Below are 53,428 nucleotides of genomic sequence, written 5' to 3'. Positions count from 1 at the left end.
AGGCTTGCACTTGCTCTACATTAAAGCGCATTACAACCCTTTCGGCTTCATTTTCATTTAGCCCGCGCCTCATAAGTTTGCTTTGTAGCTCATCGTGAGGCAGTGGCTCATCTACATTTATGACTGGCACTTCGGCAATCTCTGCTTCTATGGGCTCGCTCTTTTGTGCTTTTAACTCACTGGCTTTTTTAAGCCCTAAACTTGCTATCTCGTTTAAATCAAGTGGCTTTTTATCGCTTGTATAAACTGGAGTTTGTACCTCGCTATAATCAGCCTCGATGTCTTGCACTTCCTCTTTTGTGCGAAGTCCTAAGCGCACCTCTGGGAAAAACTCATTTATAAAAAAGCTTTGCGCGCGGTATTTAAGCATAAGCGTTGGCATAGTTTTCCATTTTGAGCCGTTTTTACCTAGCCAGCCCTCAGCTTGTGCCATTTGCATTGTGATAGTTGTGCCGCGCAGAGTTTGTCCCGTTTGTGCGTCTATTGCTTCACAATATGCGCTTTGTCCGTTTTCGCTTACGATAGTTTGCAAGCGACCTTTTAGCAAACCGCTTGAATTTAGCCTAGCGACTAAAAATTTCGTCTCAAAGCTTGGCTTGCCGTGTATGATAAAAATACTTTGCGCGACTTCAAGCGGGCTTAAATTCATGCGACTTGCTATGTCATAGACGATAATCGCATTTGCTACGCTTACATCGGGTGAGCCTTTTAAATGTTGCGGGAAAAATGCTGTTGAGACAAAAGCCTTCGCTTTGCGTTGCTCTAACTCGAAACGCTCTTTTTCTTGTTCGATTGTAGTTAGTTGGTTCATTTTATATCCTTTTTTCGTAATTTTCTATCGTATTTTTTATAAAAGTGCATAAGCCTAGCTAAGACAAAAGAGCCAACTACTGCACTATCAAAATAAGTATCATCTCTGTCTATTATTTGTATATTGCAACAACATCTTAGTTTTTTATTATCAATTTTTATCTCTCTATATGCTCCATCAAATTTTTCATTACCATTCAAACGGTAATCTCCATAATAAACATAAAAGCTACCATCAGGCGTTTTATTATCCAATATCCCGTATTCTGCCTCAAAGCTATAATTTTTATTATTAAGCACATCTACTAACATGCCATCAAAGACTTCAAAGAATTCCTTTTTTATTTTTCTTTTTAGCTTTTTCTTTAAATACTCTGCTTTTTCTTGTGTCATTTTGTATCCTTTTTTACTCATAAAATTTCCACGCTGGTAAGCTAAGTGTTTGCACTGCTTTAATGCTCTCTCCATCAAAGTTAGCATAACCCCACCACTCGTCATTATCACGACAATATTTATAAAGCTCTAGCAGTTCTAAGTAGCGTTTGCGTCCTTGCTCTAACGCAACTTCATCAAGCTCATAAAAACCCACCATAAAAGGTGCTTTGGTTTCAACAGCTATAAACATAAACTTATTTACTTCTTTGCCAAGGCTTGCTAAAACATCGGTATAAAAGGCGGCTTGAATGTGGTAGTTAAAGTTAGCGACTGACTTAGCAAAACCGCTAGGACTTGCGTCGCTTGTAGTCTTTAAATCAACTATCAACCCCAAAGCTTCGTTGTAAAAATCAGGGCGACACTTTACCGCCACATCGTTAATAGTGCTAAAATAACTCTGTTCTGCCTTGCCATCGCGCAAAAAAGCGGTAGTTTCTCGCATGTCTAGCACGCTCTTTGTGATGCGAGCCACTGTCATAAGTGCGCTAAACTCGATCGCCGTTTTATTTGGATGTAAGGCTAAAAAATCCTCATCTGCTTGTTTGCCGTCTTTGGTGCGTTTATTAAATTTTGGTTTTAAAATATACTCGTTAAAGTAATTTTGGCGTTCTAAAACTAATGTATGCACCAATGAGCCTAAAATAAGCGCTGGCGTTGGCTCACTTTTTAGCTCATTTTTCAGTTTTAAATGCAGGGGGCTTTTTGCCAATAAATCTAAATCAGATTTTGAGATTTCAGCCCTTGCATGGTAGTCTTTGTTGTTTAGTAACATTGCCTTGCCCCTCTTCTCATTCTTACACCAAAAACACCGCTTTTGCTATAAAAGAGCCTGTATCCTGCACGGATAAATTTAAATTTTTGTTCTAGTGTCATAACCTGCTCCTTAAAGTCTATTATCCCAGACGGTTTGCTCTATCTCATCTGTATTTTCAAAGCCAATCAGTGGCTCATAATACCCACGCAAGGCAACTAGCTTACAACTAATCGAATCAATAAGCTTTTGTACTTTGCTCTCATACTCATCGCAAAAAACCGTAAGGCTTTGCTCGAGTTCCTCTTTTTTCATAAAGTCATAGTCTTGACTCTCAATACCGCTCATCTTAAGCCCCCTTGCTGTTTAGTTTTTTTAGTTTTTGATTTGTTTTTGCAATAATTTGCATACGCCGTTCTTCATTTGGACGCTTGGTGTAAGAATTTGCAAGCCTTGCGTTATCCTTTTCGGCTCTTTTTAGTTCGCACAGCATATCATCAAAGCTTGATACAAATGCTTTCATAGCTAACTCCTATAAGCCGTATCAACGACCTTGTCGCCTTGCCTTGCTACTATAAAGCCATCAGCGTTTATATAATAAAACCTGCGGGAGAAATAGCACCCACTAAGACCTTTTATCATTTATGCTCCTTTATTTTATCGCTATGCAAACATCGTTTATAAATGTATCAATAGCGTTTTTAAGTTTGTTTGTTGCCATTTGTAGGTTAGATAGTAAAAACTCGTTGTTTTGCTCATTTTTGTGTTTTAAAATGGTGTTTTTGGCTTTTAAAAGCTCGATTTTTTGATTGTGCTGTGCTATCTGCCCTTTATAGCCGTTTATCTGCTTTTGGTGGCGGTTGGCTTTGTTTATCAAAGTGGCTTCGAGGTCGCTAACCTTATCCACTAAACGCAGGTTGTTCTCTCTAGCGATACGCGCGTTTTCTAGCTCTTTATTGATAGACTTTTCAAGCTCCATTTCAGCCCAAAGACGGAAATTTTTAGCTTGTGGGCTACGGATAAACATACCTAGCTTGATGATACCGCGGAGTGTCCATTTTAAAACTTCTTGCTTACCGCCTTTTGTGTTTGTAAGCTCGTAAATAAAATGGATATTTTCTATGATTTCATCAGTGTGGTTGCGTTTATGGTCTATAACAGTTTGCTTACTTATGCCGTAATGCTCTGAAACATACTCGGTAGTGAATGTTTGGAAATTTAAAATTTCAACTTGTGATATTTGTTGTGAAAATAAAGAATTCATCTTAAACCTTTCATTTTTGAAAATATTTAAGTGAATTGTATATTATTTTTGAAAGTTTGTCAAGAGTTTTTATTCATTTTTGCAATAAAATTTAAAATAAACTTCCGAAAATGAAAATAAAGGGTAACGAAATTTTCGTCCCCCTTATAGTTTTGATACGATTTCGTGGGCTTTTTTGATAGTTTCTAGCTTTGATTTTAGTTCTACATTTTCAAGCAAAGCATTTAAATAAAGCTCGGCTAAGCGCGGCAAATCGCCACCTTTCCATCTAGCTATCGTGCTTTCAGGAATTTCCATCCGCTCCGCCAACTCCCTTTGTGTGATGTTTAATTCTTTGCATACGCGTTTTACAATGTTATCATCCGCTGTCATTTTAGTCCTTTGTAAGTTCAAATTTATCAATATAATTAAATGCTCTATATAAGCCTATCTTGCCTTTTGCGTCCTTATGTATTTCAATATCGCAAATAAAGCGATAGTTGTAAGGGTTTTCTAAAATTTCAGTCTTTAATATCTCATCATCGATTAAAATCGGTATGGCTTTATCGCTTAACTCGTAACAAAATGCTTTAAATTTAACATTTTTATCGGTATTTGTTGTTTGATAAAGCGTGATAGACATCTTATCAAAGACCTTTTTAACCTGCTCTTTGTTTTGGTCATCTCTGATTTGCCTTGCGGTATTTAGCCCTTGTTTGTAGCTTTCTTTGTTGTCTTGATTGATAAAGATGCAGTTGTTAAAAACTGGGCTTGTAAGCTCTAGGCTAACTTTTTCTTTATCTGTTAAGTTTATGATGTTTTCTAAATGTAAAAGCATATTTGGCGTTAAAAATGGGTCTTGTTTGATTTCATCTACACTTCTTTTACCTATGTTTTTGATGTTAGAAAAAAACTCAAAATATGCATTAATGGTAGGCAAAAACTCACCGATAGCCAATGCACCACCGACGCCAAAAACAACCATATTAAAAACATCGCTACCTTTTTCTACACTTTGTAAAGTCGTCTTTGTGCCAGTTATGCCTGTTTGCTTGGATACAAACTCATCAATGGAGTTATTTAACGACAATAATGCGTTTGCTAACGCTGTAAGCTCTAATGGACTATCTTTTTCAATGCGTAGCTTTATAGAGATTTTGTCATCGCTTGTCATATTTTTACTCCTTATCATCACAAACAAAGCTTATTTCGGTATTTTGTAGATAGTCAAACCGCTTAAAAACATTGTCTAGGTCGCTTAATAAATTCGTGTCGTTGTAAAATAGTGCATTGTTACAATTAGGGCAATATTCAAACGACTTTTTGCGTTCGTTTATGTCAAATACAATGCGAGTTTTACAGTGCTTGCACCTGATTTGTATTTCGGTTATGTCTTTGATATTTTTTGTCATTGTTTATCCTTTATAAACTAAGCTAATATTTTAACTAAAAAATATTTAAATTTTTACTCTAACAAAAAAGCAGTAAGTGGCATTAAGGCTATACCGCCCTTGTGGTAGGGTAAATGTATGTAAAGTGGTATAAAGTCAAAAGCTGATAAAATAATCTGGGATTGCCAAAAATGGAGGCATAACATGAAAACATTGATAATATCTTATGACTTGCATAAGCAAGGTCAAGACTATAATAATCTTTATAAAAAATTCAAGAGCTAGGCAATTGGTGGCATTGCCTAGATAGCACTTGGATAATAAAAAGTAGATATTCGGCTACTCAAGCTCAAGAATATCTATCCTCTGCTTTAGATGGTAATGACAAGCTGGTCGTGCTTGAAGTTGCTACATCTTTAGCGGCTTGGCAGGGGCTTAATAAGGAATGCTCTGACTGGCTAAGAGCTAATTTATAATTTGCATTTGTTCCAGACACCCTGACATCTTGTTCTAATCTAAATGGCAACCCTTTTATACTTATAATAGTCCCAGCCTTTATAGTAAATTCTTTTTGTGTTTTCATTGTGTATCCTTTATAATGACTTTATATCACTTTACATAAAATTTTAGTCTTTTTAGCAGAAATTTAAAAACGAGCCTAAAAACTATCCTAAAAGCTCGCTGGCGTTAGCTGTGGCAATATCGCTTCCACAGTGCGCTTCCGATTAAAGCGTGATTAAGTATCAACTCGATACAGGCTCACTCGGTCAAAGCTTCTCAGCTATGAAGCCTATCCTTGGTTGGATAGTGAAATATTACCAAATGTAAGATTAAAACTTACTTAAAGTTATACTAAAAGTAATAAAAAGTAATTTTTATTTATAAAAAATTTGTGCTATAATTTTTAAAAGGATATACTATGAAAATACTAATCTTATTTATAAGTCTTGTAGCTTTTGGTTTTAGTGCTGAAAAAGAGTTTGATTGCTCAAAGCGCTATTGTAAAGAGATGAAAAGCTGTAAAGAAGCAATGTATTACCTTAATAATTGTGGCATGGATAAATTTGACCGAGATGGGGATGGCGTGCCTTGTGAAAATGTTTGCGGAAAAAAGAAAAAACGAAAGTAAAACTATCTTTTTATTTTTAACTTCCTAAATTCCCAAGGCGGTATAGGGTTTTTGTCTTGCCAAAGCCCTAAGCCTTGCTTTTTTGCTTGTATTTCATGAAGCTTATATTTTTTGTCATATTTTACATACGCCCACGCATAACCGTTTAAAACCATTTGCTCATTAATATCATAGTTATTAAAATAGATTGTTCCTACTATTCTTCCGTATCTGTCTTTTTTATGCTCTTGCACGGATACCATTTGCCCTGCTATCATATCGGATAAAAATAATCTTGCCTTGTTGCCGTAAGCCTGCTTTTTCTCTGGTGCGTCTATGCCGTTTAATCTTATTCTGTGTTGAGTGTATGAGTTATCTAGGATAGTTACAGTATCGCCATCTGATACCTTGATGACTTTGCCAGAGAGCGCAAATAATAATGATGGTAGTAAAATAAATAAACTATAAGGCTTCAAAATCTACACCCAAAAATGATTGTATTTTTGTTTTTGAGCTACTAAAAAATAGCTCTGTTTCTTTTATTTTGTTTTTGGCCGAATATTGAAGCTTGTATTTTTTGGGGCTATAATCTTTATATATGTTATAAATTTCTGGCGCATTATCATATGTTAATATCCATAATAAATCATCTAATTTTTTTATGGCCGTACCTAAAATTTGGTGGTCTTCATGATTAAAAAAGTTAGTATATAAGTTTTTACCTTGCTTGTAATATGGCGGGTCAAAAAAGATAAATAAGCTATTTTTATTGACATGATTTTTTAGGTATACATCTATAAATGCATTACAATCAATATTAAACAATTCTATTTTTTCTTTTAAATTAGAGATGTTATTAATTTTTTCTAAAACCTTTTCTTTATTAAATCTAGCATCAATTTTATATTTACCCTTTTGTTCTTTGCCACCTATAACACCTCCTTTTATAATGCCGGATATACTTGTTCTATTTAAAAATAATGTTGCAAAGGCAAGGTCTATACTATACTCTTTTTTACTTGATAGCTCTTTATAAATTTGTTTTTGTTTTTCTCTTTCTTGAATGGTTATTGGCGTTGATATAATTTTTTGGCCAAGTTTTTTTGTGTCATCTAAAACAGCTTTCCAAAACGAATAAATAGCAATATCATAATCATTTAGAATGATTTTATCAACTTTATTTTTTAACAACAAATTTATGGCCACGCCAGAACCACCGCAAAACGGCTCACAATAAATAGGATTTTTTATGTTATTTATTTTGATTGTATTGTATACAAAATCGGTAAGCTTGCTTTTTCCTCCTGGGTAGCGAAGCGGTGATAAATATGCCAAAAAAACTCCTATATTTTATCAATTCTAACTTTTTCGGCTATTTTATTGTATTCAAACTTAAAATTGGATACAAAAGCATCTGCAATATTTTTATTATCCTCTATCCAATATTTTACTATAATATCCAGTATGTATTGATTGTCATAAAACCACTTTTTTTGATTTTCTAAAACACTCATATCCATTGAGCTAGGCATTTCGAGAAGATTTCTTTTTCTAATACCATGCGACTCCAAGCTTTCATCAAAATACATATCATGCTCTTTTGGGCTAGAATATACATATTCCCACATAATAGATTCTACTGGTTTTTCACCCGGAAGATAAAAAATACATCTTGTTTTTTCTTTTGTAGGTTCTTCTAGTTTCCAGTATCCTTTACTTTTTTTAAGATTATTTTCAACATCCTGTTTGCTTTTCCCATTTGATACATCTGGGTCTAAAATCACCAAAAAATTATTAAAAATTTGACTACTATTAATTAGCTTTGCTATCTCTCCGCAACCAAAAGTGCAATCTAAAAAATTTAATTCTACATTCAAGTTATAGGATTCAATAATTTTTTCTAAAAACCATCTTCCAACTTCATCTTCTGTTAAAACATTAATTTTTATTTTTTCTTTCGTTTTTCCGCTTAATATCAATAAATCGCGTTCTATTTGCTCAATGGTTGGATTTTTTAGAATTTCTATATCTTTTCTAGCATTTGTTAAATACTGGACAACTAAAGATGTGTTTTTGTCATTTAAAGTTCCTCTTTTTATTATATGGTCCAGTAAACTTAAACTATGCGTAGTAAAAACTATCTGAAGCCCTATCTCTTTTGCTTTTTTGTATAAAAAATCGAACAATTTATTTTGGGCTGCTGGGTGCAATGTTGCATCTATCTCATCTATAAGGAGAATACCTCCATAATAAAGATTATTTTCTTTTTTTTCAAGTGTATTTTTAAGGTTTTTAAATGAAAATACAGCCATTAAAATTTGCCCCAAATTATCTTGCCCTGATGAATTTGATAGTGCTCCGTACTTATCCGTTTTTATCCCAACGCCTTTTTTCTTTTTGGCATCAGATGGGTTAATAAAGCTTGGGTTTATTTTTTCAATATCTGAACTTAAAATACTAGTATAAGCTTGAAACATTTCATCTTTTATTTCGGCGTCTACTTTTATTTCGCTCACATTTACATCATCAGATTCACCTACTGGGTATAGTCTAGAAAGACCTAAGTAATATGTTGGCCATTCTATTTTACTTTCCGTAAAGCGTTCATCTGTCTTTTTTGGTAACAATCTATACCTATTTCCTCCTTGAACAGCCGCCCTAAAATCAAGTATTTTTGGGTATTTAAGTTCATATGAATCCAATATACTATCTGGGGCATGAAAGTGTATGCTACATTTTTCACCAGAGGTGTCATAATCCTTATCATATTTTACAATAGAGCTGTATTCTCCGGTAAATTTATCACCATTTAGAAGAATACCAGCTTGTTTTTTAAGTTCTCCACAGTTGCTAAGCATAGCTAAAATAGTTGATTTGCCTATTCCATTATGTCCAGAGATGCAAGTTATATGCTCACCAAGTTCTATTGAGTATATTTTTGATTCACCTTCTTGAGTTATTCCAGAAAAAGCTCTAAAGTCCTTAATTTCAATTTTTTCTATAAAAATTTTATTTTCTTGTTCCATGTGTTACCCTAATTTTTTATTATTAATGAAAAATTATTTATTTCAACATCATATATTTTTCTTACGAAAAAAACTTTACATTCACATCTACCCCCTACCAACAGCTCTAAGTCTTGCTTTGCGATTGTTTAAACGAAGTTTGTTTATGCTTACAACTTTGCTCAAAAATTTTATAACCTTTTTGAGTTTATACTATATGACCCAACAACACGCCCTATAATTTGCACATCCAAATCTTCGGCTATTGGTATTGGCTCATAATCCTTGTTGTCGCTAATCAATGCAAGAAATGGGCGTTTTTTTAGTCGCTTTACAAATAGTTCGCCATCATACCTACAAATATAAACAGCCCCTTCTACTATTTGTTCGCCATCATTACAAAAAACGATTAGATCGCTTTCGTGTATAGTTGGCTCCATTGAGTTACCAAGGCATGGGATTATGCCAATTTTAGCACGGGGGCTAACATTAAACATTAGGCGTAAATCCTCTGGTTTAAAAGGCAATAAGTCATAATCGCCCATGTCGTCATTTTCATTACCAAAACCAGCAGAAACTAAGCCATTTTTAAAAAATGGCACATATATGGTGTTGTCATTGTTTTTTAGTTCTTGCTTATTTGTCAAATTTTTTAATTCCATAATATTATCATTTATCAAATATTCAATAGGAACATTAAAAAAATTTGCGACTTTGGCAATATTTGTTTTTGAAACACCTTTTTGCCCTAGTTGCCACTGACTAACAGCTGATTGACTAACGCCTAAAATATTTGCTAGCTTTACGGTATCTAACCCCTCTTTGGCGTCGATAAGTTCTTTGAGTTTTGTTGCAAAAGTTTTCATTTTTATACCCCCTAAAATTACTTTTTGTAATATTTTATAGCATATTTTTAAAAAAATCAAATTACATTAAGTAAGATTTAAATAAACTAATAGTAATATTTAGTTATGAAAAAGTTAGATTATAGACAAAAATTAGCCAACGAGCTTAAAAAATTTGGTTTAAAGGATAGTTCGGTAAATGTGTATTTAGCTGGGAGTAGCGATAAAAAACCCGCTAGGTATATACAATTACTATTAGCCCAAAATAGGGCGGTAAAACACCCGATAGATAAATGGGGACTAGAAATTAAACCATATTTACAAGAAAAAGCCCAAAAATGCAACTCCTAAGCTTGATAATTAGCATAATCATAGGCTTCTTTGCCGTAGTGCTAGCGTTTTGCATAACTGGTGCTTGCGTGCTTGCATACTACATCTATCAAGAGCTTAGAGAGTATGAAAGGGGTGAGAGATGAATGAATATGCGCTTTTTGCCGTAGGTTTTACATTCGGCTTTTTTGTATGGTCTTTGCCTTATGCGATATTTACATTGTTTTTTAGGTGGCTTAGGTGAAGTGTTTAAAAAAGGCGCATCTTTTGCCGGTGAGTTTACAATTGCCTTTGATGGCAAAGTTGCACTCTATGGCTTTGATTTTGGAGCCTTCAAAAAAAATATTTACTGGTGTTTTTGCAAAATCGCTAATGCAGATGCGCCTTAAAATTTGTAGTTGTGGCTTTTGCTTTGGAGTGATTGATTTGCAAAAACCAAATCCAGCACAGCAACCAACAATAAAGCCTAATATCACAGCAAACTGCTCATTAGTGAGTAAGGGCTTAAAGATATTTAAAATTTCAAACATGAAAGAATTATAGCAGAAAATAAATTTACTTTCACAACCTCGCAGTTATCGTCCTTTCTGTGGGGTTTTCTAAAAATTTAACCTAAAGGGGAATAAATGGCAAGTGAAACACAGATTGACCGTGTAAAAACTACACTAAAAGAAAAAGGTTATATCACACGCAATGAATGCCTAAGTCGTTTTATATCAAGACTTGGTGCAATTATTTACAGGCTTAAAGAGCGCGGCTGGGAATTTAGGGTTGAATACTTTAAGACTCAATACGGCAAGGATTATAAATACACACTAGTTAAGCTTCCAATGGAGGAAACGATATGAACAATCAAGCTTTTTTAAGAGAATTAAACGCTAAAATCATAGCTTTTTACCCACTCTATGCAAAATATACTGGCTCAATAACAGCTGGGTTATTATTAAGCCAAATAATTTATTGTTTTTCATCTTTAAAAAGAAATAAGATATTTAAAACCGATGCGGAGCTTAGAAATGAGACTATGCTAAGCATTGATGAATTAAAAAGTGCAAAGAGGAAATTAAAGGAGTGCCCTTTTTTAACAATTAGCGTTGAAGGTTTGCCAGCTAAAACTTTTTACGAGATTAATTGGGAGAAATATTATGATACTATGGTTGTATTTGCTAATGAAGTTGAGCGTAGTACACTCAATAATAATAACATTGCCCCGCTAAAAAAAGACAAGGAAAATGCACAAAATGGTTCGTGTGATTCCCGCCAATGCTATGGTGGAAATTCCACCAACCCTGATGTGGAAAACCCACCAACATACTATACAGAGAATACTACAGAAAATTTATCAGAGAATTCTTTTACGCACGCACGCGAAGAAAATCAGCAACCTAAAATCCAAACAAAACCAAACACTCCAGTTGTAAATCTACCTGACTTTTTAGACCCTGAGTTTTTTGACGACTACATGCAATATCTACAAGAAAAAGGCTGGCGTCCAACAACAATGGAGCTAGATATGAAATTTAGAGACTGGCGTAAATGGCATAACGAAGGAGTGGATGTAAACAAAGCTATTGAGCGGTGTATGTCTTCAGGCTATCGCAGTCCAATAAAAACAAAGGCTGATACAAACAACGACATAAACCTAACACAAGAAGAAAAGAACTACCTAGCAAGGGGAGGCACATTGGAGCGGATAATGGAAATTAGACAATTTAACACAGCAACAGCAAGATACGAAGATAGAACGCAAAGGAGTTATGAGTATGCTAGCATACGAATATGAGAACTTACAGAGGCTCTTATTAGCCAGTGTGTTTTATAACTTTTTCTCAAACACTATACCAACCATGGTGTCAAATTTAAACGAGCAGTTATTCACAGGCACAAGGAAAGAGCTAGTAAAAATTTACAACGAGCATGTAAAAGAACTTCCAGCAAGAGGATTTAATGTCGTAGTACTTGACATAATAAAAAACAAGCCAAATTTAGAGCGTGAAATAAGTGAAATATTTTCTCTTACACCACTATTGTTTGAGGACTTTGAGCATTATTATAGCTATCTAACACAGCTTTGTAAAACAAACAGCGCACTAAATAGCTTAAAAGGGTTAAAGCTATGAATATCCCATCAAACCTACAAACACCAGCTGAGGCAATTGACTATCTAAAAGAGCTTAACGACAAAATCACAAAAGCGATGAGTGAGATAGAAAATGCTCAACCACAACCAAACTTTGAAAGCTTTGAAGAGTGTTTTAAAAGACTAGACGCCAACCCTGCCTTAAAATTTATACCAACAGGGCTTAGATGGTTTGATTTTAATCTTGCAGGATATGGTTTAGCACAAGGCAGCTTTATCAACCTAGCAGGAGCTAGTTTTGCAGGAAAGACATATTTTATCTTGCAGTTACTTCAATCTATGGGAGAAAAACACAAAGTTGCATTTTTTAGCTATGAGATGTACGAGAAAGTTCTATACAACAAGCTTAAATATTCAAGTGCAAATTTTAGAGCCAACACGATACTTATACAAGACGACCCATATCTTGATAGCATAGAGCGCAGAATAAGAAAGCTTGCTCAAATGGATGTAAAACTAATAGCCATAGACAGCCGCATGAAAATACTGCTTAGAGAAAAAACCGACGAATATACAAAAAATGTAACCATTAGTGCCACAATATCAAGAGTATGTCGTGAAACTGGCGTTATTGTGATACTGATAAACCAAATGAATGAGAGTGACCTAAAAAGTGGCAGACTAAGTCTAAAGGGCGGTAATGACCAAGTCTACGATAGCGATATGATATTTTATCTAAGCTACGATGATATTAAAAACGAACGAAGACTGGTTTGCTCTAAAGACAGATTAAGCACAACTGGCAACACATGGAGTGTAATAATCCCAAATGGGTATCAAAAACCAATAGAAGAAGTGGAGTTTAAAGAATGATAATACCAAGAGAAGTAAAAGCCGTGCATTTGCACCTAATCAATGAAGCCGAGTTTATCATAAGCGCCGTAGATGACAACAATAATCTAATCGGCAATAGTGAGCGTATAGCAGCACATAAATTGTCACTTGTTAAAAACTTCATCGACAAAACAAACAAAAAGCGTAAAGAGATGGCGGATATGTCAAGTAAGGGGCTGTTTTGATGAAAGTAATTGACAAAAACCGCAGGCTAGATAAAAAAACAATAAAAGCATTTAAGAGCTTTTTAGATGAGCGATACCAAACATGTCAAATATGCAAGCAATATCGCCCGTATGAGTTTCATCATGCAAAATACGGAGCATACAAAGATGACAGAACGCTTATAAAAATATACTGTGAATGTCACAGAAAGATACACAACGGGAAAATGGAGATAGACAATGAGATATTACAAAGGCTTGACGAAACAAACTGGGAAAGCTTTACAAAAGAAAAAGCATAAATATAACGCTAGAAAAACAAATGATTACGACAGCGCAAAAGAAGCAAAAAGAGCAAAAGAGCTGGAGCTATTTTTAAAGCAAGGGCTTATAAAAGAGTTGCAAAAGCAAGTAAGGTTTGAGCTACAGCCAAAGTTTACAGCACAGGGCAAGAGCGAAAGGGCGATAACTTACATAGCCGACTTTGTTTATACTCAAAACGGCGAAACGATAATCGAGGATGTAAAAGGCTATAAAACAAAAGAGTATTTAATAAAACGGAAACTACTTTTAAAGCTCATAGCAGATGGTAAAATAAAAGCAGAGTTTAGGGAAGTATAGAGATGACAAAGATAATACACAGAACAACTTTTCATAGGTTCTTCCTAGGGCTTTTTTGTATGTACAGGGGGGAACCGCACAAAGTCGAAAATTCTCTATCAAAAAAGTTCATTTCCTTTTCCGTTTTTTATAAGGAATTTAATGGGTATTTTATCTAAGATTTTTGCTAAATCTATCTTTGTTAAGAAGAAAATGACACTTACACAGTGGAGTGAAAATCACAGAGTGCTAAGTCGTGAAAGCTCCGCTCAATACGGTAAATTTAAAGCTTTTGCTTATCAAAAAGAACCAATGGATGAAATCAGCAACACGCGTCGCGCAAAGGTCGTTTTACTTTTTGCCTCTCAACTTGGGAAATCGGAAATGATAAATAATGCCATAGGTTATTTTATACATCAAGAACCAAGCACAATTTTATTTATGCTTCCTAATGAAAATGACGCAGAAGATTATTCAAAAAGGCGTTTAGCTCCTATGATTAGAGATTGTGAGGCTCTAAAAGAATTAATCAATGCAAACGATGCGAACAATACAATTTTAATTAAAAATTTTAGTGGCGGAAATCTTGCACTTGTTGGGTCAAACTCAGTAAGTAAACTAGCATCAAAACCTATTAAAATTTTACTTATTGATGAAGCCGATAGATGCGAAAACACAAAAGAGGGAAGTGCAATAAAACTAGCCGAAAAAAGAACTGTAACATTTTCACAGCGTAAAATTGTTATAAGCTCTACCCCTACACTAAAAGATAGTTCACAAATTTTAAGCGAATTTGAGCTAAGCGATAAGCGTTATTTTTTTATTAAATGCCCTCACTGTGGGTATTCTCAAACTTTGGATTTTTCTCATGTAGTTTGGGAAAAAGACAAGGATAATAAACCTATTTTTGAAAGTGTGCGCTATACATGTGCTGATTGTGGTGCTTTACTTAGTGAAAGCGAAAAAAATAGAGCCGTAGCAAGTGGTGAGTGGGTGGCAACAAACCCCAGTGCAAAGACAGCTGGGTTTTTCTTAAATGCTTTTTATAGCCCATTCTTCTCAATGCAAGACATTGTAAGAGACTGGTATGAAAGCAAAGATGACCAAAGCAAGCTCCAAACTTTTATAAATACGATTGAGGCTCGCGGATTTGAGCCGCCGACTATTAGTCTAAATAGTGATGAATTATTCGACCGTATAGAACCGTACGACAGCCAAAATGTACCTGAGTGTGTAAAATTTATAACTGCTGGGGTAGATATTCAAGCAAACCGCATAGAAATCAATTTTATTGGTTGGGCTAGCGGTTTTGAAGCATTTAATATCGAGTATAAACAAATTCATGGCAACACTGACCAAGAAGAAGTTTGGGCAGAAGCCTTTAAATATTTACATAAAAAATTTACTCTTTCAAATGGCAAGGAATTAACCCTTATGCTTGGGCTTGTTGATAGTGGCTTTAATACAGAAAGAGTTTATAAGTTTTGTGCTACCAGTAAAAGGCTACTTGCTACAAAGGGCGCAAACGAGGGAATAAACAGAGAAGACTTTATTAACCCTATTAAAAAAATAAAAAATGGTTGCTATTTTATGCGTGTGGGCACTTATAAAGGCAAAAGCGAATTGATGAGATTGCTTAAAATTAAAGAGGCAGGAAGTGGGTATTTTCACTATGGGAAGGGATATACGCGTGAGTTTTTTGCTCAATTAAATGCAGAAAAACTACAAAAGCTAAAAAATAAAAACGGGTATGAAAAACTTCAGTGGGTAAAAATCAGAGAGAGAAATGAGGCATTAGACATTAGTGTTCTAGCTTTGGCTGGGGCTAAAATCGTAACTAAAAAGGTAAAATTTTGAAAAACAAAAAAGCACTTTATGGGATGCGTTCAAGGCAAGAGCTAAATTTATCTACAATAAATGCGGTTAAACTTAAAATATTAAGCGAAAAAATGGACATTAGAATAAGTCATGTGGCTGACATTATCATAGATGAATTTTGGCAAAATTTTGATGGGATAACCGAAGAAGATATAAACTACATTAAAGAGTTAGAGCAATGACAGTTGGTATAAATGAACTTGCTCGGCTTTTAGGACTTACTCCTAGGCGAATTAATCAGTTGGTAAGTGATGAGATTTTAACTAAAGAAAAAAGGGGAGAATTTGATGATAGTAAAAATATTGCTGCGTATATTGATTATAAGGTTGCTCTTGCTAGTGAAACCACAGACTTAACAGAAGCAAGGGCAAAAAAAGAGGATAAATTAGCACAAATCAAAGAGATAGAACTAAAAAAACTAAAAAACGAGATAGTAAGTATTGAGCAAATAGAAAAAGAGCTTGATGATATTGCATCAACCGTATCAAATAGACTTTACAATCTCACAAACCGCTTAAAGCTAAAAATAGACCTAAGCGCACAAAGCGAAGATGCAATAAACGAAGAGATAGAAAATATCTTGCACGAGCTAAAAGATAGTAAAATTTATAAAAAATACAATACGCCGTAAAAAATTACCCCACAAATTTCATAAAATCACTTTATGGATATAAAAGAGCGAATATTTTTAATTGATAAAGAAACCGAAAATATTGTAAAAAATCTAAATGATGGCATTGAGATAAAAAGCTATAGTATAGATAATATCAAGGTTGAAAAACGAAGTGCATATGAGGCTTTAAATGAGCTTAGAAAAATGAAAGCTTTAATAATATTAGAAGCAAATCAAAAGAAAAACAAAGGTTTAAAATATACATTTGGAGGGCGTAATTAATGCTAAATATCTTTAAAAAGCAAAAACAGCCTAAAAAACGGGTTTTTAATTTTTTTAGATGGCATAGCCTTAGTCCAAACGAAGCAAATGCTAGTGAAATTTATTCACTCGGAGTAAATACTGACCCTGATTTGGCTAGTGCAAGACTTAGAAATCAAGCACGAAGCCTAAGTGTTAATAACTCGCTAACATCTGGCTTTTTTGACACAATAGCTAGTGAAATTTTAGGCGAACAAGGACTAACACTAAGCATAAATAGCAGTGATGAATTATTAAATAAAAAAGCCGAAAAAGCTTATTTTGATTGGGAGCGTAATTGTTGCCCTTATGGGGTTTATGATTTTGAAGATTTAGAAGAGATGGCGCTTATTAGCTATTATAGGGACGGGGAAGTATTTGTGCATTTTGTGCGTAGTAACGATGGGCTAAAAATTGAAATTTTAGACGCCAATCTCATCGACAGTAACTACACAGATGATAAAGAAAATGTAAAATGTGGTATCCAAAGAGAGAAAAACAGCCTAAAACCGCTATTTTATTACTTGCGCAAAGAGGGCAACACGATAAAAACTCAGCTAAACGAAGTGATAAAAATTCCAGCCGATGACATTATTCATATTAAAAAGACACTAATCCCCCAGCAAAGACGGGGCATTTCTCGCTTAGCAAGTGCGGTTATGGATATTAATGGCAAGGATAAATTTTTAAAAGCTGAGCGAGATAGAGCCAGACTTGCGAGTGAAATCACTGGGTTTATAACCAATAAAGCAGATGATGGGTTATTAGAATTTAATCTTGATGGCGAAAGTGAAGAGGTAAAAAACAAAATAGCAACTGTTGGCGAGCTATCTTATCTAAACTCAAATGAAGATATAAAATTCGCCGATACACATGCGCCCGATAACATAGTAGATTATTTAAAAATGACAGATAGAGAGGTTGCAAGAGGACTAGGTGTAAGCTATGCAACACTTACTGGCGATTTGCGAGAGGTAAATTATAGCTCTATAAGGCAAGGCGTAACCAGTGAAAGGCGCAGCTTTAGAAGATTACAAGGGTTTTTAAGGCGCAAATTTCACGAGCCAATTTTTAAAGAGTGGCTAAAGAGCGCAACAATAACTAAAATTTTTACACCAGCTGAGCATAGCAAGATTTTAAACTCTTTTAGCTACAAGCCTCAAGGCTGGGAGTACATAGACCCTACAAAAGAGGTTAATGCTAATAAAGTCAGTATAGAAAATGGGTTTAAAACCATAAGTGAAGTTTTACGAGAAAAAGGAGTGGAAATGGATAGCTTTTTAAAAGATTTAGATGCCGATAAAATTGTTATTCAAAAACTAAGCGAGATAAACAAGATAAGGAACAAAAATGAAAATTAAAGACCTAGAGGGCGGTTTAAAGTTTAGCGCAAAGAAAAGCGCTGTAGATGAGGAAGCCCTAAGTGTAAGTTTTGTTGCTCTTTCAAAAGATAACATGCATAAACGCTCTTTTTTTGGAGAGGATTATTATTTAAGTGTAGATACGGCAAGCATGCAGTGGGAAGCAAAAACACTATACAAAGACCACGATGTAAGCTTTGAAACAGCTCTTGGGAAAATTACTGATGTTAAATTTGAAAATGGTAGTTTTAAAGCAAAAGTTGAGTTTTTTAAGGATATACCGGAGAGCTATCAGGCATTTTTAAAATTTAAAAATGGGCTTAGTGATAGTGTTTCAGTTGGTATGAGCGATTATGAAATAAGTGAAAAATTAAGTGTAGACGGGGTAAGCCATTATGAGATAGCAAATGGCAAAATTTATGAGCTCAGTGCAGTTTGGCAAGGAGCAGACCCTAACGCAAAAATAGCAAATTTTAATAAAAACCAAAAACAAGGAGAAGTAAAAATGAACCCAGAAACAAATCCAGAAGTTGCTGAACTTACAGCTAAAAATACAGAGCTACAAAAAAGAGCCGATGAAAATAAGCAAATCATCGAACTAGCACAAATTTTAGGTGAAAGCGAAAAAGGGCTAGAAGCCATAAATAACGGCGTTAGCTTTAATGCTTTCTCAAAACAAATGGCAGAACTTAGCAAAAGCGCAAAGTATGAAAGCATAAATGTTGCCCCAAAAGCAACTGATAAGCGTGAGTTTTCTCTTGCGAATATTATTAAATCAAGCACTGGCATAAGAACAGATTTGGGCTATGAAAATAGCTTTATTCAAGACAATGGTCGCTACGCATTACCTGATGAGTTTTATGCTAAATTTGCGGCTGTTAAAACTACTGATGCGACTAGTATCATAGATAGAGCTTATCGTAGTGATTTGCTAATAGAAGCTTTAAAACAAGAGAGCGAGCTATTAAATAAAGTCACTTGGCTAACGGGGTTGAGCCAGGAGGTCGAAATTCCACGGGACAACTCAGCGTTTGAAGCTTACTTTGTAAATGAGGGAGACCAGGCAACGCCTCAAAATTTAGACTTTGACACAATCAAGCTATCTTCACATACACTTTCAGCAAGGATTGCTATCACTCGCAAGATGCTTTTAATGTCTGCAATTGATTTAGAAAGCTACATTTACTCTAAATTCCGTGACGCAATACGCTCAAAGCTTGAAGATACGCTTATTCATGGAACTACCCCAATAAAAGGCATTTTTAATACCTCAGGCGTTCAAACTCACGATGGATTTATCGCAGCACCTACTCTTGAAAGCACATTAAAATTTAGCACACTGTTAGATAGCGCCAAAATTGATACTACAAGAGCAGTATTTTTTGCTAATGGTGCAAGTTTAAATAAGCTTCGTGCCACTTCAAGAGAAAGTGGAACTGAGCGCAAGCTACTTGAGGGCAACGACTTGCAAGGATACGAAGCATTTAAGTGCAACAAACTTGCAGATGGTGAGTTAATTTTTGCTGATTTTTCACAGCTTTATGCTGCAACATTTGGGCAACTTGAGTTTATTCCTCGCCAAATAGGTGGTGGTTCGATTGAGATTGAAGTATTTTTAGAAGTTGATGCAAAAATTGCTCGTGAAAAAGCTTTTGTAATATCTAAAAATGCTTAAAGGATAGGCTATGAAATATAAAATATTGTATAACTGCGTGGTCGGAAACGACCATGTAAAACAAGGCGAAATTTTAGACCTAAGTGGTTTTGATAGAAACTACATCACAAGGCTTGTAACGATAGGAGCTATTAAACAAATCGAAAAAGAAGAAGAGCCAACAAAAGAAGAAGAGCAAAAAAACAAAAAGGCTACCAAAAAGTGAAATCCTTAATCGATACAGCCAAAAAAGACATAGCCAAAATTTTAAACAACGGCGGTTATGTTTTTAGGCTTGATGATGGAAGTGAAATATACGGTGTGTTAAACAAAAGCACACCGATATTTTTTGATAATGGCACAACAGGCAAAAGCGTTACGGCTCTACTACCAGTTGATACAAATATCAAAGTAGGTGATAGACTAGAATGTGAAAGCCAAAACTATGAGATAAGTAAAATCGAGCTTGAAAGTCAAGTGTTAAAGCGTGTTTATTTAAGGCTTATATAATGCATTGGGTAGAAGAATTAAATATACCAAAACAAGATGAAACAAAGCCTAAAATAAGTGCATTTAGAGATAAAATTTTATATGATTTACAAAAAGCGTTAAAACCTATTGCAAATTGTCTAATCAATGATACTTTTACCTATGAAAACGCAGATTTGCCAATTATTATTATAAGAGATAACAGCGATGAAATTCAAATGCAAGGCGAAACGCTAAAACACGAGCTAAGTATAAGCGTTGATGTTATAACGCGCTTTATTGATAGTGAATTAAACAAGGCTGTTTTAGGCGCGATAAGAGATTTTAAAAGTAGCTTTAATGCCTCAGAATTAGTAGGCATAAATAGAGAGTTTGAAACAGGCGAAAATAATAGTTTAAAGACAGAATTTGAGCTAAAATTTCTTTATTATACAGAGCTTTGGAGTTATTAATGATAAAACTAGGTAATATCTGTGAAGTAGCTAGTGGCAAGGCTTTAGTAAAAGTAAATTATCAAGGGACTATAACAAAACTCATACCATACATAAGCCCTGCAAATTCTTTTATGCAAAGCTATACACCACCAAGAGTTGGCGAGCAAGTTATATTATTAGAGTGCGAGAGCGGAAATGCTAAATTTGCACTGGGGGCTATCTTTTGCCAAAGTTACAAAGAGCCTAGCGGTTCAAGCGATACTAAGCAAATAACTGCCTATGAAGATGGCACTATAATAAGTTATGATAGCTCAAGCTCAACACTTGAAATATTAAACCCAAAAACTATAAACATAAATGTAAAAAATGATATAAACATAACTTGCAAAAACGCAAATTTAAGTGCGACTAATACCACGATAAAAAGCCCAACCGTAAAAATCATCGGCGATACTGTGATACAAGGCACGATAAGCACCAGCGGAAGCGGTGGGGGAAGCGGGACATTTAGCATAGATGGCAACTTAAGCGTCTCAGGGAGCATAACCGATAGTAGGGGCGATTTAACAGGGCATAGCCACAGCGACACAGACGGCTATACTTCAATGCCTAGATAATACTTAACACAATACGCCGTAAAAAAAATCCATATTTTGTCATAAAATATTAAAAATTTCACATAGGAGAATAATATGCCAGCTAAATACGGTGTAAATGTTGAGCTATACAATGGCTCATTGAATGGCTATGACATTAAAAACTCACGCCCCATAGCACTGGTCGGCGATGATACACAGCTTGAAGTAGGACTTAGCATTTATAGCACTATCGAAGAGGCTTTAAAAGTTGTGGGCGAAGGCACTATAAAAAACGCCCTTGAGGACTTTAAGGCTACTGGTTTGCATTCGCAAATCATTTTAAGTGCTTTTAGAAAAACAGAAGAGAGTGAGCAGACGCAACAAGCTTGTCTTGAAGCAATTAACCTACTTAAAAAAGCAGAAGCACAAGTCATGGCAAAGCCAAAGTTTATCCTAGCACCTGAGTATAATGATACTGGTGTTTATGAAACACTAAAACAGCTAGGCGAGTATTTAAGGGCTGTTTATGCGATAGAAGTAACAGCTACAAACGAAACAGAGGCGTTAAGAGCTGTTAATGAGCTTCAATATAAAACCGCTATTTGTAGCTATCAAAAAGTACTTAGAACCGATAAAGTAGTCCGCCCAGCTAGTGCGTTTTTAATAGCAAGTTATGCAAAAGTGATGTCAGAAACTGAGTATGGCTTTTCACAAACCTACTCAAACAGAGTAATCCCTGGTGTAGTAGGTATAGTTGATAGAGTAGAGTATATACAAGGCGTGGATTGTGAGGCAGATAGATTAAGAGAAGCGGGTATAACAGCTATTATTTCAGATGATGGTATTAGAGCTTGGGGCGGAGAAACCAGAGATGAAGACTTTAAAAGTATGCATACATATGTTATCTTTTATACAGCAATTGAAACAATATTTAAAGCTCAAAAAACCGCCATAGATAAACGCATGCGAGATGTGCTTAAAAATGTAGTTGACAGCCTTGAGGCGTTTTATCGTAGGCTAACGGCAAATAATGTCGTGGTAGGTTTTAATGTGACTATACCGCCTGAACTAAACGATAACCAAACCATAGCCGCAGGTAAAATTTACATCAAACATGAAGTTCAAGAAATGCCACTTATTAAAAATATCACAAACCGCATTTATAGAGTTGATGCGTATTCGCAGGTATTGATTGAAGAGCTTTAAAAATGAATAAAACAAAAAAGGAATTACAATGTCAGCACTAACAGCGCAGGCCATAACTGGCGGGAATTTATTTATCGATGGTATCGGCAAACTTGGCGAACTCAAAAGCGCAGAATTGCCAAAATTTGAGTTTGAAACACTTGAAACAGGCACGGCAATCGGCAAATATGAACTTGTTTTGCCAACCTTAAAGCCGCTTACTTGCACCCTTGAAGTAAATAATGTCAATATGCTTTATTTTGCAACGCTAAACACGAATATACCACAGGTTTTTTACATCAAGAAAAACCTTACAGCACAGCACGGCGAACACACCAAAATAACAGCTACATTTACAGGCAATGTTAAGGTGCTTGAAACGCCTAAATTTGAGATGAACGCAGAAGCCGTTTTAAAACTTGAAATTGCTTGCACTTTTGTAAAATATGATATAAACGACGCCCCTGCGGTGATTTACGATGTAGAAAATGCAATTCATATGGTTGGCGGTGTAGATTTATATGAAAAAATACGCAAAAACATACTTTAAAGGTTTAAAATGCTACAAAGAATAGAAAAACAAAAAGAGACTTACAAATTTTCAGATGGGCAAGAAGTTGTGCTTTATGCCCCTACACTAGGGCAGATAAGAAACTCAGAAAAAAGCAAAGACGATATGGAAAAACTTATTAAGCTTTTAGTGGATATGAGTAAGGGCGAAATGGATGAGGCTTTTTTAAATGACTTGCCAATTAATGAGTTATCAGGGCTTAGTGAGGTTGTCGCGAAACTAAGCGGAACGCTTGAAATAAAAAACTAACTGAGGGTATAGCTTTAATAGGCTATGCCCTACATTTTAGCTTCAGCGATATTTTAAAAATGAATTATGGCGAGTTTGCGGAGTTTTATGAAGTAGCAAAAAGGCTAGTGATTAAAGCATAGATAAAAATGCCAAAAGTGCCAAAGATGACAATGTATATTATAGCCATAACAAACAAATCAACGGCACAAACAAATAGGCAAAAAATGCATCCTATAATGCTAAAAAAAGAGTTTATAACTTGCATTTTGCCCCCTTTGTGGTGTATTAATAAGATTTTAGCATTTTAAATTTAAAAGGATTTTAAAAATGTCAAAACAGACTTTAACCTTTGCACTTGAGCTTAAAGGACTTGACAATATCCTGTCTAGGATTAATAAAAGTCAATATACGCTAAGCGAAAGCCTAAACAAAAGCCTAAAGGCGGCACATACAGCCTATAAAAAGGCACTTGATGATGTGAAGTTTAACCCTACACTACAACCCCATAATTTTAAGCCAGAACTAGATAGATTAAAAAGACAAATAAAAGTAGCCACAACGGCAAATTTAAAGCTAAAAATGGATGAAGCAAGAAATAATATCGAAAAGCTCAAGGTGGATATTTTAGCTGCTTTTGGTGCTTTCAAAACCTTACAAGCACCCATAAGCGCAGCTATGTCTTTTGAAAGTGCTATGGCTGATGTTAAAAAGGTTGTTGATTTTGAAACTCCAGAGGAATTAAAAGAGTTTTCAAATGAAATTTTAAAATTAACAAAAACAATACCGATGAGCGCTAAAGCCCTTACTGAAATAACAGCAGGTGGCGGACAAATGGGAATTGCCAAAAAAGACCTTTTGCAATACACTCAAATGGCGGCAAAAGTAGCCGTAGCATATGGCATAAGTGCCGAGAGTGCTGGTGAAAACATCGGTAAAATCTCAAACATCTTACGGCTAAATTTAGACCAAACGGCTTCTTTGATGGATAGCATAAACCACCTAAGTGATAATAGTGCAAGTAAGGCGTCTGAGATAATGGATACATTAAAGCAAGGACTGGGCGGAACTGCTAAAATGGTAGGGCTTACAGGGGAGCAAGCGTCCGCTTTGGCTTCTACTTTTATATCTCTTGGTAAAGATGCCTCAACTGCTTCAAATGCAGCAGGTGCTTTGTTAGAGCGACTAAATGCGCCAAATAAACAGATGTTAGAACTTTTTAAACATGTTGGCATAGACGCTAAAGATTTTGCCAATGGTCTTAAAAAAGATGCACAAAGGGCAGTTATATTTTTTTTAGAACAGATTAAAAAATTAGACCCACAAAAACAAATGGAGCTTCTAACCAATGCGATAGGCAGAAACTATAATGATGACATTGCGACACTTGTCGGCTCTCTTGATGTATATAAAAAAACATTAAAAGAGGTAGGCGATGTGCAAAACTACCAAAATTCAGTTCAAAAAGAATTTGCAAACCGCTCCAATACCGCCGAAAATAAATTACAACTTTTAAAGTCAAGTTTTGAGCGGTTAGGTATTACGATAGGAAATATCTTTTTGCCAATTGTGAGCAAGGCTTTTGAGGCAGTGGCTGGAGCGATTAATAAAGTAGCTGTTTTTGTTAGTGAGCATAAACGATTGGTAGAAGTTTTAGGTTATACAATAGGTGCTATTTTTGCCTACCGCACGGCAATATTAGCTGCTAAGATAGCATCATCGGCTTTTACGCTAGTTACTAGTGGTGGCTGTGGGTGGCTCTTAAAATTTGGCATATCTTGCCAGGATGTAGCTAGTAAATTAAGCTTTATGAATTTAAAAAATATTATCGCACAAAAAACTATGGCACTTTGGGGAGTAGTAAGCGCAGGTTATGTAAAAGCTATGGCACTTATGAAAAGTGCAAGTTTTAGTATGGCGGGAGTATTTAAAATTTTACGACTTGCGCTCATTAGCACAGGCATCGGAGCGGTAGTTGTAGCACTTGGGGTGGCGGCTAGTTATGTTGTTGCAAATTGGCAAAAGGTAAAAGCTTTTTTTAGTGGTTTCTTTGATGGACTAAAAAAGGAGTTAGAGCCTATAACTAAAATTTTTAGTCCGCTCATAGAAACAACAAAGGCACTTTTTAATACTCTTTTTGGTGGTAGTGAAAAAACAAGCAAAGAATTAAAAGAGGCAACTAAAGCAGGAGAGCGTTTTGGTGAAGTTGTAGGTAAAGCAATAGGTTTTATCCTCACTCCGCTTGAATTAGTGTTAAAAGCCATAACGGCTGTTATAGAGGGCATAAAAGAAGCTATAAAATGGGTTGATGAGCTATCTATTGACAAGGCTATTAATGGGGTAAAAGATACTTTGGGTATAGGGGACGGGAAAGAAAGAAATTGGTATAACCCTTTTAGCTGGGGCAATGATAAAACTCAAATACAAACAACAAAAGGCACAATAGATGAAATAACAAAAACCCAGAACCAAAATACAGATAAAAGAACTATAAACGACAATAAGACTGTTAATATTTACATGCAAAATACCACCGCTACTCCGCAAGAAGTAGCAAGGGCGGTAGAGAATAGAAGCTACGCATTTACGGATTAGGAGAAAAAGTGATAATTTCAATAGATAAATACATTTTTCAAGTAACAAACAATATCCAAGGGCTAACAAAGGTATTAAATGTAAATTTAGAAAAAACACAGACCATAACAAAGCCAGTCTATACACACATGGGTGGGTATGAAGAAAATATTAGCTTTGAAGCCAAAATTTTGCTTGATAATATGAACGATTTTATAGGTTTTGAAAATCTTATAAAACAGGCAAAGCCACTTAAAATTTCAGCCTTTGACCTTTGTGTTTATAACGATATTTTTATTACAAATTTAAGCCAGAGCGTGGATAACTTTATAAAAACAAATCTTAATGGGGTTTGGTATTATACAAAAACACTGCATATAAATGGGACAATTATAAATGGATAAAAATGCTATTTCAAAAAGCTTTGCAAGGGCTTTAAACGCTACACTTGCCCAAGTAGCAAAAGAGCAACGCAAAGCTATTTTACAAAAAGTAGCAGTAAAACCAAAACATCTAAAAACAAACAGATTAAAAAGGCATAGGGCTAGTGCTATGAATTTAAGGGTGCAAATAACAGCCACAAATAAAATGATAACACCTTTTATGCTAAAAGATGGGGCAAGACCTTACAATAAAGGCTATGGTATAAGAGCAAATCGAAAAACTGGGGGAAAATTCTTTATTGCAAGCAAACCAAAGGCCATCAGTGGATTTACGGTGGCAAGTGGCAAAATAGATGGCAGAGATTATTACTACCTGCAAAAAGTTGCAAATCTCGATGAATTAGCCTTAGAATTTACAGAAGAGCTTCAAAAAACAGCGACAAAAATTTTAATTGAGGAATTACAAAAGTGAATGATACCTACATAGCAAAAGATGACGAGCAACTAGACGCAATATGCTTTAAATTTTATGGCTCGATTGAGACTGAAATTTATGCTGAATTTTTACGAGAAAACGAACATTTACTAACTCGCCCCATCAAAGGTGGCGATGTAATAAAATTACCAAATATACCAAAACCAGATAAAAAAGTGAGCTATTTATGGGAGTAGCTAGTTTTCATAAACCACAGGTTAAAATCCTGTATAATGGCAAAGATAAGACAGCCCTTATGCCTTGGGTTAGTATAAACATAGATGATAACGAGGGCGATGAAGCGGATAGATTAAATATTACGCTTGAATATAATACGCCAAGACCACGAGCAAAAGACACGATAGAAATTTATGTAAATGATAACTTTTTAGGGAAATTTATCATAGTTGGTATAAAATTTAACTATAAAAAAACAATTGAGATAGAGGCTATTTCGGCTGATTTTACAAAAGATTTTAAAACCAAGAAAAATAGAACCTTTTTAGAAAAAAGCTATCACGAAATCATATCGCAAATAGCAAAAGAAAACAACTACAACACTAAAATTGATTTTGACAGAAGTAGCGAAATTGTAACGCTGGAACAACACGATTTAAGCGATGTTGCGTTTTTGCATAAAATAGCAAAAGATTTAAATTTAAGCTTTAGTGTAAAAAATAATACTTTTATTTTTTTTGATAGGAACAAAAATAAAAATAGATTAACCTATGAGTACAATGCCGATGATGCCATATCATTAAGCTACGAATTAATCCAAACTTCAAGCGGTTATAAAAGTTGCGAGGTAACATGGCATAATACAAAAACTGGCAAAGATGAAACGGTACGGGTTGGTAGCGATGAGCCGACATTAAAGCTAGTCAGCTTGCAAGATAGTAAAAATGAAGCCTTGAAGCTTGCCAATTCAAAACTAGGAAATCAAAAAAATTCAGAAATAAAAGGGAATATGCAAATAGTAGGTGAGCCATTTTTTGCAGGAGCTTATTTAAATGTATATTTTAGCGATACAAATAAAACGATGAAATTTATCATCAAAAAAATATCACACAAAATTTCTACTACTTGGATTAGTGATATTGAGTTTTTCTAATACGCCGTAAAAATAAAGGCTCTAAAATTCTAAAATATCCCTATGAGTTACCAAATAAGTATAGATGAAAATTTAAAACGAATATTAACCACTACGCGCACAACAAAAACACTCCAGCCAACTTTTGGAATGGTAAGAGTGGTAGATAAGCAAATGAGTTTGAATTTGTTGAGCGAGCTAAAGCAAGAAATTATATCGCAGATTAAAACTTATGAGCCACGCATAGAGCTTGATGGATTAAATTTTAAAAATGATAGTAGCGGTAAATTAGACATCACTCTATCATACACGCTTAAACAAAGTGGCGCAAAAAGTATCACAAGGCTAGAAATATGAAAGTGCCAAATTTTATAAAACCACTTGACATCGAAAAAGAGCGAGAAAGTATTTTAAGCGAGTTTAGGCAAAAAAGCGGAAAGCTTGACTACATACCGCTTATTGGCGATGATTATGTAACGCTTACAGACATATTTTTATACCGCCTTAACAATTTCATCGAGCTTTTAAACATTCGCATTAGCCAAAATTATATAAATTTTAGCACAGGCGATTATCTTGATGAGCTTGTGGCACTTATCGGCATTACTAGGCATGATGAGATTAAGCCTATCGCTGAGCTTGAAATCAGCGTAAATTCGCCAACCTTTTTACCCAAAGGGGCTAAATTTACCGACGGCAAAGGTCATAACGCCTATTTAATGCAAAGTATAAGCATTGCAGATAAAGCAAAGGTAAAAATCGAAGCTGACAGCTACTTTAAGCAAAACTACGAAACCACTATCCAAGAAGTGCCAAATATCTATATATCAAACATCACGCAAACTAAGCCTTTTAGTGGATTTAAAGCAAGAGAGAGTGACGAGGAGCTAAGGCGTAGATTTTTACTAGCTTTGCACCGCTTTAGCACGGCTGGAAGTGCAAAAAGTTATCTATTTCATATTTTAAACACCCAGGGCATTAAAAAAGCAAATGTCTATCATCTAAGCCCTGGTGTGGTGCAGGTAGTTTTTCTAAGTGATTATGAGACACAAATCGCAATATCTAAGATTAGCGAAGCTCTAAGTGATAAAGTCCCACTAACCGATGATGTGCGCATAAAAGAAGCTAGAAAAATAAGCGTTGATTTAAATATCGAAGTAACACCTATGGCGGATTTTATGTTTAGTGAAATTTTAGCAAATGCAAACGCGAAGATAAAAGAGCTTTTTAGCACTTTACAAATCGCCCAGAGCCTACATCAAAGCAAAATCATAGATGTAGCTTTTGATGAAAATGTAAGAGTAGTCGAAGTAAAAAGCCAAATCCCCACCCCAAATCGTGATGAAATTTTAGTGCTAAACTCGCTAATAATCACAAAGGCAAATCATGCTTAACCTTAAAGCCTATAATGATGAGCTTTTTAGAGTTGATGAGGTAATGAGTGCTAAGTATGATGAGTGGCTAAGATTTGATGAGAGATATTTTTATAAGCCAAGTGAGATAAACCTTGCCTTTTTGGCACATACTTTTGACCTTGATAAGGGGCTAAGCGATGATGAGGTTAAGCCGCTTTTATCTGAGCCTATCAAAAACTACTTTTTGGAGGGGACTCTTTACAGCCTAAACAAAGCCCTAAAAGCATTTTATGATGATAGCAAGGTTTTAGAGTGGTTTGATTATGATGGTAAGCCATATCATTTTAAACTAAACCTAGAAACTAGCCAAAAGAGCCTAAGCAAAGAAGCCTTAGAAAAAACAGATGAGATAGTAAATGCCTATAAAAATGTTAGAAGTGTATATGATGGAGCATCCATCATCATATCAAGCAAAGCAAATTTAAACACCAGCTCTTATGTAGCCAGTGGCGAGAGTATAGAGGTATATCCGTTTATATTAACTAGCCTTAGTGTAAAGAGTGAGTTTTTTGCTCATAGCAGCATAAAACAAGATGAGATAATAACTGTAAAACTAGATTTAAAAGGAGTAAGTGCGTGAAGTATTTTAGCATTTTAACAACCATAGGACTTAATAAACTTATAAAAGCTACTGCAAATAATGAGCAGATAATTTTAAGCAAGATGAGCGTAAGTGATGATAGTGCAGAGATAAGCCAAGATATGCAGAGTTTGCAAAATGAGAGGCATAAATTTAGCATAAATAGCATAACACAAAGCGAGAGTGATAAAAATGTGCTAATTTGTGAGGGGGTGATAACCTCTGATGTTGGAGGCTTTTATATCCGCAAAGTTGGCATTTATACTGATACTGATGAGCTCTTTGCAGTGGGTGAGATACCGCAAAGCTATAAGCCACTTATGGCGGAGGGTTCGGCAAAGGATATAACTATTAAATTTTATCTACAAATCGATAACGGAACAAATATAACGCTAAAAGTTGACAATAATGTCGTTTTAGCCACCAGAAACTATGTAAAAGATGAGATAAAAAAGCTAAATACCGAGCTATACACCAAATTTCTGCCCATAAAAGGTAAAGCCGCTGATAGCACACTACTTAATGGCAGAGAAGCAAGTGAGTATTTATTAAAAAACGAATTAAGCCAAGAAATTCAAATAGCCACCGAAACAAAAGCAGGTATAACAAAGTTAAAAAACACAATATCAGGCAACGCTGAAGATACAGCGGTAACTGAGAAAGCCGTTAAAGATTATGTTGATGTAAATGCTAGTATAGGCGTAAACCAAACTTGGCAGGATATGACGGAAGAGAGGCAAGCAAACATAACCTACACAAATACAACAGGCAGACCTATAGCTGTCATTATCTACGGAAAGGGGACGCCTGAAGTGTCAATAGGAGGAAACCATATAATAGACAATTTTTTAGGGAATGACCCCGTGGGTCATAATAGCATTTTCTTTCTGGTTCCTGTAGGGGCTAGCTACATTGCTAGCAATCACAACAAAATAGTGAAATGGTTAGAACTAAGGTAAAGGATAACACAATGAAATATTTTAAAAATAAAGAGAATAAAATTTACGCTTACGATGACGACGTAAGCCAAGATATACTAAATGAGTTTATAGTAAAGCACAATCTAACACCGCTAAATAAAAAAGAGTTAAACGAGCTAAATGAACCAAGCCTTAATGAACTAAAAGAGCTTAAAAAGGCTGAAATTTTAAGTGCTTTTAATAGAAATTTAGAAAACCTTGACGGCGGACTAAGTATCGAACCACTAGGCATTGTAGTTGATTGCGGACGAATACACGCAGAAAATGTAGCTTCGATGATAACACTGCTAGCAAACACGAGTCAGGATAATATCACATTCAGGCTATACGACAACACCTCTCGCCTTACTAGCCTAGCAGAGTTAAAAGCCATACAAACAGCTATCATTGCAGAGGGCTTTAAACAATACGAAAAAAAATGGGCTTTAGAGCAAGCCATAAATGAAGCAACTAGTAAAGAGCAGATAGAGGCTATAAAATGGTAAAGATAAATAGACCTATTTTAAAGCCAGTCGAAAAAGACAAATTCGAGCTAATGTCTGAGTATGTTTATAAAGACATTATCGTACCAAAAGGCTTTAAGACTAACGGCGCAAATGTCCCACGCCTTTTTTGGTCTATCTTTCCGCCAAATTCACCTGAATATCTAAGCGCGGTAGTGATGCATGACTGGCTTTGTGAGCTGGAGCAGTATAGAAAAGCTGATGAGTATCTAAAAGAGATGATGAGTGCTTTAGGGTGTAGTTATTTAAAAACTATGATATTTTACTACTCTTGCAGGGTGTATCATAAAATAAGATATGGGGTTTGATATGTTAAATTTTAAAGCTCAAACTGTTGTTGGTATTGTTTTAGCTGTACTGGGTGGTGTTGTTTTTATTTATATAAAAAGTCTGCAAGCTAGCATATCTAAACTAGATGAAAAGCTAAAAGATACACAAACACAGCTAATTGTTCAAACAGCACAAACAGAGCTAAAAGACGCAAATTTAAATGAGTGTAATGCAAAAATTAGTTTGCAAAATAAGGCAATTAATAGCTTAAGCATAGAAAAAAGTAAACTAGAAAAAATAAACAAAGACATAAAAAGAAAATATGCAAATATGCATATCCCATCAGATAGTAGCGATTGTCAAACAAGGCTAGATTTTTATGAGAGTTTATTTAAAGGAGTAAGCAATGAGTGAAGAGAAACTTATACTTTATCAAAAAAGGCAAGGCGTTAGAAAGATAGTTTTTATAGTGATACTATTTTTGTTAATAATCCTTTTTACTGGTTGCGCTAAAACCACTATAACAAAAACACAGTATCAAGAGGTTATGGTGCCAGTTAAGTGCGAAGCAAAACTCCCACAAAAGCCGATATTTGACACTAACGACCTAAATACAGCAAAAGAGCTTATGCAATACTTTGAAACTTGTGAAAAAATACTTTTAGAGTGTGTAAAATATGAATGAGTTTTTAGAGTGGAGCAAAGATAAGCCACTTGTTGGAGTGCTGCTTGTTGGTTTTATAGGCGGGATGTTAAATTTAGCCGACCCAAAAAAGAGCATAACACACAATATACTAAATATCATAACTGGTGTATTTGGTTCAATGTTTTTATGCTGGATAGCCTATGAAGTGGCATTTTACTTTATACATGACAATAGTATGTGTCTTGCAGTCGGTGGCTTTTTTGCATGGCGTGGAGCAAACTGGGCTAATGAGACGGTGGATAAACTTATCAAGTCTAAAATAGAGAGCTCAAATAAAGATTACCCTACATATGATGATTATAACAAGATACCGCCTATGCCAAGGAATTTAGATGATGAATAAAACAGAAAGGAGACAAGAGAGATTTAAGGGCTAGAGGGGCTGTAACTGCTTGAAGCCCCAAAAAAGGGGCTAGGCTTAATAAGCCTTGACTACAATACCACAAAGTAGTATAATAGTCATCAAGAGTTGCAAGCTCATAAACTCACCTCACTTTCTGAGGTAAAATTTAGGCTGGAGGTTGCGACCCTCTAGCCTAACCTCTAGCAAAATTATATCAAATCTCTCTTTAAAACAATAATGGCAAATTTTAACAATGCTTATAAGCTAATGCTAGGCTTTGAATTTGAGAACCCAAGCACCGCACTACATAAAAACTCAACCGAGAATGGACTAACATTTATGGGCATTTATGAGATAGCACACCCTGGTTGGGCTGGTTGGCTCATAATAAAAGATACTCTTAGAATGCTAGGCGATATAAAAAAGGCAAGCATAGCACTACATCAAGATGAAAATCTAAAAGAGATGGTGGCTAAGTTTTACAGGATTAACTTCTGGGATAAAATAAGAGGCGATGAGATAATTAGTCAGCATTGTGCAAATGAGATATTTTGCTTTGCGGTAAATGCTGGAGTAAGGCAGGCTATTAAAATAGCTCAAAGAGTTGTTGGAGTGGTTGATGATGGCTATTTTGGAGCTCAAACACTAAGAGCATTAAATAGCTATGATGAAGCTAAATTTAATAAAGAGTATGACAGGCTAGAGCTTGCTTACTATAACAGGCTAATAGAGAAAAATCAAAAACTGGCTGTTTATAAAAAAGGGTGGGAGAGAAGAGCGAAGGAGATATGATTATTTTTATAAAACAATTCTAAAATTAACTTATAAAAATAATATAAAATTAAGTGTGCCCCAAGTGTGCCCTAAATGTTGTCAAAATGTTTAATTTTCGACAATATTTAAGCAAAAAATTTGCTAACCTTTTTTTGATAAAAACTTGTTAAAACGCTGTATTTTAGGGGGTTTTGTTCTGGTGTCAAAGGGGAGACTTGAACTCCCGACCTCCGGCTTATGAGACCAGCGCTCTAACCAGCTGAGCTACTTTGACACATAAATTAAGTTTGCGATTATACTATCTGAAAGCTTATTTTAACATAAATTACAAAATTTGCTTAATATATATCAAAAATCAAAAAATTTTGTGTAAAATACGCCAAACATTTTTCATTTTTCAAGGAAACCTATGCAAATTTTACATAAACAAAAAGTACAAAAATATTAATGCAAACACTTATTTACCCTAGTATCGCACTTATTTTTTCAGTTTTTGCACATTTTTTCCCTGAAATTTTTACCCCTTTTAAAGGGCATATCGTTACATTTTTAATGATCATAATGCTTGGCATGGGCATGACGCTAAATTTTGCAGACATTATAAGTGTTACTAACAAAAAGTCCGCCATAGCACTTGGTGTCGCTATCCAGTTTATATTTATGCCACTCATAGCACTTGGTATAAGTCTAGTTTTTGGACTTAATCAGTCCCTTACAATAGGCATGGTCTTAGTAGGTACAAGTGCTGGTGGAACAGCTTCAAATGTACTAACCTATCTAGCCAAGGGCGATCTTGCACTTTCTGTTAGTATGACCTTAGTTTCTACCGTTATTTCATGTATATTAATGCCATTTCTTACTTGGCTATATCTTGGAAAAAGTGTAGAAGTTGCAACACAAAGTATGCTTTTTGATCTTATAAAAATCACTGTTTTACCACTTGTGGTTGGTATATTTCTTAATACATTTTTTAGTAAATTTTTACACTTTTTTAAGCGTGCTATGCCACTTATCTCAATGAGTGCCATTATATTTATCGTAGCTGTGATAGTTGCTTTAAATACACAAAATTTATCCACCGTAGGCATTGGTGTTATAATAGCCGTAATAGTTCATAATACACTTGGTATGCTTTGTGGTTATGCTAGTGCTAGAATTTTTGGTTTTGATACAAAAACCGCTAGGACACTTGCGATAGAAGTTGGTGTTCAAAACTCAGGACTTAGTGCTGCACTTGCGATGAAGTATTTTGGTGCTATATCGGCACTTCCAGCAGCACTTTTTAGTATCATTCAAAATGTCATCGGAGCACTCTTTGCAAGTACCTGTAAAAAAACTGAAATTTAGCTTATACGGATAGTATTAGCATGAGTTAAAGCAACTGCAATAGCATCTGTTATATCAAGTGGTTTTATCTCTTTTGTAATGCCAAGCATTTTTTTTACCATAAAAGCAACTTGCTCCTTTTGAGCCTTGCCATTTCCAGTGACGGCTTTTTTTACCTGAAGTGGTGTGTATTCAGCAAAATCGCCATGTAGTTGTAAAATTTTAAGACTTAATGCACCGCGAAACTGTGCTAGCTTTAAGACTGTTTTTGGATTAAATGCAAAAAATATATCCTCAATCGCCACATGTTCAAAACTATGATGTTTAAAAATCACATCAAGCCCCTCGCAAAGCTCGGTGATTTGGTATTGAAGTCTATCTTGTTTTATCTTGATAAGTCCAGCTTCTAAAAGTGTGGTTTTTCTCGCAGTTTTTTCTATGATAGCGTATCCACAGTTGCACGAACCTGGGTCAATGCCTAGAATTTTCATACTATCCTTTTCATTAGTTATTCACATTTTTTTCACATAAGTGAATAACTTTTTACCATATTTAACAAATATTTTATCAAATTTTGGCTACAATATTTAGTTAGCGTATTTTAATATAAAAAAGGTTTAGTTTTGCTTGCAAATGAAATTTTAGAGATGCTTAAAGAGAAAATCTCTCCAAATGAGTATGAATTTTACATAAAACAGCTCAAATTTAACGAAAAAGCATCAAGCGACGACACTATAGTTTATAATGTCCCGAACGAACTTATAGCAAAATTTATAAAAACAAAATACGCTGAGAAAATAGCATACTTTTATGAGGTAAAAACAGGCAGAAAACCCCTTATAAATATAACCACACAAAATATACGCAAAGCTGGCTCAAAAGCAAGTAAAGTCGATGTAAAAAAGATAAAAAGTGCAAATTTGATACAAGATTATACATTTGAAAATTTTGTTGTTGGTAAGACAAATCAAGTTGCATTTTTTCTAGCAAAAGAGGTTGCTCAAAGACCAGGTGGGCAGTATAACCCACTATTTATCTACGGAGAGAGTGGGCTTGGTAAAACTCACTTACTTCATTCAATAGGAAATTTTTGCCTAAATATGGGTAAAAATGTTATTTGTGTAACAAGTGAAGTTTTTATGAATGATTTTATTTATAATTTAAAAAACAACATGATGGAAAAATTTCGTGAAAAATACCGAGAGTGCGACTATCTTTTGATAGACGATGTTCAATTTTTAGGAAAAACAACAGAGATACAAAACGAATTTTTTCACACATTTAATGAAATTCACAGCAAAAAAGGGCAGATAGTTATGACATCAGATAAGCCACCAAAGATGTTAAAAGGCTTTGAAGAGCGTCTTGTAACGAGATTTGACTCAGGTGGTAGGATAGATATAAACCCACCAGATCTTATGACTAAAATAGCCATAGTACAAAAAAAATGTGAGATAAATAACCTGTCTTTATCACCAGATATTATAAACTACATCACAACTCATATCGGAGATAATATAAGGGAAATTCAAGGGGTTATAAATAACATAAAAGCCTATCACACGATGCTAAATGAAGAGATAACACTTGAACTTGCAAAAAATATAACAAAAGATCTACTGAAAGAAAAGTTAGAAAATGTAAGCTTAGAACGCATCATCGAAGTGGTTTGTAAAGAACAAAATATAAAAGCCAGCGACATAAAAAGTAAATCACGCGTCGCAAATATCGTAGAAACAAGAAGAATAGCAATTTATTTAATAAGAAATTTAACAACAAATTCAATGCCACAAATCGCAAACTACTTTAACATGGGCGATCACAGCAATGTTAGTAAAAATATAAAAAAGATAAATGAACTGATAGAAAATGATGAAATTTTAAAATTAAAAGTCGAAGAAATAAAAAATAAAATTCTAACAAAAGGATAAAATAAAAGATGAAATTTGTGAATAAATGTGAAAAAAATGAAAATTTTATTCACGCCTTAAATAACCAAATAAAGGGCGTAAAAGCAGATTTTCACTTTTTCAACAAGCCTACTATTACTACTAAAAGAAATTTAAAAACAAACGGAGAAAAAATATGAAGGTTACAATAAATAAAAATGTCCTTGAAAGTATTGTTACAAATACAAACCCATATCTTGAAAAAAGAGATTTAAGCGCTATAACAAGTCACATTTATATTAGTGCTAAAGATGGAGTTTTAAATATCCGTGCAACTGACCATGAGATAGGACTTGCATATAAACTTAGTAACGCAAAGATAATAGATGAAGGATATGCAACAGCAAATGGCAAAAAACTACTTGACATAATACGAAGTTTAAAAGATGAAGATGTTATGCTTGAAAGTCTTAATAACTACCTTTATGTAAAACAAAAAAACTCAAAATACAAACTTCCTATGTATAAATTTGAAGACTTTCCATCTTTTCCAACCATTGAAGGAAAAGCTAAATTTGACATAGACGCTGTTATGCTTGGAAGAAGCCTTAAAAAGATACTTCCTAGTATAGATAGTAATAATCCAAAATTTGAACTAAACGGAGCTTTGCTAGATATAAAAGAAAATTTTATAAATATCGTAGGAACAGATACAAAACGACTTAGTGTATTTAAATTTGAAACACCAACCGAGCGTGAGTTTTCTATCATTATCCCTAAAAAAGCTATAAGTGAGATACAAAAACTATTTTTTGATAAGATAGAAATTTACTATGATGAAAATATATTAATAGCTCAAAGTTCAAATTTTGAGTTCTTTACAAAGCTTATAAATGGAAAATTTCCAGATTATGAGCGTGTCGTACCAAAAGAGATAAAAAAGAGAATAATTTTAAATCGCGATAAAATGGTAGATGGTATAAAAACTATCTCAATGTTAAGTGATACTATGAAAATTACTTTTGCTCCTGAAAGTATTACATTTGAAAGTATTATCGAAGATAATTCTGAAGCAAAAACAACGATAGAATACAACACAGGTCTTGATGAGCAAATTTATATTGGCATTAAAAACCGATATTTACTTGACTTTTTACAAAGTATAGAAGACAACGAATTTGAGTTAGGTTTTAATGATATAAATTTAGCTTTTGTTGTTAGTTCAAAAGAGCTTAAAACTGTCGTAATGCCAATAACAATAAAATAAGAAAGAGAAAATATGTCAGAACAAATTTATGATGCTGGAAATATCAAGGTTTTAAAAGGGCTTGAAGCTGTCCGAAAGCGTCCTGGTATGTATATCGGAGATACAAATATCGGTGGTCTTCACCACATGATATATGAAGTTGTTGATAACTCGATAGATGAAGCGATGGCAGGGTATTGTGATACCATAGATGTTGAGATAACAAGAGAGGGTAGCTGTATAGTTACTGATAATGGTCGTGGAATTCCAGTTGATATGCACCCAACTGAAAATTTACCAGCTGCAACAGTTGTTTTAACAGTACTTCATGCAGGCGGAAAATTTGATAAAGATACATATAAAGTTTCTGGCGGTCTTCATGGTGTTGGTGTTTCTGTTGTAAATGCACTTTCTAAAAAGCTTATTTTAACGATAAAACGCCAAGGAAATACTTATAGGCAAGAATTTTCAAAAGGTATCCCAACAACTGGGCTTGAAGTGATAAAAACTACAAATCGCACTGGAACTTCGGTCGAGTTTTTCGTTGATGATGAAATTTTTGAAGTAACTGAATTTGAGCGTGATACACTTGCAAAACGCTTCCGTGAACTAGCATATTTAAATCCAAAAATAACTATAAATTTTAAAGATCAACGCGATGGATTTAGTGAGAGTTATCATTTTGAAGGCGGACTTGAAAGCTTTGTAAGTGATATGAATAGATCAAATGCAGTTAGTAAAGCTGTTAGTTTTAGCGGTGGTGAAGAGGATGTTATAGTTGATTTTGCTCTACTTTATAACGAAACATATAGTGAAAATTTACTAAGTTTTGTAAATAATATTAAAACTCCAGATGGTGGAACACATGAGGCTGGTTTTAGAGCGGGATTAACTCGTGTTATTACAAACTATATTTCAGCAAATGCAGCTGCTCGTGAGAAAGATACAAAGATAACTGGCGATGATATAAGAGAGGGCTTAATAGCTGTAATAAGCGTAAAAGTGCCTGAGCCACAGTTTGAGGGACAGACAAAGGGTAAACTTGGTTCAAGCTATGTTAAACCTATCGTTCAAAAGATGGTTTTTGAAGTTTTAACAAAATATTTTGAAGAAAATCCTATCGAAGCTAGAGCTATCATGAATAAAGCTCTTATGGCTGCTCGCGGTAGAGAGGCTGCTAAAAAAGCAAGAGATCTTACTCGTAAAAAAGAGAGCTTTAGCGTAGGAACTTTACCTGGAAAGTTAGCTGATTGTCAAAGTAAGGATGCAACTATAAGCGAGCTTTATTTGGTCGAGGGCGATTCTGCGGGTGGTTCAGCAAAACAGGGTCGTGATAGAGTTTTTCAAGCTATTTTACCACTTAGGGGTAAAATTTTAAATGTTGAAAAATCCCGCCTAGATAAAATTTTAAAATCTGAAGAGATAAAAAATATGATAACAGCTCTTGGTTGTGGTATCGGTGATGAGTTTGATGCAGAGCGTTTGCGCTATCATAAGATCATCATTATGACTGATGCTGATGTTGATGGAAGTCATATTCAAACACTACTTCTTACATTTTTCTTTAGATTTTTACATGAGGTTGTTGAAAAGGGTTATATTTATCTAGCTCAGCCACCACTTTATCGCTATGAAAAGGGTAAAAAAGAGGTTTATTTAAAAGATGATAAAGCATTAAATGAATTTCTTATTCAAACTGGTATTGAAGGTATGGAATTTGAAGGCGTTGGGACAAATGACTTGATTGATTTTTTAAAGATTGTTGTTGCTTATGATAATGTCTTAAACGAGCTTGCAAAGCGTTTTAACTTGCTTGTTGCCCTTAGATATATGATAGAAAATCCAGATATAATAGGCAAAAGCTATTCTCAGATATTTGAAATTTTGAGTAAGTTTTTAAAAGAAAAGGGTTATAATATATTAAATTCTTATGTAAATGATGAAGAGATAAGAATTTATGTACAAACCGAAAATGGTTTGGAGGAATTTTATATCAACGACAACCTTTTTGCTAACCCACTTTACGAAGAAGCATTGCATATTTATAAAAAGCTAAAAGAGCGTGAGATAGACTTTGGCGGTAGAGATATGATAGATGTTTTACACAGCGTAACAGAAAATGCTAAAAAAGGAAATAATGTAAAAATTCAGCGATATAAAGGTCTAGGTGAGATGAATCCTGATCAACTTTGGGAAACGACGATGAACCCTGAAAATCGCCGCTTACTTCGCATAAGTATAGAAGATGCACAAAGTGCTAGTGATACATTTAACCTGTTTATGGGCGATGAAGTTGAACCACGCCGAAATTATATCCAAGAGCATGCAAAAGATGTAAAACATTTGGATATTTGATGTTTGCAATAAATTTAGAGAGAACTCAGCGTTTTAAAACAGCGCTGAAGATCTCATTTCCGTTTGCGATATTAGTTTTATTTGTTGGTTATATTTTTTTTACAAATGATAATATCCAAACTCATGAAATTTTTCTTTTTATTTTACTTGTTGTAGTTTATATTTTCTACACTTTTTATCTGATATATCAAAGTTTTAAAAATACTATTTTAGATAGTACTTTAAGTTTTTTAAATCGTAAAAAAACAGAGCAAATTTTTAGTGAGCTTGTTTTAAAAGCTGATAAAAATCAAAGTTTAGTTTTATTAAAGATTAAAAATCTAAGTGAAATTTCTGATATATATGGGATAAATAAGGGCGATGAAATTCTAAAAGATAGTATCTTTAAACTTAAAGATTTTCTTAAAAAAAATAGTGTAAAAAGCATAATAGGACACTACAATGCCAGTTCATTTTTGTTATATGTATATGCACAAAGTTCGTATCTAACACATATTTTAACTATTTTTTCAAAAAATATGCAAAATGAAAATATAAGTATAGACATTGACTTTTTAGCCATTAATGCTTTACAAAATAATGATCTTAGTAAAAGTATAAATTTTTTAATAAATGAATTAAAATACAAAAATAAAGCTGACAAAGCTGATCTTTTGCAGATAGAAAAAGAGGTTTTAGAAGCCATAAAAGAGCAAAAATTTCTTTATAAAACTCAAAAAATAGCAAGCCTTGAAAACCAAGATGAGTTAAATTTAGTAATATCTACGCTACAAACAAGAAGTTTAGGAAATATTGCTCGCTCAAAGTTTATAGAGATAGCTACGCAAAATGAGAGTGAGATAGTACTTGATAAAAATAACATCTTAAATTTCTTAAGCCTTGCTCAAAAAGATAGAATTTATATCATTGAAGTTAGTCAAAATTCTCTAAAAGATACGACTTTTTTAAATTTTATTAAAGAGCTTGTTTTGGAAAAAAAGCTAGAAGCTAAAAATATCATTTTTGATTTTAGCAGGCAAAATAGCGAAAATTTTGGAAAGTTGAGTGAGTTTTTAAGTGAATATAAAAAGCTTGGATTTAGATTTTGTTTATCACAATTTTGCGGGACAAATGTCTGTTTTAACGCACTTTTTGTACTTGATGTGGAATTTATAGCCTATGATATTTCTATAAGTAAAACGCTTTTAGATAAAAAAGTACAAGTATGTTTAAAAAATTTTAGTCAAATTTATAGAGAAATTGGTATAAAAAGTATAGTAAAATTTATAGAAAATACACAAAATTTTGAAATTGTAAAAAGCCTTGGTGTAAACTTTGCTCAAGGTTATTTTATAGAAAAACCAAAGGATCTTAGATAATAAGGAGAGCCTAAAATAGGCAGAAATTGTTGGCAAAAAGCCTTGAAATTTAAAAATAAGGAAAACAAAAATGAGTAAAGAAATTTTGATATTAGATGATGAACAAGAGCAAGATGTAAAGCCAGATTTAAAATATGGTGAGCAAATTTTTAAGAATTTTAATCCAGAAACCGACCTTGAGTTTTGGGAAAACAAACACGAGCGAGAATATATGATAAGCATAACTTTGCCTGAGTTTTGTTGTCTTTGTCCACGCGCTGGCTATCCTGACTTTGCAACGATATATCTTGATTATATACCAAACAAATTTGTGGTTGAGTTAAAAACTATAAAACTTTATATAAATAGTTTTATGAATCGTAACATAAGTCACGAAGATAGTATAAATGAAATTTATGATGTACTTTATCGTAAGCTTGAGCCAAAATATATGAAGATAGTAGGTGACTTTAACCCAAGAGGAAATGTTCATACTGTGATTGAAATTTCATCTGAAAGTCTTATAAAAAAACAGGGAAAAAATAACGCAGATGATGAAAAAAGTCGTGATGATAATCGCCGTGCAGGTGCGCGCCGTATCGAAGAGCGTGAGCGTGACAGAGCAAGAGATGAAAAAAGAGGTAGTAGCGGTTTAAGAGGCGGTTCTAGGCGAGATAGCGATAAAGGTGGTTCGCGTACAAGAGGTTTTGATCGTGATGATAGCAGAGGTAGTAAAGGCGGCTCAAGAGGTAAAAATTTTGAGCGTGGTGGCGATGAAAAACCAAAAAGAGCAGCTCGTGATGGCTTTCGTAAGATAAGTTATGAGGGCAATCGTAAAGCAAGTGTGGTTAAGAAAGACAAATGATATCTGCAAGCCTTATCGAACATATCTTTAAAGCAGCCTCTATCTCACGCTGGAACGATTATCCAAAGATGACAAATTTAGTTGAGCTTGACAAACAAGCGCATAAATTTATCATCGCATATTTTATAGCTAACCTTGAAAAAGATGTCAATATGAGTTACATCATCGAGGCTGGTATTTTTGAGTTTTTAAGTCGTGTTGTCGTGACTGACATCCGTCCAGATGTCTTTCATTTTATACAAAAAAGTAAAAAAGAGCAGGTAAATGCGTGGGTGGTAAACGAGCTTGAAGAGCTTGTAAAAGATATAGAAGATGGTAAATTTTTAGCTAGACTGCGTACATATTTGCTAGAAGATGACAAAACTCACTCAAAAGAGCGCCTTATCTTAAAGGCGTCAAGCTATCTTGCAACTCGTTGGGAATTTAGCATAGTTTATCAAACAAGTCAGTTTTTAAATGATATTGATGAGCTAAAGAGCAAAGTAGATGAGGAGATGGAGGATTATTACGAGCTTATAGGCGTTAGAAAAATAGCCATGAATCAAAAGCTAGCACGCCTTGTTGATCTTAGTGGGCGTCTTCGTTTTCAAAAGCGCTGGGCTCAAACTCCTAGGATACCAGAAACGGCTGTTTTAGGGCATATGCTAGTTGTTGCTATACTTAGCTACTTTTACTCGCTTAAAGTTGGAGCGTGTGCAAAAAGGCTTGAAAATAACTTCTTTTGTGCACTTTTTCATGATCTTCCAGAGAGTTTAACTCGTGATATTATAAGCCCTGTAAAATATGGTATAAAAGGGCTAAATGAGATCATTAGCGAGTATGAGATGAAGCTTATTGATGAGAAAATTTTGCCATTTGTCCCAGATAGTTTTAGGGGAGATTTTAGCTATATTTTGGGCATTCGTAAAAAAGATGATAAATTTATAAAAGATGAGTTTGAAAACCGCACATTTGAAAATAACATTATCCCACATGATGGAATGATGGAAAATGTCAATAAAAATCGCTTTAATGCCATCGATGGAAAAGCCTTAAAGTATTGTGACAAGTTAGCCGCTTATATCGAGGCTGGGATGTCGATAAGTTATGGTGTAAAGTCAAAAGAGCTAAGCGATGGTTTTAAAAATATGCACAAAAATTTTAAAGAAAAACCAAGCATAGATGGTGTAAATTTTTATGAAATTTGTGAAAGGTTATGCGAGCACTTTGATCTAAAAAGTCAAGTTTAGTAAAACCCCCTCTCAGATGACTGCGGCACACACTGATTACAAGTGCTCTGCTGTGTTCCCACCCTGAAGCGGTGCTCATAAAAAGCATTGCACAGGTCTAAGAAGGAGCGGTTGAAATGTTACTAAAAAAATGCTTAAAACTTAGTAAAAGGATGTAAATGGATACTTTAGATATTATAAATTTTATAAAATCTGACATATATCAAAATATCTTAAAAAAGTCTCAAAAGGAGCTAGGCTTGGCTATTTCTAGCGACATAGATATCCAAGAGTGTGAGATATATACCCAGTATGTAAAAGATGCTGGGCTTAATACTTTTCATCTAAATCAAGGGGTAAATTCACTAAATTTTAGACCTTTTTTACATAAATTTTATGAGTTTATAAATGATGAAAATATCGCGATTTATACATTAAAAAAGAGCGAAAATTTACAAACTTCACTCATTATGCCAGCACTCTTTGTTTACTGTTTAGAAAATGGCTTAGACGCACAGCTTCGTAAGTTTTTTAATAAATATAATATCGGCTCAACTCTTTTTAATAGACTGAGTGAGATTTTTGAAAATAACAAATTTTAAAAAGTGGTGTAAAAATGGGCTTTAAATTTCGTTTTTTATCGGCTTTTCGTGAGTTTTTAGTCTATCATCATAAGTCTTTGGAATTTCGTGCAAAAGTGTTTGCAGCTATAATCGGCGCAAAACTCTCTCCAGATGATGATGATTTTGAAATTTTAACACAGATTGCTACTGAAATTTATGAAAATGACCAAAATAGAAGGGATTTTCTCATACAACTCACAAAAGAATATGTCGCAAAAGTCAAGAAAAATGACCATTTAACGCTTGATGCGTTGTTAAATAATATCGACAAAGAGCTAAAAGCACACAAACGCTATGTAAGTAAGATTGATTTTGACCATCTTAGACGGCTTATGGTTGGCAGTGAAGATGAGATAATTATTCAACAACGAGTCTATGAATTTCTTGTTAGTGAAGTGAGAATGTATCTTTGATTGATATAGCTCATTGCAAAAAAGATAAAAATAGTCTATAATGCGCCTTTTAAATTTTTAAAAGGATAAAAATGCAAGCTATATATCCATATGCAAAGCTCGTGCATATCATCTGTGCGATCATTTTTTTAGGTTACATCTTTTTTGATGTTGTTATATTTTCTCGTCTTAAAAATATTTTAGGCGATGAATTTGAGCCTGTAAAAGCTGCCATAACTTCAAAAGCTATAAAGATCATGCCACTTTGCCTACTTTTACTTATACTTTCAGGTGGTATGATGATGAGTACATGGGTTGGATCAAAAGCTGGTGGATACTTTGAAACAACGCTTCAAACACTTCTTATGATAAAAGTTATTTTGGCATTAATACTGGCTTGTGGTGTCATTTTTAATCTCTCACATCGTGCATTAGGCAAGCAGCCACCGAAATTTATGCGTGAAAATTTGCATACTGTTGCATTTATTTTTGGTTTTGCGATAGTTATTTTAGCAAAAGCAATGTTTATGGTTTAGATTTTAAAATTTGAGCTAAAAGCCCCTTGCAGGCACGACTTACATCATAAAAACATCGCTCAAAATTTCTAGTGTAATACGGATCAGCGATGATAAGATCTGCATGTTTTAGGGGTTTATCTTCATTTTGCATAGCATACTCGAGTAAAAATTTAACTTTTTTCATATCTTTTCCAGCAAAAATTTTGCCTAAAGTTTGCATATTTTCATCATCCATACAAAGAATAAGGTCGTATTTATCATAGTCTGAGTTTTTAACTTGAGTGGCTTTATGCGGATAGTCTTTTAGGTTATTTTCACGCAAAATTCTAAGAGTTTCATAGTATGGTGGCTCGCCTATCTCATCTGTATGTGTTGCCATAGAAAATGCTGAAATTTCACCATCTAAGGCATTTTGCTCTAGTAAATTTCTCATAACAAACTCAGCCATTGTTGAGCGACAGATATTTCCATGACAGATAAATAAAATTTTCATTTTTAGCCTTTTTGAAATATTTTACTAAAAATTTCTTAATTTTATAGGTATTTGTGAGCGAATTTTATCCACATCAAAGCTATTTTTAGGCGTAGAAATTTTGCCAAAATTTTCTTTAGTATCTAAAAAATTTTGTAAAAAATAACTTTTTTTATAGCCCTTTTGCTCCAAAATCTCAGCCATTTTTGATATGTCATTTTCATCTAAAAAGTCAGCATGCAAAGTCGTTCTAACCTCAAAATCAAAATTTATTAATAGCAAAAATTCTAAAGTCTGAATAAAATTTTCATACAAATGAGAGCCACTTATGCTTTTAAATTTTTCCTTTGTTGCCTTAAAATCAAGTGCAATGTAATCTATCAAACCCTCGCTTATGGCTTGTTTTAGCACATCTAAGTTTGAGCCATTTGTATCAACTTTAAGTGCAAAATTTCGCTTTTTTACCTCACGAGCAAGCTCTAAAAAAGCAGGCGATATGCTGCACTCTCCACCGCTAAAAACTATGCCATCAAGTCTGTTTTTGCGTTTATCTAAAAATTTACAAAATTCCTCGGTGCTTATGTTGCCACTTTCTAGCACGATAGGTGTGTTATAGCAATACACACAGCGCATATTGCACCCTGCAAACCACGCAACAGCTGCTATCTTATCAGGATAATCAGTCATGGTAAATGGAGTTAGTGAGTGTATGGGATTTAGCAAATTTTGCTCATTAAAAGGCTTTTGCCAAAGCGACAAAAGCCACTAAATTTATGCGGTAGCTTTATGCGTGCAACCTGCATTTTCGCGAAATTTTACACGCTCTTTATGCTCGCCTTTTTTGCCTAGGTTAAAGCTCTCAACTGGTCTGTGATAGCCCATAACTCTTGTATAAACCACGCATTTTGTGCGTTTATCTGCATTTTTAGCTAAAATTTCTTGCTCACTCATTTATGCTCCTTTGTTTTGATTTAAAATTTCCGCATCGCAAAGTGGGCAAAACTCATGCTCACCAGCGATATATCCGTGCTTATCACACACGCTAAATACCGGCGTTATCGTGATATATGGAAGCTTATAGTTTGTTATGATATTTTTTACCAAACTTTTACACGCCTTAGCAGAGCTAATGCGCTCACGCATATAAAGATGAAAAACAGTTCCACCAGTATAAGCACTTTGAAGTTCATCTTGCAGATCAAGTGCCTCATAAGCATCATCTGTAAAGCTTGCTGGCAGCTGAGTTGAGTTTGTGTAGTAGATATTTTCGCCCATTCCAGCTTGGATAATGTCTGGATAGCGCTTTTTATCCTCTTTTGCAAAACGATATGTTGTGCCTTCGGCTGGAGTGGCTTCAAGGTTGTATAAATTTCCCGTTTGTTCCTGAAATAAGCGGATCTTATCGCGTAAGAAATTTATCATCTCCAAGGCAAACTCACGGCCAAATTCAGTCGCTATATCGTCATTATCGTTTGTAAAATTTCTTAAAAGCTCATTCATCCCATTTATGCCGATAGTGCTAAAATGGTTATTAAAATGCTTTAAATATCTAGCCGTGTATGGGTAAAGCCCACGCTCATACATCTCTTGGATAAATTTTCGCTTCTTTTCAAGGGTTGATTTGGCTAGTTCGAGCAGGTAGTCAAGGCGTTTATAAAGCCCGCTTTTATCATCTTTATAGTTATAGCCTAGTCTTGCTAAATTTATCGTTACTACGCCGATACTACCCGTCATCTCAGCACTTCCAAAAAGCCCGCCACCACGCTTTAAAAGCTCACGCAAATCAAGCTGCAAGCGGCAACACATAGAACGCACATGTCCGGGCTTGTATGCCGCATCGTTTGGCACGCGTTCGCCATTTTCATTTATAGTGTATTGGCTTCCGATGAAATTTTGAAAGTAGCTTGAGCCCATTTTTGCCGTATTTTCAAACAAAACCTCAGCCACATCGCTATCCCAGTCAAATTCTTCTGTTATATTTACAGTTGGTATCGGAAATGTAAATGGCTGTGAGTTTTTATCCCCAGCCGTTAGCACCTCGTAAAATGCCTTTGTTATGCGTCTCATCTCTGGCTCAAAGTCGCCATAAGTCATATCGCAAAGTGCCTTTTTGCCACGCTCATTTGCTCGTTTTAAGGCATTTTCATCGTTGAAATTTTTAAATAAATGTTCATCGTTTGAAGTTGGAATTTGCTCTTTTAAATCACTCGGACAAGTTATATCGATAGTAACATTTGTAAATGGGCTTTGACCCCAACGAGCCGGGACATTTAGGTTAAAAACAAAGCTAGTTATTGCCTTTTTTATCTCTAAATCACTCAAATCATCTTTAAAAACATATGGTGCAAGATATGTATCAAAGCTAGAAAATGCCTGTGCTCCAGCCCACTCGCTTTGTAAAATTCCTAAAAAATTCGCCATCTGGCTCAGTGCCTCACGAAAATGCTTTGGAGCACGGCTCTCTACCCTGCCACGAACGCCGTTAAAGCCTTCATTCAGTAAAGCCCTAAGGCTCCAGCCCGCACAATAACCAGTAAGGCAGTCAAGATCGTGGATATGATAATCCCCATTTCTGTGTGCCAGCCCCTCTTCCTTGCTATAAACCGCGTCTAGCCAGTAGTTTGCGATGACTTTACCAGCAGTGTTGTTTATAAGTCCAGCGTTTGAATAGCTCGTGTTTGAATTAGCTGAAATTCGCCAGTCTGTGCCATTTATGTATTCATTTATAGTCTGGGTTGAGTTTATGTATGTAGTATCTTCATTTAGTCCTAAAATTTGCTCTCTTTGAAGCTTATGAGTGTGGCGATAGAGCATAAAACTTTTTAAAACATCAAAGTATCCAGCCTTAAAAAGAGCCGCTTCTATGTAGTCTTGGATATCTTCGACCGCTAAAATTTCCTTATCAAAAACATGACCCATAACATCTAAAAAGACTTTTTCGTCGTATTGCTTACTTTCGCTTTCAAATGCCTTTTTTATCGCGTCTGCGATTTTGTATGGTAAATATTCTTGTGCTGTGCCATCTCGTTTTAGGATTTGTTTCATCTCTTGTCTTTAAAATTTTGGTTTTGGTTTGTTGAATGCAAAATTATAGGTAAAATAACCTTAAAGTTAAATAGCCTTATTTATTATTAAATAATAATACTTATCATAAAAGACAAAAAAATTTCATTTTAATTTTAAGTTTATAAAGTAAATTTATCCCTTATTTTAGGGTATTTATCAAATTTTTTACTTTAAATTATGATTTTTCAAAATTAATTTTTATATTTAAGATATTTTAGGAAAAATAATATAAAACCCCTTTTTCATATAGGGGTTTTATAGAAAGGAGGTTTGTATTTATATAATAATAGCTCTTTAGCCTAAATTTTTACCCAACTTTAAGTCAATAAAAGAAAAATTTTATAAAATTCTTACGAAAATTTTTAAATTATATTATATAATTAAGAAAAAATTCCATTTTGAGGAGGAAATATGCTTTGGTTCTTTTTCTGCTTGGCATTGCTTGTAGTGGCATACTTTACATATGGAAAGATTGTTGAGAAAATTTTCGTCATCAATCCAAACCGCAAAACACCAGCTCATGAGCTGGCTGATGGGGTTGATTACATGAGTATGTCAAATACAAAGGTTTTTCTCATACAGCTTTTAAATATCGCTGGTCTTGGGCCAGTTTTTGGTCCGATATTAGGCGCTCTTTATGGGCCAGTGGCCATGCTTTGGATAGTGATTGGCTGTATATTTGCTGGGGCGGTGCATGATTATTTTTCAGGCATGCTAAGCGTTAGGTCAAATGGCGCGTCTGTACCAAGCGTGGTTGGCGATCATCTTGGTAAATGGGCGAAGCACTTTATGAATGTCTTTGCACTTTTGCTTTTGGTGCTTGTTGGAGTTGTGTTTGTTACGGGCCCTGCAAAGCTACTTTCAAATTTAACATCACTTAATGTCTTGACTTGGGTCGGAATCATCTTTGCCTACTATATCCTAGCAACACTTATGCCTATAAGTAAGGTTATCGGCCGTTTTTATCCATTTTTTGGAGCGTTGCTGTTGTTTATGTCATTTGGACTTACGATAGGGCTCATTATGAGCGATAAGCAGTTTTACTCATACGGGCTTGACTTTATGACAAATTTTGATACAAAAGGGCTACCGATATGGCCACTGCTTTTTGTTACTATCTCGTGCGGCGCAATATCTGGCTTTCACGCTACACAGTCACCACTAATGGCTCGTTGTATAGCAGACGAAAAGTCAGGGCGTATGATATTTTATGGGGCGATGATACTTGAGGGCGCGATAGCGCTTATTTGGTGTACTCTTGGTCTTAGCTTTTATGAGTCGTCCGCAGCACTTCAAGAGGTTATAAGCAAATCAACTCCAGCTGGCGTTGTGCATGAAATTTCAACAGCACTTCTTGGCGGTGTCGGTGGTATCATTGCTATTTTAGGTGTGGTCATTTTACCGATAACTTCTGGAGATACTGCATTTAGATCAGCAAGACTTATTATCGCTGACTTTTTTAATATGCAACAAAAAGATATATCAAAACGCTTGCTTATCTCTATACCACTTTTTGCTGTTGGCATAGTGCTTTCACAGGTTGATTTCCAAACGATTTGGCGATATTTTGGCTGGGCAAATCAAACCACAGCAGCCATCATGCTCTGGACAGCTTCGGCATATCTTTATAAGAGTGGAAAATTTCACTGGATCACTACAGTACCAGCGCTGTTTATGACGGCTGTTGTGATGACATATCTAGCGTATGAAAAGATAGGTTTTGGACTTGATATGACAGTTTCAACCGTTATCGGTATAGTTTGTTCTGTTGTGCTTTTGGTTCTATTTTTTAGACTGCCTAAAAATGCTATAAGTGAGTAAAATTTAAATTTTAGCCCCTAATATGGGGGCTTTGCCTTTTATTTTGTACTAGTGTTTTTCTAAGCCTTTTTAGAAAAGGCACTCAAGAAGTTAGATAGCTTTTTGATACTTATTTACACATTCTAAGCAAATCAAGACATATTTAGATAAAGTGCTTTAAATATTTATGATAACCGGTTGTGCTGTCTATAAATTTTGCATTAGTAGCACAACCAAACAAAAAACAAGACCTGCTATACTAGCTCTACGCCTTTAGCTTTTATAACTTCGCCGATAGCGTAGCCATCGCTATTTTTTAGGACAAAGTCAAGATTTTCTTTTGAAACGACTAGTACCATTCCAACACCAGTATTAAATGTGCGGTAAAGCTCGCTTTCATCTACTATGCCGTTAAAAATTTTATAAATTTTTGGCATTTTGATAGCACTTTTATCTATCCTTGCGCCAAGCCCTTCAGGGAAAACCCGTGGTAGATTTTCAACTAAGCCGCCACCCGTGATATGGGCTAAAGCGTTGATTTTGTCCTTTAAAGCTAAAAATTCAGACACATAAATTCTAGTCGGTTTTAAAAGTAGGTCTATAAGGCGTTCATCGCCAAGCATATCATCAAATTTTAACCCCTTTTCGCTCACGACTTTGCGCGCTAGTGAGTAGCCATTTGAATGCAGTCCGCTCGAAGGCAAAGCTACTAAAATATCGCCCTCACTTACAAATTTTGTTCGGTCTATCTCATCTTGTTCTGCCATGCCCACTGCAAAGCCAGCTAGGTCAAAGTCGCCTTTTTCATACATAGAAGGCATCTCGGCTGTTTCGCCGCCTATAAGGGCGCATTTTGCTTTTACGCAGCCATTTGCGATACCTTTTACTACCGTTGTTGCAGAGCCTATGTCAAGCTTTGCCGTAGCGTAATAATCTAAAAAAAATAGCGGTGTGGCAAAGTTGCAAATAAGGTCATTTACGCACATTGCGACTAAGTCTTCGCCCACAGTGTCAAGCTTGTTAGCGTCTATTGCCAGGCGTAGTTTTGTTCCAACTCCATCTGTTGCAGCTAAGATCGCTGGATTTTTATATCCACTTGGGAGTTTTATGGCGCCTGAAAATGAGCCGATACCGCCCAAAACTAGTGGCGTAGAAGTGGCTTTAACATGCGGTTTTATGGCATTTACAAACTCATTTCCTACATCTATATCAACACCAGCATCTTTGTAGCTTATCATGTTTGACCTTTTTTGTAAAAATTTGCCTTGATTTTAGCGAAATTTGGCTAAAATCGCAGTTAAAAAAGGCAGATATGTTTAAAAATGGTTTTGTAGTTACAGGTAGCATTGGCAGCGGGAAAAGCACATTTGTGAATTTGCTTAAAAATGCTGGATTTTCAGTTATAGATGCTGATTTGATCTCGCATGAAATGCTTGAAAATTCGCAAAATGAAGTCATTAAAAAATTCGGCTCTCATATTTTACAAAATGGAAAAATATCACGAAAAAAACTTGGAGCCATTGTATTTAATGACAAAGCAAAGCTAAAAGAGCTTGAAAAAATTTTACATCCAAAAATTTCTGCTAAAATCGCCATGCAAAGTGAAATTTTAGAACAGCAAAAAAAGCCATTTTTTGTTGATATTCCGCTATTTTTTGAGGGGCTTGGCGAGAAAAATTTTGATAAAATCATTGTCGTTTATGCTCCTGAGAATTTACTTATAGAACGAGTTATGAAGCGAAATGATCTTGACTATGAGACAGCACAGTCTCGCGTTCAGTTACAAATAGACATAGAGATAAAAAAACAAATGGCGGACTTTGTCATTGATAATAGTGGTGATTTGGAAAATTTAAAACAACAAACACAAGAATTTTTGAAAAATATAAAAGAAAATTTATGAAGAAAAAGCCCCAAAGTTTGGGGCTAAGATTATTTCAAAGCGTCTTTTGCGCTCTTAGCAAGTGCTGCAAATGCGTTCGCGTCATTCATAGCTAGGTCAGCTAAAATTTTTCTATCAAGCTCTATACCAGCCTTGTTTAGACCGTTTATAAAGCGTGAATAGCTAATGTCATTTAGTCTGCAAGCAGCGTTTATACGAACGATCCAGAGGCGGCGGAAGTCGCGTTTTTTCTGGCGTCTGTCGCGGTATGCATAGACTAAACTTCTTTCAAGTTGCTCTTTAGCTTTTCTAAAGTGTTTGCGTCTGCCGCTAAAAAAGCCGCGTGCAAGCTTTAGAACCTTTTTATGGCGTCTTCTTCTAACTACGCCTGTTTTTACTCTTGCCATGTTTATCCTTTATAAATTGGCGTCCGATGTCGGATCTTTCCCTGATATAGGGGAGTTTTGAATGACTTTTTGTCAAAAACTTAGTTTTGTGCTTGGCTTATACGCCTAGCATTTTCTTTACTGCTGAGACATTTGTGCTGTCCACATATTGTGGTTGGCGAAGGTCTCTTTTGCGTCCAGCAGACTTTTTAGTCAAGATGTGGCTTCTAAAAGCTGAACCACGCTTTATCTTGTTTTTGCCTACTTTAAAACGCTTAGCAGCACCGCGAACGGTTTTCATCTTTGGCATGCTAATCCTTTTTAGTATTTTTACGACTTGCGTAAGATGGGGATTATACCCAAAATTTCTTTTAAAGAGTTTAAAACCGCTGTTTTTTATAGAAAATTTTTGATATAATTTTACTAAAATTTTTAAGGTAAAAGATGAAAATTTGTGGCATAGATGAGGCTGGGCGAGGAGCTTTAGCTGGACCTTTAGTCGTGGCTGCATGTGTTTTAAATGATGAAATTTTAGGCTTAAATGACTCAAAAAAACTTACCGAGAAAGCTCGTGAAAAACTTTTTGAAAAGATAGTAAAAAATTCAAAATTTCTTATCGTTTATTTTTCAAATTCGCTTGTTGATGAGCTTGGACTTAGCGAGTGCTTACGCAGAGCACTCATATGTTTTAAGTACGAATTTCCAGACTTTAGCTTGCTTTATGACGGAAATGCAAACTATGGTACAGGCGTGCAAACAATGATAAAAGCCGATGGAAAGATTGTTGAGGTAAGTGCGGCTAGTATTTTAGCCAAGGTTAGTCGTGATAGGTTAATGCATCTTTTTGATAAGAAATTTCCAGGATACGGATACGCTAAACACAAGGGTTATGGGACAAGTTCGCATATTAAAGCACTTGAACTTCTAGGGCAAAATGAGCTTACTCGTAAGAGCTTTAAGCTAAAAGCAAAAGAGAGAACATTGTTTTAAAACCCTAAACTAAACACAAATACTTAAAATTTT

73 protein-coding genes, 1 tRNA gene, 1 other RNA gene and 1 pseudogene (1 of these 76 only partly in view) are annotated in these 53,428 nt (G+C 34.7%); 52 read left to right on the top strand and 24 right to left on the bottom strand.

Annotated elements, in window-relative coordinates; translation table 11 throughout:
* The 10 genes from LQV35_RS06135 to LQV35_RS06090 all read right to left on the bottom strand — a co-directional run.
* On the bottom strand, nt 1-811 hold the 5' portion of the coding sequence (locus LQV35_RS06135; protein WP_230056991.1) for a hypothetical protein. It extends 53 nt beyond the left edge of the window; the window shows 811 of its 864 coding nt (coding positions 1-811); its start codon is at nt 809-811; the stop codon falls past the left edge of the window.
* The gene (locus LQV35_RS06130) at nt 808-1,203 is read right to left on the bottom strand and encodes a hypothetical protein (RefSeq protein WP_230056990.1); all 396 of its coding nucleotides are present in this window, start codon (nt 1,201-1,203) and stop codon (nt 808-810) included. Before LQV35_RS06130 ends, LQV35_RS06135 begins: the two co-directional genes overlap by 4 nt.
* Nucleotides 1,204-1,216: 13 nt before the next feature.
* The gene (locus LQV35_RS06125) at nt 1,217-2,017 is read right to left on the bottom strand and encodes a PD-(D/E)XK nuclease-like domain-containing protein (RefSeq protein WP_230056989.1); all 801 of its coding nucleotides are present in this window, start codon (nt 2,015-2,017) and stop codon (nt 1,217-1,219) included.
* 111 nt (nt 2,018-2,128) lie between these two features.
* Nucleotides 2,129-2,344, bottom strand: a complete 216-nt coding sequence (locus LQV35_RS06120; RefSeq protein ID WP_230056988.1) for a hypothetical protein — start codon at nt 2,342-2,344, stop codon at nt 2,129-2,131.
* 1 nt (nt 2,345) lies between these two features.
* Nucleotides 2,346-2,519: a hypothetical protein gene (locus LQV35_RS06115; RefSeq protein ID WP_230056987.1), complete on the bottom strand. Its 174-nt coding sequence runs from the start codon at nt 2,517-2,519 to the stop codon at nt 2,346-2,348.
* A 129-nt stretch (nt 2,520-2,648) separates the two neighbouring features.
* On the bottom strand, nt 2,649-3,260 hold the full coding sequence (locus LQV35_RS06110; RefSeq protein ID WP_230056986.1) for a BRO-N domain-containing protein: 612 nt from the start codon (nt 3,258-3,260) through the stop codon (nt 2,649-2,651).
* Between the two features lie 144 nt (nt 3,261-3,404).
* Nucleotides 3,405-3,632, bottom strand: a complete 228-nt coding sequence (locus LQV35_RS06105; RefSeq protein ID WP_230056985.1) for a helix-turn-helix domain-containing protein — start codon at nt 3,630-3,632, stop codon at nt 3,405-3,407.
* 1 nt (nt 3,633) lies between these two features.
* The gene (locus tag LQV35_RS06100; protein ID WP_230056984.1) at nt 3,634-4,413 is read right to left on the bottom strand and encodes a hypothetical protein; all 780 of its coding nucleotides are present in this window, start codon (nt 4,411-4,413) and stop codon (nt 3,634-3,636) included.
* A 4-nt stretch (nt 4,414-4,417) separates the two neighbouring features.
* Nucleotides 4,418-4,651, bottom strand: a complete 234-nt coding sequence (locus LQV35_RS06095; RefSeq protein ID WP_230056983.1) for a hypothetical protein — start codon at nt 4,649-4,651, stop codon at nt 4,418-4,420.
* 328 nt (nt 4,652-4,979) lie between these two features.
* Nucleotides 4,980-5,213: a hypothetical protein gene (locus tag LQV35_RS06090; protein WP_230056982.1), complete on the bottom strand. Its 234-nt coding sequence runs from the start codon at nt 5,211-5,213 to the stop codon at nt 4,980-4,982.
* Between the two features lie 336 nt (nt 5,214-5,549).
* On the opposite strand from LQV35_RS06090, the gene LQV35_RS06085 reads away from it, so the two are divergent.
* The gene (locus LQV35_RS06085) at nt 5,550-5,759 is read left to right on the top strand and encodes an excalibur calcium-binding domain-containing protein (RefSeq protein WP_230056981.1); all 210 of its coding nucleotides are present in this window, start codon (nt 5,550-5,552) and stop codon (nt 5,757-5,759) included.
* Nucleotides 5,760-5,761: 2 nt separating this feature from the next.
* On the opposite strand, the gene LQV35_RS06080 is transcribed toward LQV35_RS06085, so the two are convergent.
* The 4 genes from LQV35_RS06080 to LQV35_RS06065 all read right to left on the bottom strand — a co-directional run bounded on the left by LQV35_RS06080 (nt 5,762) and on the right by LQV35_RS06065 (nt 9,609).
* Nucleotides 5,762-6,214, bottom strand: coding sequence for a thermonuclease family protein (locus LQV35_RS06080; protein ID WP_230056980.1), 453 nt, complete (start codon nt 6,212-6,214; stop codon nt 5,762-5,764).
* Complete coding sequence (locus LQV35_RS06075; RefSeq protein WP_230056979.1) at nt 6,201-7,073, bottom strand: DNA adenine methylase; 873 nt, start codon at nt 7,071-7,073, stop codon at nt 6,201-6,203. The genes LQV35_RS06080 and LQV35_RS06075 overlap by 14 nt, the downstream gene beginning before the upstream one ends.
* Nucleotides 7,074-7,081: 8 nt before the next feature.
* On the bottom strand, nt 7,082-8,764 hold the full coding sequence (locus LQV35_RS06070; RefSeq protein ID WP_230056978.1) for an ATP-dependent nuclease: 1,683 nt from the start codon (nt 8,762-8,764) through the stop codon (nt 7,082-7,084).
* Between the two features lie 170 nt (nt 8,765-8,934).
* Nucleotides 8,935-9,609 carry an XRE family transcriptional regulator gene (locus LQV35_RS06065; protein WP_230056977.1) on the bottom strand — a complete coding sequence of 225 codons (675 nt, stop codon included), beginning with the start codon at nt 9,607-9,609 and terminating at the stop codon, nt 8,935-8,937.
* A 105-nt stretch (nt 9,610-9,714) separates the two neighbouring features.
* On the opposite strand from LQV35_RS06065, the gene LQV35_RS06060 reads away from it, so the two are divergent.
* The 23 genes from LQV35_RS06060 to LQV35_RS05950 all read left to right on the top strand — a co-directional run bounded on the left by LQV35_RS06060 (nt 9,715) and on the right by LQV35_RS05950 (nt 22,968).
* Complete coding sequence (locus tag LQV35_RS06060; RefSeq protein WP_230056976.1) at nt 9,715-9,939, top strand: hypothetical protein; 225 nt, start codon at nt 9,715-9,717, stop codon at nt 9,937-9,939.
* Complete coding sequence (locus tag LQV35_RS06055; protein ID WP_230056975.1) at nt 9,927-10,064, top strand: hypothetical protein; 138 nt, start codon at nt 9,927-9,929, stop codon at nt 10,062-10,064. The genes LQV35_RS06060 and LQV35_RS06055 overlap by 13 nt, the downstream gene beginning before the upstream one ends.
* A gap of 127 nt (nt 10,065-10,191) precedes the next feature.
* On the top strand, nt 10,192-10,461 hold the full coding sequence (locus LQV35_RS06050; RefSeq protein ID WP_230056974.1) for a hypothetical protein: 270 nt from the start codon (nt 10,192-10,194) through the stop codon (nt 10,459-10,461).
* 83 nt (nt 10,462-10,544) lie between these two features.
* Nucleotides 10,545-10,766, top strand: a complete 222-nt coding sequence (locus LQV35_RS06045; RefSeq protein WP_230056973.1) for a helix-turn-helix domain-containing protein — start codon at nt 10,545-10,547, stop codon at nt 10,764-10,766.
* Nucleotides 10,763-11,701: a hypothetical protein gene (locus LQV35_RS06040; RefSeq protein WP_230056972.1), complete on the top strand. Its 939-nt coding sequence runs from the start codon at nt 10,763-10,765 to the stop codon at nt 11,699-11,701. The genes LQV35_RS06045 and LQV35_RS06040 overlap by 4 nt, the downstream gene beginning before the upstream one ends.
* Nucleotides 11,682-12,038, top strand: coding sequence for a hypothetical protein (locus LQV35_RS06035; protein ID WP_230056971.1), 357 nt, complete (start codon nt 11,682-11,684; stop codon nt 12,036-12,038). The genes LQV35_RS06040 and LQV35_RS06035 overlap by 20 nt, the downstream gene beginning before the upstream one ends.
* Complete coding sequence (locus LQV35_RS06030) at nt 12,035-12,871, top strand: RAD55 family ATPase (protein ID WP_230056970.1); 837 nt, start codon at nt 12,035-12,037, stop codon at nt 12,869-12,871. The genes LQV35_RS06035 and LQV35_RS06030 overlap by 4 nt, the downstream gene beginning before the upstream one ends.
* Complete coding sequence (locus tag LQV35_RS06025) at nt 12,868-13,077, top strand: hypothetical protein (protein ID WP_230056969.1); 210 nt, start codon at nt 12,868-12,870, stop codon at nt 13,075-13,077. Before LQV35_RS06030 ends, LQV35_RS06025 begins: the two co-directional genes overlap by 4 nt.
* Complete coding sequence (locus tag LQV35_RS06020) at nt 13,077-13,358, top strand: hypothetical protein (protein WP_230056968.1); 282 nt, start codon at nt 13,077-13,079, stop codon at nt 13,356-13,358. Before LQV35_RS06025 ends, LQV35_RS06020 begins: the two co-directional genes overlap by 1 nt.
* On the top strand, nt 13,297-13,677 hold the full coding sequence (locus LQV35_RS06015) for a DUF1064 domain-containing protein (protein ID WP_230056967.1): 381 nt from the start codon (nt 13,297-13,299) through the stop codon (nt 13,675-13,677). Before LQV35_RS06020 ends, LQV35_RS06015 begins: the two co-directional genes overlap by 62 nt.
* A gap of 141 nt (nt 13,678-13,818) precedes the next feature.
* Nucleotides 13,819-15,513: a phage terminase large subunit family protein gene (locus tag LQV35_RS06010; protein ID WP_230056966.1), complete on the top strand. Its 1,695-nt coding sequence runs from the start codon at nt 13,819-13,821 to the stop codon at nt 15,511-15,513.
* The gene (locus LQV35_RS06005) at nt 15,510-15,716 is read left to right on the top strand and encodes a hypothetical protein (protein ID WP_230056965.1); all 207 of its coding nucleotides are present in this window, start codon (nt 15,510-15,512) and stop codon (nt 15,714-15,716) included. Before LQV35_RS06010 ends, LQV35_RS06005 begins: the two co-directional genes overlap by 4 nt.
* Nucleotides 15,713-16,165 (top strand): hypothetical protein, encoded by a 453-nt coding sequence (locus LQV35_RS06000; RefSeq protein WP_230056964.1) that lies wholly within the window; start codon nt 15,713-15,715, stop codon nt 16,163-16,165. The genes LQV35_RS06005 and LQV35_RS06000 overlap by 4 nt, the downstream gene beginning before the upstream one ends.
* A 33-nt stretch (nt 16,166-16,198) precedes the next feature.
* On the top strand, nt 16,199-16,429 hold the full coding sequence (locus LQV35_RS05995; protein ID WP_230056963.1) for a hypothetical protein: 231 nt from the start codon (nt 16,199-16,201) through the stop codon (nt 16,427-16,429).
* Nucleotides 16,429-17,808: a phage portal protein gene (locus tag LQV35_RS05990; protein WP_230056962.1), complete on the top strand. Its 1,380-nt coding sequence runs from the start codon at nt 16,429-16,431 to the stop codon at nt 17,806-17,808. Before LQV35_RS05995 ends, LQV35_RS05990 begins: the two co-directional genes overlap by 1 nt.
* Entirely contained in the window at nt 17,798-19,483 is a 1,686-nt protein-coding gene (locus LQV35_RS05985; protein ID WP_230056961.1) for a phage major capsid protein, read from the top strand. The genes LQV35_RS05990 and LQV35_RS05985 overlap by 11 nt, the downstream gene beginning before the upstream one ends.
* 10 nt (nt 19,484-19,493) lie before the next feature.
* Nucleotides 19,494-19,688 (top strand): hypothetical protein, encoded by a 195-nt coding sequence (locus LQV35_RS05980; protein WP_230056960.1) that lies wholly within the window; start codon nt 19,494-19,496, stop codon nt 19,686-19,688.
* Complete coding sequence (locus LQV35_RS05975; RefSeq protein ID WP_230056959.1) at nt 19,685-19,972, top strand: hypothetical protein; 288 nt, start codon at nt 19,685-19,687, stop codon at nt 19,970-19,972. The genes LQV35_RS05980 and LQV35_RS05975 overlap by 4 nt, the downstream gene beginning before the upstream one ends.
* Nucleotides 19,972-20,403, top strand: coding sequence for a hypothetical protein (locus LQV35_RS05970; protein ID WP_230056958.1), 432 nt, complete (start codon nt 19,972-19,974; stop codon nt 20,401-20,403). Before LQV35_RS05975 ends, LQV35_RS05970 begins: the two co-directional genes overlap by 1 nt.
* A complete protein-coding gene (locus LQV35_RS05965; protein ID WP_230056957.1) occupies nt 20,403-21,002 on the top strand; it encodes a phage baseplate assembly protein V in 600 nt (199 codons plus the stop codon). Before LQV35_RS05970 ends, LQV35_RS05965 begins: the two co-directional genes overlap by 1 nt.
* Nucleotides 21,003-21,077: 75 nt before the next feature.
* Entirely contained in the window at nt 21,078-22,169 is a 1,092-nt protein-coding gene (locus tag LQV35_RS05960) for a phage tail sheath protein (RefSeq protein WP_230056956.1), read from the top strand.
* A gap of 28 nt (nt 22,170-22,197) precedes the next feature.
* On the top strand, nt 22,198-22,698 hold the full coding sequence (locus LQV35_RS05955; RefSeq protein WP_230056955.1) for a phage major tail tube protein: 501 nt from the start codon (nt 22,198-22,200) through the stop codon (nt 22,696-22,698).
* Nucleotides 22,699-22,707: 9 nt separating this feature from the next.
* On the top strand, nt 22,708-22,968 hold the full coding sequence (locus LQV35_RS05950) for a hypothetical protein (protein ID WP_230056954.1): 261 nt from the start codon (nt 22,708-22,710) through the stop codon (nt 22,966-22,968).
* A gap of 85 nt (nt 22,969-23,053) precedes the next feature.
* On the opposite strand, the gene LQV35_RS05945 is transcribed toward LQV35_RS05950, so the two are convergent.
* Nucleotides 23,054-23,215 carry a hypothetical protein gene (locus LQV35_RS05945; protein WP_230056953.1) on the bottom strand — a complete coding sequence of 54 codons (162 nt, stop codon included), beginning with the start codon at nt 23,213-23,215 and terminating at the stop codon, nt 23,054-23,056.
* Between the two features lie 62 nt (nt 23,216-23,277).
* Between LQV35_RS05945 and LQV35_RS05940 the strand changes: the two genes are divergently transcribed.
* The 15 genes from LQV35_RS05940 to LQV35_RS05870 all read left to right on the top strand — a co-directional run bounded on the left by LQV35_RS05940 (nt 23,278) and on the right by LQV35_RS05870 (nt 33,058).
* The gene (locus tag LQV35_RS05940) at nt 23,278-25,542 is read left to right on the top strand and encodes a phage tail tape measure protein (RefSeq protein ID WP_230056952.1); all 2,265 of its coding nucleotides are present in this window, start codon (nt 23,278-23,280) and stop codon (nt 25,540-25,542) included.
* A gap of 8 nt (nt 25,543-25,550) precedes the next feature.
* Nucleotides 25,551-25,925, top strand: a complete 375-nt coding sequence (locus LQV35_RS05935; protein WP_230056951.1) for a hypothetical protein — start codon at nt 25,551-25,553, stop codon at nt 25,923-25,925.
* A complete protein-coding gene (locus LQV35_RS05930) occupies nt 25,918-26,376 on the top strand; it encodes a hypothetical protein (protein ID WP_230056950.1) in 459 nt (152 codons plus the stop codon). Before LQV35_RS05935 ends, LQV35_RS05930 begins: the two co-directional genes overlap by 8 nt.
* A complete protein-coding gene (locus LQV35_RS05925) occupies nt 26,373-26,576 on the top strand; it encodes a tail protein X (RefSeq protein ID WP_230056949.1) in 204 nt (67 codons plus the stop codon). The genes LQV35_RS05930 and LQV35_RS05925 overlap by 4 nt, the downstream gene beginning before the upstream one ends.
* A complete protein-coding gene (locus tag LQV35_RS05920) occupies nt 26,567-27,490 on the top strand; it encodes a phage late control D family protein (protein ID WP_230056948.1) in 924 nt (307 codons plus the stop codon). The genes LQV35_RS05925 and LQV35_RS05920 overlap by 10 nt, the downstream gene beginning before the upstream one ends.
* A 42-nt stretch (nt 27,491-27,532) precedes the next feature.
* Complete coding sequence (locus LQV35_RS05915; RefSeq protein ID WP_230056947.1) at nt 27,533-27,826, top strand: GPW/gp25 family protein; 294 nt, start codon at nt 27,533-27,535, stop codon at nt 27,824-27,826.
* Nucleotides 27,823-28,863, top strand: coding sequence for a baseplate J/gp47 family protein (locus LQV35_RS05910; RefSeq protein WP_230056946.1), 1,041 nt, complete (start codon nt 27,823-27,825; stop codon nt 28,861-28,863). The genes LQV35_RS05915 and LQV35_RS05910 overlap by 4 nt, the downstream gene beginning before the upstream one ends.
* Nucleotides 28,856-29,464, top strand: coding sequence for a phage tail protein (locus LQV35_RS05905; protein ID WP_230056945.1), 609 nt, complete (start codon nt 28,856-28,858; stop codon nt 29,462-29,464). The genes LQV35_RS05910 and LQV35_RS05905 overlap by 8 nt, the downstream gene beginning before the upstream one ends.
* Entirely contained in the window at nt 29,461-30,423 is a 963-nt protein-coding gene (locus LQV35_RS05900) for a phage tail protein (protein WP_230056944.1), read from the top strand. The genes LQV35_RS05905 and LQV35_RS05900 overlap by 4 nt, the downstream gene beginning before the upstream one ends.
* An 11-nt stretch (nt 30,424-30,434) precedes the next feature.
* On the top strand, nt 30,435-30,929 hold the full coding sequence (locus tag LQV35_RS05895; protein WP_230056943.1) for a DUF4376 domain-containing protein: 495 nt from the start codon (nt 30,435-30,437) through the stop codon (nt 30,927-30,929).
* Nucleotides 30,923-31,255 (top strand): DUF1353 domain-containing protein, encoded by a 333-nt coding sequence (locus LQV35_RS05890; protein WP_230056942.1) that lies wholly within the window; start codon nt 30,923-30,925, stop codon nt 31,253-31,255. The genes LQV35_RS05895 and LQV35_RS05890 overlap by 7 nt, the downstream gene beginning before the upstream one ends.
* A gap of 1 nt (nt 31,256) precedes the next feature.
* Nucleotides 31,257-31,631: a hypothetical protein gene (locus tag LQV35_RS05885; protein WP_230056941.1), complete on the top strand. Its 375-nt coding sequence runs from the start codon at nt 31,257-31,259 to the stop codon at nt 31,629-31,631.
* Nucleotides 31,624-31,902 (top strand): hypothetical protein, encoded by a 279-nt coding sequence (locus LQV35_RS05880; RefSeq protein WP_230056940.1) that lies wholly within the window; start codon nt 31,624-31,626, stop codon nt 31,900-31,902. Before LQV35_RS05885 ends, LQV35_RS05880 begins: the two co-directional genes overlap by 8 nt.
* Nucleotides 31,895-32,266, top strand: a complete 372-nt coding sequence (locus LQV35_RS05875; protein WP_230056939.1) for a hypothetical protein — start codon at nt 31,895-31,897, stop codon at nt 32,264-32,266. Before LQV35_RS05880 ends, LQV35_RS05875 begins: the two co-directional genes overlap by 8 nt.
* A 237-nt stretch (nt 32,267-32,503) precedes the next feature.
* On the top strand, nt 32,504-33,058 hold the full coding sequence (locus tag LQV35_RS05870; protein WP_230056938.1) for a putative peptidoglycan-binding domain-containing protein: 555 nt from the start codon (nt 32,504-32,506) through the stop codon (nt 33,056-33,058).
* 179 nt (nt 33,059-33,237) lie between these two features.
* On the opposite strand, the gene LQV35_RS05865 is transcribed toward LQV35_RS05870, so the two are convergent.
* Nucleotides 33,238-33,314 (bottom strand) — tRNA-Met (locus tag LQV35_RS05865).
* Between the two features lie 173 nt (nt 33,315-33,487).
* Here LQV35_RS05865 and LQV35_RS05860 point away from each other — a divergent pair.
* On the top strand, nt 33,488-34,387 hold the full coding sequence (locus tag LQV35_RS05860) for a bile acid:sodium symporter family protein (RefSeq protein ID WP_230056937.1): 900 nt from the start codon (nt 33,488-33,490) through the stop codon (nt 34,385-34,387).
* On the opposite strand, the gene ruvC is transcribed toward LQV35_RS05860, so the two are convergent.
* Complete coding sequence (gene ruvC, locus LQV35_RS05855; protein WP_230056936.1) at nt 34,384-34,857, bottom strand: crossover junction endodeoxyribonuclease RuvC; 474 nt, start codon at nt 34,855-34,857, stop codon at nt 34,384-34,386. The genes LQV35_RS05860 and ruvC overlap by 4 nt on opposite strands.
* Before the next feature lie 132 nt (nt 34,858-34,989).
* Here ruvC and dnaA point away from each other — a divergent pair, with 132 nt between their 5' ends.
* From dnaA to LQV35_RS05825, 6 genes are all read left to right on the top strand, one after another.
* Nucleotides 34,990-36,297: a chromosomal replication initiator protein DnaA gene (gene dnaA / locus LQV35_RS05850; RefSeq protein WP_230056935.1), complete on the top strand. Its 1,308-nt coding sequence runs from the start codon at nt 34,990-34,992 to the stop codon at nt 36,295-36,297.
* Between the two features lie 154 nt (nt 36,298-36,451).
* Complete coding sequence (dnaN, locus tag LQV35_RS05845) at nt 36,452-37,522, top strand: DNA polymerase III subunit beta (RefSeq protein ID WP_230056934.1); 1,071 nt, start codon at nt 36,452-36,454, stop codon at nt 37,520-37,522.
* Between the two features lie 12 nt (nt 37,523-37,534).
* The gene (gene gyrB / locus LQV35_RS05840; protein ID WP_230056933.1) at nt 37,535-39,856 is read left to right on the top strand and encodes a DNA topoisomerase (ATP-hydrolyzing) subunit B; all 2,322 of its coding nucleotides are present in this window, start codon (nt 37,535-37,537) and stop codon (nt 39,854-39,856) included.
* Nucleotides 39,856-41,214 (top strand): EAL domain-containing protein, encoded by a 1,359-nt coding sequence (locus tag LQV35_RS05835; RefSeq protein ID WP_230056932.1) that lies wholly within the window; start codon nt 39,856-39,858, stop codon nt 41,212-41,214. Before gyrB ends, LQV35_RS05835 begins: the two co-directional genes overlap by 1 nt.
* Before the next feature lie 70 nt (nt 41,215-41,284).
* Nucleotides 41,285-42,058: a preQ(1) synthase gene (gene queF / locus LQV35_RS05830; protein WP_230056931.1), complete on the top strand. Its 774-nt coding sequence runs from the start codon at nt 41,285-41,287 to the stop codon at nt 42,056-42,058.
* Nucleotides 42,055-43,287: an HD domain-containing protein gene (locus LQV35_RS05825; RefSeq protein ID WP_230056930.1), complete on the top strand. Its 1,233-nt coding sequence runs from the start codon at nt 42,055-42,057 to the stop codon at nt 43,285-43,287. The genes queF and LQV35_RS05825 overlap by 4 nt, the downstream gene beginning before the upstream one ends.
* 6 nt (nt 43,288-43,293) lie before the next feature.
* Here the strand turns inward: LQV35_RS05825 and ffs are convergent.
* Nucleotides 43,294-43,391, bottom strand: an RNA gene (ffs, locus tag LQV35_RS05820) — signal recognition particle sRNA small type.
* Between the two features lie 54 nt (nt 43,392-43,445).
* On the opposite strand from ffs, the gene LQV35_RS05815 reads away from it, so the two are divergent.
* The 3 genes from LQV35_RS05815 to LQV35_RS05805 all read left to right on the top strand — a co-directional run bounded on the left by LQV35_RS05815 (nt 43,446) and on the right by LQV35_RS05805 (nt 44,817).
* Nucleotides 43,446-43,868 (top strand): hypothetical protein, encoded by a 423-nt coding sequence (locus LQV35_RS05815; protein WP_230056929.1) that lies wholly within the window; start codon nt 43,446-43,448, stop codon nt 43,866-43,868.
* 14 nt (nt 43,869-43,882) lie between these two features.
* A complete protein-coding gene (locus tag LQV35_RS05810; protein WP_230056928.1) occupies nt 43,883-44,302 on the top strand; it encodes a hypothetical protein in 420 nt (139 codons plus the stop codon).
* Nucleotides 44,303-44,373: 71 nt separating this feature from the next.
* Nucleotides 44,374-44,817, top strand: coding sequence for a copper resistance protein CopD (locus tag LQV35_RS05805; protein ID WP_230056927.1), 444 nt, complete (start codon nt 44,374-44,376; stop codon nt 44,815-44,817).
* Here LQV35_RS05805 and LQV35_RS05800 read toward each other — a convergent pair.
* From LQV35_RS05800 to LQV35_RS05790, 3 genes and pseudogenes are all read right to left on the bottom strand, one after another.
* Nucleotides 44,807-45,292 carry a low molecular weight protein-tyrosine-phosphatase gene (locus tag LQV35_RS05800; RefSeq protein ID WP_230056926.1) on the bottom strand — a complete coding sequence of 162 codons (486 nt, stop codon included), beginning with the start codon at nt 45,290-45,292 and terminating at the stop codon, nt 44,807-44,809. The genes LQV35_RS05805 and LQV35_RS05800 overlap by 11 nt on opposite strands.
* A gap of 24 nt (nt 45,293-45,316) precedes the next feature.
* Nucleotides 45,317-45,994: an anaerobic ribonucleoside-triphosphate reductase activating protein gene (locus LQV35_RS05795; protein ID WP_230056925.1), complete on the bottom strand. Its 678-nt coding sequence runs from the start codon at nt 45,992-45,994 to the stop codon at nt 45,317-45,319.
* Between the two features lie 69 nt (nt 45,995-46,063).
* A pseudogene (locus LQV35_RS05790) lies at nt 46,064-48,316 on the bottom strand (ribonucleoside triphosphate reductase); the annotation flags it as partial.
* A gap of 432 nt (nt 48,317-48,748) precedes the next feature.
* On the opposite strand from LQV35_RS05790, the gene LQV35_RS05785 reads away from it, so the two are divergent.
* Nucleotides 48,749-50,158, top strand: a complete 1,410-nt coding sequence (locus tag LQV35_RS05785) for a carbon starvation CstA family protein (protein WP_230056924.1) — start codon at nt 48,749-48,751, stop codon at nt 50,156-50,158.
* 233 nt (nt 50,159-50,391) lie between these two features.
* Here LQV35_RS05785 and purM read toward each other — a convergent pair whose 3' ends face one another.
* The gene (purM, locus tag LQV35_RS05780) at nt 50,392-51,375 is read right to left on the bottom strand and encodes a phosphoribosylformylglycinamidine cyclo-ligase (RefSeq protein WP_230056923.1); all 984 of its coding nucleotides are present in this window, start codon (nt 51,373-51,375) and stop codon (nt 50,392-50,394) included.
* A 2-nt stretch (nt 51,376-51,377) separates the two neighbouring features.
* Between purM and coaE the strand changes: the two genes are divergently transcribed.
* Nucleotides 51,378-52,040, top strand: coding sequence for a dephospho-CoA kinase (gene coaE / locus LQV35_RS05775; protein WP_336245995.1), 663 nt, complete (start codon nt 51,378-51,380; stop codon nt 52,038-52,040).
* A gap of 29 nt (nt 52,041-52,069) precedes the next feature.
* Here the strand turns inward: coaE and rplT are convergent, their stop codons facing one another.
* Together rplT and rpmI are read right to left on the bottom strand one after the other, a co-directional pair.
* On the bottom strand, nt 52,070-52,426 hold the full coding sequence (gene rplT, locus LQV35_RS05770; RefSeq protein WP_230056922.1) for a 50S ribosomal protein L20: 357 nt from the start codon (nt 52,424-52,426) through the stop codon (nt 52,070-52,072).
* Nucleotides 52,427-52,523: 97 nt separating this feature from the next.
* Nucleotides 52,524-52,715 (bottom strand): 50S ribosomal protein L35, encoded by a 192-nt coding sequence (rpmI, locus tag LQV35_RS05765; protein ID WP_230056921.1) that lies wholly within the window; start codon nt 52,713-52,715, stop codon nt 52,524-52,526.
* 134 nt (nt 52,716-52,849) lie between these two features.
* Here rpmI and LQV35_RS05760 point away from each other — a divergent pair, with 134 nt between their 5' ends.
* Complete coding sequence (locus tag LQV35_RS05760) at nt 52,850-53,395, top strand: ribonuclease HII (RefSeq protein ID WP_230056920.1); 546 nt, start codon at nt 52,850-52,852, stop codon at nt 53,393-53,395.
* The last annotated feature ends 33 nt before the right edge of the window (nt 53,396-53,428 follow it).

Origin of the sequence: Campylobacter suis (assembly GCF_905120475.1) — a bacterium.
Classification (GTDB): Bacteria; Campylobacterota; Campylobacteria; order Campylobacterales; family Campylobacteraceae; genus Campylobacter_A; species Campylobacter_A suis.
This window is presented reverse-complemented; position numbering and strand designations above follow the sequence as displayed.

Bases quoted from the DNA above. Each gene is read 5' to 3' on its own strand.
- LQV35_RS06130 (WP_230056990.1), bottom strand. From the start codon at position 1,203: ATGACACAAGAAAAAGCAGAGTATTTAAAGAAAAAGCTAAAAAGAAAA.
- LQV35_RS06125 (WP_230056989.1), bottom strand. From the start codon at position 2,017: ATGTTACTAAACAACAAAGACTACCATGCAAGGGCTGAAATCTCAAAA.
- LQV35_RS06120 (WP_230056988.1), bottom strand. From the start codon at position 2,344: ATGAGCGGTATTGAGAGTCAAGACTATGACTTTATGAAAAAAGAGGAA.
- LQV35_RS06115 (WP_230056987.1), bottom strand. From the start codon at position 2,519: ATGAAAGCATTTGTATCAAGCTTTGATGATATGCTGTGCGAACTAAAA.
- LQV35_RS06110 (WP_230056986.1), bottom strand. From the start codon at position 3,260: ATGAATTCTTTATTTTCACAACAAATATCACAAGTTGAAATTTTAAAT.
- LQV35_RS06105 (WP_230056985.1), bottom strand. From the start codon at position 3,632: ATGACAGCGGATGATAACATTGTAAAACGCGTATGCAAAGAATTAAAC.
- LQV35_RS06100 (WP_230056984.1), bottom strand. From the start codon at position 4,413: ATGACAAGCGATGACAAAATCTCTATAAAGCTACGCATTGAAAAAGAT.
- LQV35_RS06095 (WP_230056983.1), bottom strand. From the start codon at position 4,651: ATGACAAAAAATATCAAAGACATAACCGAAATACAAATCAGGTGCAAG.
- LQV35_RS06090 (WP_230056982.1), bottom strand. From the start codon at position 5,213: ATGAAAACACAAAAAGAATTTACTATAAAGGCTGGGACTATTATAAGT.
- LQV35_RS06085 (WP_230056981.1), top strand. From the start codon at position 5,550: ATGAAAATACTAATCTTATTTATAAGTCTTGTAGCTTTTGGTTTTAGT.
- LQV35_RS06070 (WP_230056978.1), bottom strand. From the start codon at position 8,764: ATGGAACAAGAAAATAAAATTTTTATAGAAAAAATTGAAATTAAGGAC.
- LQV35_RS06065 (WP_230056977.1), bottom strand. From the start codon at position 9,609: ATGAAAACTTTTGCAACAAAACTCAAAGAACTTATCGACGCCAAAGAG.
- LQV35_RS06060 (WP_230056976.1), top strand. From the start codon at position 9,715: ATGAAAAAGTTAGATTATAGACAAAAATTAGCCAACGAGCTTAAAAAA.
- LQV35_RS06055 (WP_230056975.1), top strand. From the start codon at position 9,927: ATGCAACTCCTAAGCTTGATAATTAGCATAATCATAGGCTTCTTTGCC.
- LQV35_RS06045 (WP_230056973.1), top strand. From the start codon at position 10,545: ATGGCAAGTGAAACACAGATTGACCGTGTAAAAACTACACTAAAAGAA.
- LQV35_RS06040 (WP_230056972.1), top strand. From the start codon at position 10,763: ATGAACAATCAAGCTTTTTTAAGAGAATTAAACGCTAAAATCATAGCT.
- LQV35_RS06035 (WP_230056971.1), top strand. From the start codon at position 11,682: ATGCTAGCATACGAATATGAGAACTTACAGAGGCTCTTATTAGCCAGT.
- LQV35_RS06030 (WP_230056970.1), top strand. From the start codon at position 12,035: ATGAATATCCCATCAAACCTACAAACACCAGCTGAGGCAATTGACTAT.
- LQV35_RS06025 (WP_230056969.1), top strand. From the start codon at position 12,868: ATGATAATACCAAGAGAAGTAAAAGCCGTGCATTTGCACCTAATCAAT.
- LQV35_RS06020 (WP_230056968.1), top strand. From the start codon at position 13,077: ATGAAAGTAATTGACAAAAACCGCAGGCTAGATAAAAAAACAATAAAA.
- LQV35_RS06015 (WP_230056967.1), top strand. From the start codon at position 13,297: ATGAGATATTACAAAGGCTTGACGAAACAAACTGGGAAAGCTTTACAA.
- LQV35_RS06010 (WP_230056966.1), top strand. From the start codon at position 13,819: ATGGGTATTTTATCTAAGATTTTTGCTAAATCTATCTTTGTTAAGAAG.
- LQV35_RS06000 (WP_230056964.1), top strand. From the start codon at position 15,713: ATGACAGTTGGTATAAATGAACTTGCTCGGCTTTTAGGACTTACTCCT.
- LQV35_RS05995 (WP_230056963.1), top strand. From the start codon at position 16,199: ATGGATATAAAAGAGCGAATATTTTTAATTGATAAAGAAACCGAAAAT.
- LQV35_RS05990 (WP_230056962.1), top strand. From the start codon at position 16,429: ATGCTAAATATCTTTAAAAAGCAAAAACAGCCTAAAAAACGGGTTTTT.
- LQV35_RS05985 (WP_230056961.1), top strand. From the start codon at position 17,798: ATGAAAATTAAAGACCTAGAGGGCGGTTTAAAGTTTAGCGCAAAGAAA.
- LQV35_RS05980 (WP_230056960.1), top strand. From the start codon at position 19,494: ATGAAATATAAAATATTGTATAACTGCGTGGTCGGAAACGACCATGTA.
- LQV35_RS05970 (WP_230056958.1), top strand. From the start codon at position 19,972: ATGCATTGGGTAGAAGAATTAAATATACCAAAACAAGATGAAACAAAG.
- LQV35_RS05965 (WP_230056957.1), top strand. From the start codon at position 20,403: ATGATAAAACTAGGTAATATCTGTGAAGTAGCTAGTGGCAAGGCTTTA.
- LQV35_RS05960 (WP_230056956.1), top strand. From the start codon at position 21,078: ATGCCAGCTAAATACGGTGTAAATGTTGAGCTATACAATGGCTCATTG.
- LQV35_RS05955 (WP_230056955.1), top strand. From the start codon at position 22,198: ATGTCAGCACTAACAGCGCAGGCCATAACTGGCGGGAATTTATTTATC.
- LQV35_RS05950 (WP_230056954.1), top strand. From the start codon at position 22,708: ATGCTACAAAGAATAGAAAAACAAAAAGAGACTTACAAATTTTCAGAT.
- LQV35_RS05945 (WP_230056953.1), bottom strand. From the start codon at position 23,215: ATGCAAGTTATAAACTCTTTTTTTAGCATTATAGGATGCATTTTTTGC.
- LQV35_RS05940 (WP_230056952.1), top strand. From the start codon at position 23,278: ATGTCAAAACAGACTTTAACCTTTGCACTTGAGCTTAAAGGACTTGAC.
- LQV35_RS05930 (WP_230056950.1), top strand. From the start codon at position 25,918: ATGGATAAAAATGCTATTTCAAAAAGCTTTGCAAGGGCTTTAAACGCT.
- LQV35_RS05920 (WP_230056948.1), top strand. From the start codon at position 26,567: ATGGGAGTAGCTAGTTTTCATAAACCACAGGTTAAAATCCTGTATAAT.
- LQV35_RS05915 (WP_230056947.1), top strand. From the start codon at position 27,533: ATGAGTTACCAAATAAGTATAGATGAAAATTTAAAACGAATATTAACC.
- LQV35_RS05910 (WP_230056946.1), top strand. From the start codon at position 27,823: ATGAAAGTGCCAAATTTTATAAAACCACTTGACATCGAAAAAGAGCGA.
- LQV35_RS05905 (WP_230056945.1), top strand. From the start codon at position 28,856: ATGCTTAACCTTAAAGCCTATAATGATGAGCTTTTTAGAGTTGATGAG.
- LQV35_RS05895 (WP_230056943.1), top strand. From the start codon at position 30,435: ATGAAATATTTTAAAAATAAAGAGAATAAAATTTACGCTTACGATGAC.
- LQV35_RS05890 (WP_230056942.1), top strand. From the start codon at position 30,923: ATGGTAAAGATAAATAGACCTATTTTAAAGCCAGTCGAAAAAGACAAA.
- LQV35_RS05885 (WP_230056941.1), top strand. From the start codon at position 31,257: ATGTTAAATTTTAAAGCTCAAACTGTTGTTGGTATTGTTTTAGCTGTA.
- LQV35_RS05880 (WP_230056940.1), top strand. From the start codon at position 31,624: ATGAGTGAAGAGAAACTTATACTTTATCAAAAAAGGCAAGGCGTTAGA.
- LQV35_RS05875 (WP_230056939.1), top strand. From the start codon at position 31,895: ATGAATGAGTTTTTAGAGTGGAGCAAAGATAAGCCACTTGTTGGAGTG.
- LQV35_RS05870 (WP_230056938.1), top strand. From the start codon at position 32,504: ATGGCAAATTTTAACAATGCTTATAAGCTAATGCTAGGCTTTGAATTT.
- LQV35_RS05860 (WP_230056937.1), top strand. From the start codon at position 33,488: ATGCAAACACTTATTTACCCTAGTATCGCACTTATTTTTTCAGTTTTT.
- ruvC (WP_230056936.1), bottom strand. From the start codon at position 34,857: ATGAAAATTCTAGGCATTGACCCAGGTTCGTGCAACTGTGGATACGCT.
- dnaN (WP_230056934.1), top strand. From the start codon at position 36,452: ATGAAGGTTACAATAAATAAAAATGTCCTTGAAAGTATTGTTACAAAT.
- gyrB (WP_230056933.1), top strand. From the start codon at position 37,535: ATGTCAGAACAAATTTATGATGCTGGAAATATCAAGGTTTTAAAAGGG.
- LQV35_RS05835 (WP_230056932.1), top strand. From the start codon at position 39,856: ATGTTTGCAATAAATTTAGAGAGAACTCAGCGTTTTAAAACAGCGCTG.
- queF (WP_230056931.1), top strand. From the start codon at position 41,285: ATGAGTAAAGAAATTTTGATATTAGATGATGAACAAGAGCAAGATGTA.
- LQV35_RS05825 (WP_230056930.1), top strand. From the start codon at position 42,055: ATGATATCTGCAAGCCTTATCGAACATATCTTTAAAGCAGCCTCTATC.
- LQV35_RS05815 (WP_230056929.1), top strand. From the start codon at position 43,446: ATGGATACTTTAGATATTATAAATTTTATAAAATCTGACATATATCAA.
- LQV35_RS05810 (WP_230056928.1), top strand. From the start codon at position 43,883: ATGGGCTTTAAATTTCGTTTTTTATCGGCTTTTCGTGAGTTTTTAGTC.
- LQV35_RS05805 (WP_230056927.1), top strand. From the start codon at position 44,374: ATGCAAGCTATATATCCATATGCAAAGCTCGTGCATATCATCTGTGCG.
- LQV35_RS05800 (WP_230056926.1), bottom strand. From the start codon at position 45,292: ATGAAAATTTTATTTATCTGTCATGGAAATATCTGTCGCTCAACAATG.
- LQV35_RS05785 (WP_230056924.1), top strand. From the start codon at position 48,749: ATGCTTTGGTTCTTTTTCTGCTTGGCATTGCTTGTAGTGGCATACTTT.
- purM (WP_230056923.1), bottom strand. From the start codon at position 51,375: ATGATAAGCTACAAAGATGCTGGTGTTGATATAGATGTAGGAAATGAG.
- rplT (WP_230056922.1), bottom strand. From the start codon at position 52,426: ATGGCAAGAGTAAAAACAGGCGTAGTTAGAAGAAGACGCCATAAAAAG.
- rpmI (WP_230056921.1), bottom strand. From the start codon at position 52,715: ATGCCAAAGATGAAAACCGTTCGCGGTGCTGCTAAGCGTTTTAAAGTA.
- LQV35_RS05760 (WP_230056920.1), top strand. From the start codon at position 52,850: ATGAAAATTTGTGGCATAGATGAGGCTGGGCGAGGAGCTTTAGCTGGA.